Source organism: Sphingomonas sp. OK281 (assembly GCF_900115295.1).
GTDB lineage: Bacteria > Pseudomonadota > Alphaproteobacteria > Sphingomonadales > Sphingomonadaceae > Sphingomonas.
The window spans coordinates 1,377,086-1,424,740 of the sequence record NZ_FOVZ01000001.1 but is presented as its reverse complement, the minus strand read 5'-3'; the positions used below and the strand labels follow the sequence as shown (position 1 = coordinate 1,424,740).

The 47,655-nt window shown below is 65.5% G+C and carries 29 protein-coding genes (1 of these 29 running past the window's edge); 14 read left to right on the top strand and 15 right to left on the bottom strand.

Going from position 1 to position 47,655, the window contains the following annotated elements; translation table 11 throughout:
* Positions 1-392: PAS domain-containing protein (locus BM244_RS06175; protein ID WP_139226874.1), on the bottom strand; the 392-nt coding region annotated here is incomplete at its 3' end.
* Between the two features lie 531 nt (positions 393-923).
* On the opposite strand from BM244_RS06175, the gene BM244_RS06170 reads away from it, so the two are divergent.
* The 6 genes from BM244_RS06170 (at position 924) to BM244_RS06145 (ending at position 15,238) form a co-directional block, all read left to right on the top strand.
* A complete protein-coding gene (locus tag BM244_RS06170; protein ID WP_093397988.1) occupies positions 924-2,618 on the top strand; it encodes a ShlB/FhaC/HecB family hemolysin secretion/activation protein in 1,695 nt (564 codons plus the stop codon).
* A 2-nt stretch (positions 2,619-2,620) separates the two neighbouring features.
* Positions 2,621-12,253: a two-partner secretion domain-containing protein gene (locus BM244_RS06165; RefSeq protein ID WP_093397987.1), complete on the top strand. Its 9,633-nt coding sequence runs from the start codon at positions 2,621-2,623 to the stop codon at positions 12,251-12,253.
* A complete protein-coding gene (locus tag BM244_RS06160; protein WP_056052378.1) occupies positions 12,250-12,531 on the top strand; it encodes a DUF6966 domain-containing protein in 282 nt (93 codons plus the stop codon). The genes BM244_RS06165 and BM244_RS06160 overlap by 4 nt, the downstream gene beginning before the upstream one ends.
* Positions 12,532-12,617: 86 nt before the next feature.
* Positions 12,618-13,262, top strand: coding sequence for a hypothetical protein (locus BM244_RS06155; protein WP_139226873.1), 645 nt, complete (start codon positions 12,618-12,620; stop codon positions 13,260-13,262).
* Positions 13,263-13,296: 34 nt separating this feature from the next.
* The gene (locus BM244_RS06150; protein ID WP_093397984.1) at positions 13,297-13,827 is read left to right on the top strand and encodes a hypothetical protein; all 531 of its coding nucleotides are present in this window, start codon (positions 13,297-13,299) and stop codon (positions 13,825-13,827) included.
* 580 nt (positions 13,828-14,407) lie between these two features.
* Positions 14,408-15,238 carry a 23S rRNA (adenine(2030)-N(6))-methyltransferase RlmJ gene (locus BM244_RS06145; protein ID WP_093397983.1) on the top strand — a complete coding sequence of 277 codons (831 nt, stop codon included), beginning with the start codon at positions 14,408-14,410 and terminating at the stop codon, positions 15,236-15,238.
* Positions 15,239-15,565: 327 nt separating this feature from the next.
* On the opposite strand, the gene BM244_RS06140 is transcribed toward BM244_RS06145, so the two are convergent.
* The 11 genes from BM244_RS06140 to BM244_RS06090 form a co-directional block, all read right to left on the bottom strand.
* The gene (locus BM244_RS06140) at positions 15,566-17,113 is read right to left on the bottom strand and encodes a GMC family oxidoreductase (protein ID WP_175518094.1); all 1,548 of its coding nucleotides are present in this window, start codon (positions 17,111-17,113) and stop codon (positions 15,566-15,568) included.
* Positions 17,110-18,453 (bottom strand): alpha/beta hydrolase, encoded by a 1,344-nt coding sequence (locus tag BM244_RS06135; protein WP_175518093.1) that lies wholly within the window; start codon positions 18,451-18,453, stop codon positions 17,110-17,112. Before BM244_RS06135 ends, BM244_RS06140 begins: the two co-directional genes overlap by 4 nt.
* The gene (locus BM244_RS06130) at positions 18,438-19,955 is read right to left on the bottom strand and encodes an FAD-dependent oxidoreductase (RefSeq protein ID WP_093397982.1); all 1,518 of its coding nucleotides are present in this window, start codon (positions 19,953-19,955) and stop codon (positions 18,438-18,440) included. Before BM244_RS06130 ends, BM244_RS06135 begins: the two co-directional genes overlap by 16 nt.
* A 346-nt stretch (positions 19,956-20,301) precedes the next feature.
* Complete coding sequence (locus BM244_RS06125; RefSeq protein WP_093397981.1) at positions 20,302-21,177, bottom strand: SDR family oxidoreductase; 876 nt, start codon at positions 21,175-21,177, stop codon at positions 20,302-20,304.
* 90 nt (positions 21,178-21,267) lie between these two features.
* The gene (locus tag BM244_RS06120) at positions 21,268-22,002 is read right to left on the bottom strand and encodes an MBL fold metallo-hydrolase (protein WP_254784290.1); all 735 of its coding nucleotides are present in this window, start codon (positions 22,000-22,002) and stop codon (positions 21,268-21,270) included.
* Between the two features lie 278 nt (positions 22,003-22,280).
* Positions 22,281-23,540 carry a DUF885 family protein gene (locus BM244_RS06115; protein WP_139226872.1) on the bottom strand — a complete coding sequence of 420 codons (1,260 nt, stop codon included), beginning with the start codon at positions 23,538-23,540 and terminating at the stop codon, positions 22,281-22,283.
* 318 nt (positions 23,541-23,858) lie between these two features.
* Positions 23,859-27,659 carry a LamG-like jellyroll fold domain-containing protein gene (locus BM244_RS06110; RefSeq protein WP_254784289.1) on the bottom strand — a complete coding sequence of 1,267 codons (3,801 nt, stop codon included), beginning with the start codon at positions 27,657-27,659 and terminating at the stop codon, positions 23,859-23,861.
* 130 nt (positions 27,660-27,789) lie between these two features.
* Positions 27,790-29,115 (bottom strand): MFS transporter, encoded by a 1,326-nt coding sequence (locus BM244_RS06105; RefSeq protein ID WP_093397978.1) that lies wholly within the window; start codon positions 29,113-29,115, stop codon positions 27,790-27,792.
* 24 nt (positions 29,116-29,139) lie between these two features.
* Positions 29,140-29,937 carry a 2-keto-4-pentenoate hydratase gene (locus tag BM244_RS06100; RefSeq protein WP_093397977.1) on the bottom strand — a complete coding sequence of 266 codons (798 nt, stop codon included), beginning with the start codon at positions 29,935-29,937 and terminating at the stop codon, positions 29,140-29,142.
* Positions 29,938-30,010: 73 nt separating this feature from the next.
* Positions 30,011-31,450 carry a mannitol dehydrogenase family protein gene (locus BM244_RS06095; RefSeq protein WP_093397976.1) on the bottom strand — a complete coding sequence of 480 codons (1,440 nt, stop codon included), beginning with the start codon at positions 31,448-31,450 and terminating at the stop codon, positions 30,011-30,013.
* Positions 31,447-32,937 carry a UxaA family hydrolase gene (locus BM244_RS06090; RefSeq protein ID WP_093397975.1) on the bottom strand — a complete coding sequence of 497 codons (1,491 nt, stop codon included), beginning with the start codon at positions 32,935-32,937 and terminating at the stop codon, positions 31,447-31,449. Before BM244_RS06090 ends, BM244_RS06095 begins: the two co-directional genes overlap by 4 nt.
* A gap of 96 nt (positions 32,938-33,033) precedes the next feature.
* Between BM244_RS06090 and BM244_RS06085 the strand changes: the two genes are divergently transcribed.
* From BM244_RS06085 to BM244_RS06060, 6 genes are all read left to right on the top strand, one after another.
* Positions 33,034-34,071 (top strand): LacI family DNA-binding transcriptional regulator, encoded by a 1,038-nt coding sequence (locus tag BM244_RS06085; RefSeq protein ID WP_093398170.1) that lies wholly within the window; start codon positions 33,034-33,036, stop codon positions 34,069-34,071.
* 90 nt (positions 34,072-34,161) lie between these two features.
* Positions 34,162-35,604, top strand: a complete 1,443-nt coding sequence (gene uxaC / locus BM244_RS06080; RefSeq protein ID WP_093397974.1) for a glucuronate isomerase — start codon at positions 34,162-34,164, stop codon at positions 35,602-35,604.
* A 12-nt stretch (positions 35,605-35,616) separates the two neighbouring features.
* Entirely contained in the window at positions 35,617-36,459 is an 843-nt protein-coding gene (gene kduI / locus BM244_RS06075) for a 5-dehydro-4-deoxy-D-glucuronate isomerase (RefSeq protein ID WP_093397973.1), read from the top strand.
* Between the two features lie 116 nt (positions 36,460-36,575).
* Entirely contained in the window at positions 36,576-37,331 is a 756-nt protein-coding gene (gene kduD, locus BM244_RS06070) for a 2-dehydro-3-deoxy-D-gluconate 5-dehydrogenase KduD (protein WP_093397972.1), read from the top strand.
* 155 nt (positions 37,332-37,486) lie between these two features.
* On the top strand, positions 37,487-38,494 hold the full coding sequence (locus tag BM244_RS06065; RefSeq protein ID WP_093397971.1) for a sugar kinase: 1,008 nt from the start codon (positions 37,487-37,489) through the stop codon (positions 38,492-38,494).
* Positions 38,481-40,034 (top strand): carboxylesterase/lipase family protein, encoded by a 1,554-nt coding sequence (locus BM244_RS06060; RefSeq protein WP_093397970.1) that lies wholly within the window; start codon positions 38,481-38,483, stop codon positions 40,032-40,034. The genes BM244_RS06065 and BM244_RS06060 overlap by 14 nt, the downstream gene beginning before the upstream one ends.
* Here the strand turns inward: BM244_RS06060 and BM244_RS06055 are convergent.
* Complete coding sequence (locus BM244_RS06055; protein ID WP_093397969.1) at positions 40,031-40,456, bottom strand: cupin domain-containing protein; 426 nt, start codon at positions 40,454-40,456, stop codon at positions 40,031-40,033. The two genes, BM244_RS06060 and BM244_RS06055, sit on opposite strands and share 4 nt — an antisense overlap.
* 262 nt (positions 40,457-40,718) lie before the next feature.
* On the opposite strand from BM244_RS06055, the gene BM244_RS06050 reads away from it, so the two are divergent.
* Both BM244_RS06050 and BM244_RS06045 read left to right on the top strand, forming a co-directional pair.
* Positions 40,719-43,721, top strand: coding sequence for a TonB-dependent receptor (locus BM244_RS06050; protein WP_254784288.1), 3,003 nt, complete (start codon positions 40,719-40,721; stop codon positions 43,719-43,721).
* A gap of 80 nt (positions 43,722-43,801) precedes the next feature.
* Positions 43,802-44,794: an alpha/beta hydrolase gene (locus BM244_RS06045; RefSeq protein ID WP_093397968.1), complete on the top strand. Its 993-nt coding sequence runs from the start codon at positions 43,802-43,804 to the stop codon at positions 44,792-44,794.
* 15 nt (positions 44,795-44,809) lie between these two features.
* Here the strand turns inward: BM244_RS06045 and BM244_RS06040 are convergent, their stop codons facing one another.
* Both BM244_RS06040 and BM244_RS06035 read right to left on the bottom strand, forming a co-directional pair.
* Positions 44,810-46,423: a family 43 glycosylhydrolase gene (locus BM244_RS06040; RefSeq protein WP_093398168.1), complete on the bottom strand. Its 1,614-nt coding sequence runs from the start codon at positions 46,421-46,423 to the stop codon at positions 44,810-44,812.
* Positions 46,424-46,535: 112 nt separating this feature from the next.
* Positions 46,536-47,655, bottom strand: partial view of a TonB-dependent receptor gene (locus BM244_RS06035; RefSeq protein ID WP_093397967.1) — the 3' portion only. It continues 1,760 nt past the right edge of the window; the window shows 1,120 of its 2,880 coding nt (coding positions 1,761-2,880); its start codon lies off the right edge, out of view; it ends in the stop codon at positions 46,536-46,538.

Below are 47,655 nucleotides of genomic sequence, written 5' to 3'. Positions count from 1 at the left end.
GAGGCGAAGAAGAATACAACTTTGCCGGCGTCATTGCGTACAGGGCTCAGGTACAACGCGTTCCAGAACGCAGATCCATCCTTTCGATAGTTTAGGAGGTCCACGGCAATGTCGGTCTGGGCGTCGATTGCCTGACGCACTTTAGCCACCTGCTCTCGGTCGGTGCCGGGACCCTGCAGGAAGCGGCAGTTACGGCCAATGATTTCACTTCGGTCGTAGCCCGACAGCGTTTGAAAGGCTTCGTTGCAGAAGACGATCGGGTTATCGGTCTGCGCGGGGTCCGTAATAACCATAGGCATTCGGGTAGCTCGAACAGCCGCAGCAAAAGGGTCCGCTCGTCCGTGCTCGTAATCAAGCGCTTCCGTCAGATGCCAATCGTCCCGCTGCTTCATCACGCCTCCGTGGAGCGTGCCGACCAGCCGAACTCCGTGCCGGGACTAAATCGTTTTGATCGGCTTCCGTTCCGCTGAGAGATCGAGTTCGTCTCACTAAGGCATGACCATTGGGCGGCATGGCTCGCGCGTAGAAAGGCTCTTTGAGTTCGAAAATCGGCGACCCGTCTGCAGGCTGGAAGCTGAACGAATGGCAGACATGGGGAAAGCTGAAATGGCTCGTGAGTGTCCGCTTGTGGGTCATTGCGCAGTTTTTAAGCGATCGGAGCGGGACTGGGCGGGCTCGACCGGTAACGGGAAGGCTATTGCCGGGGTCTCTCTAACCGCTTTCCGCGGGTCGACCGAGGTATCTGGCATATCAAAACGAGTAGGAGAATGGTTCATTCTGAATCCTAGTTCGGCTCACACAGCCTCAGCCACGAATGTTATTAACTATCTAAAACCTAAAGATTCCATCTTACGCCAAACATCTGTCTTGTAAATTTATGAACTTCGAATGTAATATAACTTAAGACAGTAGGCGGGGCGTAAATGACTACAGGCTCAGCCAAGCGAGCGAACGGCAGATCTTGTCCCCGGCCCGCCATATGGGGCGCGGCATTCACCGGCGTCGTTCTGCTATCCACGGCCGCAACGGCACAGGTTTCATCGCCCGCCGATCAGGAACAGGCCCGTATCCGCGCGCAGCAGCAGGCGGCGGAACGGGCAGCGCGGGAGGCAGCGCCCGTCGCGACGATCGAGCGTGCCGCACCGGCGCCGCTAGGGGCTTTCCCGGTGGAGGCCAGCTGCTTCACGGTGCGCGATATCGTCGTCGAGAATGCCGGACGCGCCAAGCTGCGATGGGTGGCGGGGTTCGTCGCGCAGTATCGTGGGCGGTGCGTCGGAACAGCGGGTCTCGATTACATCATCCGCAGCCTGCAGGGCGCGTTCATCGAGCATGGGCTGGTGACGACGCGCGCGGGCCTGCCCGAACAGGATCTCGCGAGCGGCACGCTGCGCATCGTCGTGGTGCCGGGCATCGTCGAGGGCATTCGCGTCAACAAAACCGCACATACCAAAATATGGGGCCGCGCGACGCCGGTCGGACGCGGCGACCTGCTCGATCTGCGCGCGCTGGAACAGGGGCTGGAGCAGATGCGCAGCGTTCCCGGTCGAACCGTCGCCGTCGATATCGTCCCGGGGGATGCGCCGGGCCAATCGGTCCTCGACGTCAAGGTCGATCAGGGGCGGCCGATCGCCGGATCTCTGTCAATCAATAACTTCGCCGGCGAACGGGTCGGCCGCTATCAGGGCTCGGCGCAGATCGCCGAACTCGGGCAGTTGGGGTTCTCGGAGGTCATCAGCGCCTATTATAATCGCCGGACGGACTCGCCGGGCATTCCCGCCGATAGCCGCGGCATAGGTGGCGCAATCTCCGTGCCCGCCGGGTGGTGGACGTTCAACGCGAGCGGATCCGCCAATCGCTACAGCCAGACCGTCGTCGGCGAAGTCAGCAGTTTCGGGACGCGCGGCACGCTCGATCGGGTCGCGATCGGCGCCGAGCGGGTTCTCTACCGCAATCAGACGGCGAAGGATTCGATCAGTTTCGGGCTGGCGCGGCGATGGGGTCGCAACTTCATCAACGACGTCGAGATCGGCATCCAGCGTCAGGATCTCACCGACCTCGAAGTGCAGCTGATCGATCGCCGCACGTTCGGCGCGGCGCGGTTCGACGGGTCGGTGGGCGTCCGGTTCGGTCTGGGCATCCTCGGCGCGCAGAAGCAGCCGGACGATCGGCCCGATGCGCTGCCGAGCGCGCGCTACCGGATCGTCAGCGCGGATTTCGGGTTGTCCGTGCCCCTGGGGCAAGGCTTCATCGACGGCTACCGTGCGGAGTTTCATGGGCAGGTCAGCGACCGGAACCTGTTCGGCTCCGACCTCATCCAGATCGGCGGTCCGTACACGATCCGTGGCCTGGATACCGATACGGCGGAACTGGGGCGTGACGGCTTCTATCTCCGGCAGGAGCTAGGCGCCAAAATTACCGATGGGTTCCGTCCGTATGTTCTGTTCGACATGGGCGAGGTCCGCAAGGGGACCGGCGCGCGCGGCGGCGCCGGCCTCGGGCTAAGGGCGCGGCGCGGGCCGTTCTTCGTCGACGTCTTCGGGGCGCGTCCGGTGTTCGGGCGCCAGATCCCCAATCGCAACCGCGTTCGGTTCGGCCTTTCCGCCGGGGTAGGATTTTGAGCATGACCAAGCTGACCTTCGCCGTGCTGCGTCGTCGGATGCGTTCGGCCAGCGCGCTGTCTCCGCTCGGCGGCGGCGCGGGTCTCGCGGCGCTGCTGCTGGTCGCGACGGTGCCGGCACGGGGCCAGGACGGCGGCGCCCCGGCGGCGAATCCGGTCGTCCCGGTACCGGGTGGTGCGACGCATCTCGATTACGGCGCGAACGGCGTGCCGGTGGTCAAGATCGCGACACCGGACGCCAACGGCACCAGCTACAACCGCTATCAGGCGTTCAACGTCGACGCGCGCGGCGTGGTCCTCAACAACAGCGACAAGATCGTCCAGAGCCGGCTCGCCGGCTATATCGACGGCAACGCGCAGCTCAAGGCGTCGGGCGGGGCGTCGCTGATCATCAACGAAGTGGTCGCTGCCAATCCGTCGAGCCTGCGCGGCTACATAGAAGTCGCCGGCAAGACCGCCGATCTGGTGCTCGCCAATCCCTACGGGATCTCGTGCAACGGTTGCGGCTTCGTCAACGCGCCGCGCGTGACACTGGCGGCGGCGCAGCCCTTGGTCGACGGCGCCGGCGCGCTTAGCGGATTCCGGACGGCGACCGGCACGATCGACGTGTCCGGCAGCGGGCTCGACGCGACGAACGCGCGGCTCGACCTGTTCGCGCGCGCCGTCTCGATCAACGCCGGCCTCTATGCGGATACCGTGACCGCCAGCCTCGGCGCAGGCGATATCACGCGCGACGGCAACATCGTGGTGGTCGGGCAGCGCACCGCAGCACAGCCGAACCAGCCCACTTTCGCGCTCGACGTGGCGGCGCTCGGCGGGATGTATGCGCGGTCGATCAAGCTGATCGGCACCGAGCGCGGGCTCGGCGTCAACGTCGCAGGCGATCTCGCTGGCCTCGAACAGGGCGTGACGCTGTCGTTCGACGGCAGGATATCGGTGCCTGGCGCGATCACGGCGAAGACCGCCGTCGCGATCGAGACTACCGGTGCGCTCGACGTCGCCGGCCAGATCTACGGCGAAGGCACGACGACGCTCAACGGCGCGAGCCTGACGGGCAACGGCCTGATCGGCAGTGGTAGCGACCTTACGATCACGACCAGCGCGCTGAGCGGCGGTGGCACGCTTGCTGCCGGGCTGACCCGCGACGGACGTGTCACGCAGGCTGGCACGTTGCGCCTCGATGTCGGCGGTGCGGCGGCGCTGACGGGGCGGGTGCTGGCGCGCGATGCCGTGTCGCTGACGGCCGGCAGCATCGTGAACCGGGGACTCGCGAGCGGCGGGACGCTGACGTTGCGCACCGCGACGCTCGACAACAGGGGTGGCACGATCGACGCGCTGACGGCGCTCGACGCGCAGTCTGGCGCGGTCGCCAATGTCGGCGGCGTGATTCAGTCGGGCGGGGCTCTGACGCTCACCGGCAGCAGCCTGGCCAACGAGCGTGGCGCGGTATTGGCCCTCGGCAGCGGCGCGCTGAAGCTGGGCTTCACCGGCGCGATCGGCGGCAGCGGCGGGCAGATCGGCGGCAACGGCGATGTGTCGGTCACGGCCGGTTCGCTCGGCATCGATGGTCCGACCGGCAGCATCACGGCGACCAAGGCGCTCGATGTCAATGTCGACGGCGATTTCGCGATCACCGGCAGGGGTCTCGTCGCGGGTGGCGGGGCTACTACCGCCAATGTCGGCGGCGTGCTCGGCGTCACCGAAGGCGGCTTGCAGGGCGGCAGCGCTCTGGTCGTGCGAGCTGGCTCCGTCACGATCGGCAGTGGTGGCCAGGTCAGCGGTGGCAGCGTGACTGCCGACACGCTTGACGCGGTGACGAACGCCGGCCTGATCGCGAGCGTGGGTCGCGTCGACCTGACCGCGGCCAGTCTGGCGAACACCGGCACGATTTCGGGCAAGGGCGGCACGAGCGTTAAGGCTGCGGGCCTTTTCGCGCAGGACGGTCTGGTTGCGTCCGACGGCGCTATCGACATAAACGCCGGAGCCTTCATCTCGCGTGGCGGCACGGTCGAAGCAGGGGGCGCGCTCGGCGTCTCGGCCGGATCGGTGGCGCTCGATCGCACCAGCCTGACCGCGCTCGGATCGGGCACGCTGACGCTGGCGAGCCGGGGCGCCTTGACCGCAGCGGGAACGCGCATCGGCAGCAACGGCGCCGTCGCGATCGGCGCCACGACGCTGGCGCTCACCGACAGCCGGATCACCGCGCTTGGTGCGCTCGCGCTCGATGCGACAGCGGGCGATCTGGCGTTCGGCAGCGGCGCGACGATCGAGAATGGCGGCGACCTGACGCTGACCGCGACGGGCAGGCTGAGCCACGCTGCGGACATCGTCGGTCGCGGACAGAATCTGACGCTGCGCGCGGCGACGATCGACAACCGCGGCGGTGCGATCCTGCATCTTGGTACCGGCACGCTCGCGCTGACCGGAACCGGTGCGATCGACAATAGCGGCGGTCGGATCGCGACCAATGGCGCGCTGTCGCTGATCGCCGGCACGTTCGCCAACACCGGTGGCACGCTCACCTCGGCGGGTGGCGCCGGGCTTACGATCGCCAGCGATCTGGCGAACGAGAATGGCCTGATTGCGGCAGGAAGCGGCCTCACGCTTCGGGCCGGTGCGACCCGCAACGCCGGAGGGTCGATCGAGGCCGCCGGCCCGCTGGACGTGCGTCTTGCCGCGCTCGACGGCGGCACGCTCGTTGCGACCGGTTCAGCTGGAACGCTGACGCTCGACGTTCGCGATGCGATCAGCGGATCGGTCCTGGTCGGTGCCGCCACTGATGCGACCGTCACCGCGAGTTCGCTCAACCTCGCCGGCGGGTCGCGCCTGACCGCGGGCGGAACGCTGACGGTCGGCGCGCGCGATGGCGCCATTGCGTTGGCGGGGGGCACGCTCGATGCAGCAAAGCTCAAGCTGACCGCCGCGCGGGCAATCCTCACGGGTAATGGCGGGCTTATCCAGTCGACCGGCACGACGACGATCGCGGCGGACTCGCTGATCACGACCGGCGGTCGCGTCGTCGCAGGTGGGCAGCTCGATGTGACCGCGAGCGCGCTTGATAATCGCAACGGTTTGCTGGCGTCGGGCACCGATGGCGCGACCTTTACCGTCAATACGCTGGCCAACGACCGCGGGACATTGGGCGGAGACGGATCGGTCGTCTTGACAGCAACGAGCGTCGATAATGGCGCCGGGACGCTCGCCGCGGGAGGCGATCTGACGCTATCGACGGCAAGCCTCGTCAACGCCACCGGCGGCCAGATCTGGGCGGACCGCGATGCGCGGGTGACCGCGACGGGGATGCTCGCCAACCGCGGGAGCATCGCCGCCGCCCGCGATTTGATCGCGAATGTTGGCACGCTCGATGGCGGCAGCGGCGCCGGCGCGGGCACGCTCGCCGGCGGCCGACTGCTCGATATCACGTCGGGCGGCGGCACGTTAGGGCGGCTGGTCGCGCCGACCGCGCTGACGCTCGGCATCGCCGGCGACATGACCAACGCCGCCAGCGAGACGATCGCGACGCAGGGGGCGCTGACGCTCAACATCGGCGGCAGCTTCACCAACGCGGGCACGGTCCAGGGTGGCACCGCGATCGGGATCGCCACGGGCGGGGCCATCGCCAACCAGGCCGGCGGCACGATCATCGCGCCGACGCTGACGCTGACTGCGGGCACGACGTTCGAGAACCAGGGGCTCCTCAACGGCGGGGCTGTGTCGGCGACCGCCGCACAGATCGCCAATGGTGGCGCGATCTTTGGCGACAGCGTCGCGCTGTCCGGTACGGGCGGCATCGTCAACGCGGGCGACAGCGCGGTGATCGCCACCCGGGGCGGACTCCTGTCGCTCTCGAGCGGCGGCGATATCGTCAACCGCGATGGCGCACTGCTCTACAGCCTCGGCAATCTGGCCGTCACCGGCGTCGGCGGCACTGGTCGGGCAGGCTCGCTGCAGAACCTGTCCTCGGACATTCAGGCGCAGGGCAGCATCGCGATCGCTGCTACCCGTCTGCTCAACGACCGCAGCGTGTTCACGACCGAAGAGGCGCTGCTCTCTACCCGCCACGTCGAGGACGAGGATCGGCGCGACCGCGAGCACCGCACGGTCACCGAGTTCGACGAGACGGTCAAGGACACCCGCGTCACAGCGGACAGCGGTGCAGCTCGTATCATCGGCGGGAACATCGGAATCGACGCTGCCAGCGTCGTCAACCACCTTTCCGCGATAAGCGCATCAGGCAATCTGAACGTCGGCGCCGCGACTGTGACGAACACGGCCTTCACCGGCTACAACACCACGACGCAGGTCGGCACGATCAAGGACGAGAAGCGCAACTGCTTCCTGTTCATCTGCGGCGACTGGGACACGCGCTCGACGACGCCGTTCACCAGCGTCGACGCGCTCCCGACCTTCACCATTCCCTCGACCATCACAGCGGCTGGAACGCTGACGATCGACGCGGTGAGCATCGACAATCTCGTCCTGGTTCCGGGTGGCGGCACCGCCGACATCTTCGCCGCGAGCGCGCGGCCCGGTGCCGTGACGGCCGGTGGCGCCGTCGCTGTTGTGACCACGGGCGCGGTAGTCGCACCGGGCGGCGCGCCCGGCGTGATCGCCGGCACCGCGATCGATCCGACCTTTGGATTCGCAGTGAAACCGCCGACTGATCGCGCGAGCGGTGGTGCGGGCAGTGCGACGCTCGATCTGGGCGGACTGTTCCAGTTCGCCAGCTCGAGCTCGCAGGTGCTGGTCCAGGCGGACCCGCGGTTCAACAATTACGACACCTTCCTCTCGAGCGACTATTTCCTCGACAAGCTCGGCTATGATCCGTCGCGCGTGCAGCGCCGGCTCGGCGACGGGCTCTACGAGCAGCAGCTGATCGCGAACCAGCTTGTCGCGCTGGTCGGCGCGCAGCGGCTGATCGGCTATGGCGACAACCAGGGTCAGTATCGTGCGCTGCTCGATGCGGGGGCGACCTTCGCAAAGACATACAATCTGGCGCTCGGTGTCTCGCTGTCGCCGACGCAGATGGCAACGCTGACCAGCGACATCGTGCTGCTCGTGGAGACCATTGTGCAGACCCCGTCGGGGCCGCAGACGGTGCTCGCGCCGCGCGTATACCTGACTAAGGCCGCAGCCGGCGATCTGACCAGCGGCGGCGCGATCATCGCCGGGCGCGATATCCAGCTGCGCGCATCGGACTCGCTGACCAATGCGGGCGTCATCCGTGCGAGCGCCAGCGGCACGCTGGTAGGCGGCACGATCGTCAACAGCGGTCGGCTCGATCTGGGCAGCCGCGGTATCGTCTCCGCGGCCGGCGACCTGATCGACCGTGGCGGTACGATCACCGGCGGCGACCTGACGCTGGCGGCGGGTCGCGATCTGACGCTCGCTCCGGTTGCGACGACGCGCACCGTCGCCACGCGCTATTATGCCGGACGCTCGGATCAGCAGGTCTCGCTGACGACCACCACGACCAATCGCGGCAGCGATATCGCTGCTACCGGGAACCTCGATCTGCTGGCGGGACGGACGCTGTCCGTCACCGGCGCGAGCGCGGCGGCAGGCGGCAATCTGGTCGCCTCAGCGGGGCAGAACATCGTGATCGGCAGTGCGACCGACAGCGGCACCGCGTTCGCGATCGGTCGCGAAGGCAAGACGCAGTTCAAGCAGACCCAGTCGGAACGCAGCAACGTCCTGTCGGATCTGAGTGCGGGCGGCAACGTCACGATGGCGACGCCGGGTGCGCTGACGGTGAACGGCGGCACGATCACGGCCGGCCGCGCGCTCACCCTCGACGCAGGCAGCATCGGCGTGACCGGCGTGGTCGACAGCACGCAGCTTCAACGCGACACACTGAAGAAGTCGGGCGGTTTCCTGTCCTCTACCAAAACCACCACGACCTATAACGGCACCGATCAGAGCGTCGTCGCGTCGACGCTGTCGGGCAACACTGTCGCGCTGGGCAGCACGGGTGACACGCGGATCGCCGGATCAAACGTCGTCGCGGACAATGGCGTGTCGATCGCCGCGGGTGGCGCGATCGACGTCGGCACGCTGACCGCGACCGACACCGAGGCGCAATCGACACGCGTCAAGAAGAGCGGGCTGTCGATCGGTGGCGGCGGCCTGTTCCTGGGCGTCGCCAAGAACCGCAACGACGTGAACACCACTAGCATCACGAACACCGGCTCGCTGATCGGATCGACCGCGGGCGACGTGACGCTCGACGCCGGTCGCGCGCTGACCGTGACCGGCAGCCAGGTGACCGGCACCGGTCTCACCCGGCTGACCGGCGAGAGCGTCGCGATCCGCAATGCGACCGACGTGACGACCACCGACACGCTCAACAAATCGTCGAGCATCGGCATCAGCGTCGGCGCGCAGAGCCCCGTGCTCAGCGGCTTGCAGGGCGTACGCGATTCAGGCCGCATCCTCGGCAACGCCAATACGAACGCGCGAACGAGCGCAGTGGCCGGACTCGCAGGCGGACTGGCCGCCTACAACGCCGCGGATGCGCTCAAGGGTGGCATCACCAACCTCGCTGCGGTCGGCGTCAGCTTCGGCGTATCGAGCAGCAAGGCGACCTCGAACACGCGCGACGAGACCAACGTCGCCAGCCGGATCGCCGGCAACGACGTGGCGATCGCGGCGCGCGGCGCAGGTCCAGCCTCGACGATCGCGGTCCAGGGCAGCCAGATCGACGCGACGCGCGACCTGACGCTGTCGGCGCCCGGCGCGATCACGCTGCGCTCCGCGACCGAGACCGACACTCTGGCACAGAAGAACAGCTCGTCCGGCTTCTCCGTCGGGGTAGACTTCGGCCTGGCCGGCGGCGTGACTCCCAACGCGTCGTTCAACACGAGCAAAGGCAATGCGTCGGGCACCGACGTGCGCCACGCCGAGACGACGCTGACCGCGGGCCGCGACCTGACGATCAACACCGGCGGCGCGCTGACGCTGCAGGGTGCGCAGGTCGCCGGCGAGCGCGTGGCGGTGGATGCCGCGAGCCTCGCCATCCGCAGCGAGCAGGACACGTCGACCTACGCGTCGAAGCAGAATGGCTTCGGCCTGTCGGTGCAGGCGCCTGTCGGCGGCGCGGCCGGCATCGCGGGCAACCTGTCGCGCGAACGGCAGAACGGCGACTTCACGAGCGTCGCCGAGCAGTCCGGCATCTACGCCGGTGCGCGCGGCTATGACCTCAACGTGAGGGGCAACACCGACCTCGTCGGCGGGGTGATCGCGAGCGACGCGCCAGCGGAAGCGAACCGGCTGTCAACCGGCACGCTGACCGCCAGCGATCTCGCCAACCGCGAGCGCTACAGCGCCAATTCGCTTAGCATCGGCGGCGGGCTGGGCAACATCGGCAAGAACGGCAGCGGCCAGGCGGATGCGTCGGGCGCCAACCCGGTCGCAGGCATACGCACCGGCATCGGCACGGTCAGCGCAACCCCGCCGGCCGCGTTGGGGGCGAAGGGCAGCCAGTCGGGCACGACGCTATCCGGAATCGCGCCGGGGATGATCGACATCAGCAGCGGCGACGCGGCGAGCAGCAACGTGGCGGCGATGATCGGCCGCAACACCTTGAGCGCGAACGCCGGCGCGCTGACGCAACAATACGACGCGAACAAGCGCGAGGAGATCGCGCTTGGCTTCGCCGCCGCGGGCCAGCTGGCGAACCAGACGGGCACGTTCCTGACCGAACAGGGCCGCAAGGCGGACCAGTGGACGAAGGCCAACCCCGATGCCGCGCCCACGGAAAATCCCTACGCAACCTGGACGGCGGGCGGCACCGGGCGATTGGTGCTGACCGCGCTGAACGGCGCGGCGGGAAGCAACGTCACTGGATCGCTCGGAGGGCTGGTACAGGCAAGTGCGGTAAACGTGCTGCAAGGGTTGGGAACGCAGCAGGTCAAGGCGCTCGTCGATGCGCTGCCGACGAGCACCTACGGTTCGGAAACCGGCCGCGAAGCGACACGTAGCGCGCTTCAGGCACTGACCGCGTGCGCGGGAAGCGTCGCGGGCGGATCGGGTGCCTGTGGCGGCGCAGCGCTCGGCGCGGCGGGGAGTGTGGTGCTCAACAACCTTCTCAGCGTCGGCACGAGCACTGCAACCGATGCCGATGGACGGCCGCTCAGCGCCATCGATCAACAGGGACGCAATACCCTGATTGCGACGATCGTCGCCGGCATCGCCTCCGGCGCAGGCCTTGATGCTAACGCCGCCGTCACTTCGGCTTCGATCGAAACGTCCAACAATGCGACGACCCGCACCCGCTACGGCGCGGTGTGCGTCGCAGGTACCACGAGCGGGTGCAGCCCGCTGACGGTCGAGCAAATGCTGGTGCGGGATCCTAAGACGTGGGCGCCGGTGCTCAAAAGCATTTCGAGGGCGCTCGGCAGCGGCGACAAGAACGCGATCGCGGAGATTTACATGCAGCTCGCGTCAGACGCGGCGGCGACCGGCCAGGCGATCACCGACACCCAGGTAGCAAACGGGGTCGCCGCCTATACACAGCGACAGGGTACTGGCGATCAATTGGCCTCCGCGCTTAACGGCGTCCCGTCGGACGTTCGCCCGGGTGTCGAGAGCGACCTTTCCTGGTTGATGCCGTCTGCTTCCCTCGACAATCCGCTAACGTGGTTGGGCGCCTACGCAACGTCCGGCCTGCCTTCGAACACACAGTCCGATCTGCTCGTCACCAGCCTCACCGGTCTCGAAACCTTCCGTCAGGCGGGCATCGGTGTGGGGTCCGGGTTGAAGAGTTCGGCGGTTGGCGCGGTAAACGGCGCCTACGCGCTCGGCCAGTTCGCCTACGACAGTTCGGCAATCGGGCGAATCCTCAATCCCGGCGCTGCCGAGCGCGATGCGGAAGCATTGGGCAACGGGCTGCTCGGCCTGCCCGGCGCCATCGCTCAGGGCATCGACAATTGCCTCGTCAACAACGCAACAGCAGCGTGCACCTCAGGAGCGACCCAAGGGCTCGTTGCCATCGGTAGCGGGCCCGCCGCCGAGTTCGCAGCGGGGCGCATCGTCGGGCTGGCGGGCGACGCTCGGGGGTTTGTCGGCGCTCGGATCACCGCTCGCGGGGTTGAGGACGCGGCGATCAATCGTGCTGCCATCGATGCGCTGTCGCCAGCCAACGCTGGAATGGTCGTCAAGCCTATGGCCGCCGCAGAAAGTGCCCTCGGTCGAGCGAGTCCGCTCTCTACCGGATTGGGTGATTTCAAGGGCACGTACACTGGTCTCGTAAAGGTTGGTAAAGCCGGGCCATTACAGAGCAATTTGGCGGAAACGTTTTCCGGTGGACGATATGACGTCGTTACGCTCACGCAAGATACGATCTTGTATCGTGCAGGAACTGCCGATCAACCCTTAGGGCAATTCTTCAGCCGAGCCGAGGCTCAGGGCGTATTGCAAACCCGTATTGATAGTGCGGTTCCGCCCACTTGGCCGAACGGCGCGACTTCGCCTCTAGACACCTCTTTCGCTGTCAAAATTCCTGCCGGGACCGAGGTTTATGTCGGTAAGATCGGAAGCCAAGGAAGTCTGTATGCCGGCGGCGCGGATCAAATAGTTGTGGTCAAGCCCTGGATCGTCAAGGGTGTTGAGGTAGTAGGAAGAAAGCCGATAAAATGAGCGTAATTGATAGACTATCCTATATTTTGAAACGCATGAGCCAATTGGCTCGGCAGGGTAATTCCGACCACGTCGGAGCGTCGCTCGATCGTGCCGCCGGGAATTTGGAGCGCGATTTTCACGAAGGGGTGAGTGCCATCATTGGCATGTATGGAGGTATGGGGTCGCTCAACGACGTGATTCTCTACGAGGCGGGGCAACCTCAATTTCAAGAAAATGAGGAGTTCGACGCGCTAAGGTCTGAATTGTACGAACTATGTCAGAATAGTCGTAATTGAGTATATTGCGTTGCCGCAAAAGTGGCATCGACGTGGCCACGTCCCTCAGGAAGTGCGAACCTATGCACGGAAGCGCGCGGCTGAACATGAGGATCAACAACACGCTGGCCTATCCAAAGACTGCCGAGTTTGGTGGTAATCCCGGGGCGGCAGCGATGAGCGTGGCGAGCGCTGCAATCCTGTCGGAAATGGAGTCCGCCCTAGGCCGTTTCACCCCCGATGAGGCAGCCGTCACGACCGAACTGCTGCTGCGCCTGAGGGACGCCCTGGAGCCGGGCGACGAGCAATGGTTCGATCAATTCGACAGCCATGTCATGACGCTCGACGGCGCCAGTACCTATCAGCCGCAGGGCAACACGGAGCGACTTGCTTTCGACCACGCCCTGCAAGCTGCGTTGCTCGCGCTGCATGAGCTTGTTCGCCGACGGCGCGAGGGTGAGGTGACGAAGCCGCCTTCGAATACCGACGAAGGCAATCGTACCGACGTTGCCAGGCGGGGGCCGTCCGAACGCGACCGGCTCCTCCACGCTGTGCAGGACACCCTGTTCATACTTACCCGAACGGCTCGCGCACCCGCCCGTCTGCTTAACGACATCGAGGATCGTTCGGACTGGAAGGATCTGGTTCTATGGTTCGTAGAGGCGCTAATCGGGGAAGGTCGCGACGATCGAGGGTGGAGATCGTACGTCGACATCCCACCTCAAGCATCTTCGCGACCATCCATACGATAGGGGTGGTGATGATCAGGCGTGGGAAACGCTGCTCGTGTCGCTCACCGGACTCGGTGTCCTGTTTACCGCTGAGATGGGGATCGTCACTCTGGGCCAGCCGCTCAGTACCTCATTAACCGCGAAAGCGGAGGGGTGGGGTATCGGCGAGTGGACGGCGCCGGCGCACCATGTCGATGCCGCGCCGTCCCACGGCACGTCGTCGGACGTTGCGGCTGCGATCGCGGATGGGCGGTGGACCATCAACACCCGAGTGCTTCTCGAGGACGGCGGACAGTTGGTAGTCTTTCTGTCGGACAATGCGAACGACCCGACGGTATCGGCGATTGTCGGACGCGAGGTATTCCGCTGCGACGTACGTGGCGCGCCTATGTGGCAGATCGCAGCTGAGGCCGGGACGACCGATTCCAGAACGCATCCTTTCGATCACGCGACCGTGACCAGCGAGCCTTTCGTCAGCGTGTTCGAGGCGGACGGAAACTATTACGCCAGCCGGTGGAACGGCGACACATTCGTGATTGATATGTCTAGCGGAAAGGCATCGTACTCGGGTTGGGCTCGGACGTGATGACGGTCGCGGTATATCTGGTGTGACTTTATAATCCGGCTTCTTGCGCGCTGATCGCACCCGCGTCTCAAGAATACCTAAGCGACGTTGCCGCAGCTGGCGATTGTCGACCCTTAGTCGCGACAGATGCGACCAAATTGGACATCGGCACGCTAAATTTCGGCGCGAGCCAGATAGCGCATGCCATCTTCTTGATGATACGGAACAGACCACGCCGCCTCAATCAACGGCCGCAGGAGCCATTGGCCGGGCGCGACTTCTCATCTCACCCTCCCATCCGGTAAAAGCCGCCGGATTGCGGCCCCTTTGCTGTCACGCCGTACCTGAACGAACGGCTGGTTTCGGGAGACGCTTCAGTCGCTTCGAACGTCCACTTGTGGGTCAGCCCCGCTCTTCGGAGCATCGCATCTCCGCTTCGGAGGACGATCGCTGACTCGGGCTTGAGGCCTCGCTCACAAGTGCGTTGAAGGTTTTCGCACGACTTTATAGTAGCACCGAATCAGTTATTTCGGTCGCCTCGCGCTCGGCAAACGCGCTCAGCAGCACGCATAAAGGTAGATCGTACGGATTTTGAGAAGCTATGAATTATCGCCATTCCTTCCATGCTGGCAACAGCGCCGATGTCGTGAAGCACGGCGTGCTAATCGCGCTCGTGCGGGCTCTGCAGCAGAAACAGGGCCCGTTGACACTGATCGACACCCATGCCGGCTGCGGGCTGTACGACCTTGACGGCGAGGACGCCCAACGCACAGGCGAGTCCACGCAGGGCGTGCTGCGGGCCTTTGCCGACCTGAACCCGTTGCTGAACGAATACCGGGCCAGCGTGCAGGCGGTGAATGCCGAGGCCGTGCCGCACTTCTACCCCGGATCGCCGCGGATCCTGGTGCAGCTTCTGCGCCCGCAGGATTTCCTGATCCTGAACGAAAAACATCCCGAGGACGCCTATACCCTGCGCGGCGTGATGCGCGGCACATCCGCTGCCGTGCATGAGCGCGACGCTTACGAGTTTTGGCTGGCGATGTTGCCGCCCCGAACCGCGCGCGGCGTGGTAGTGGTCGACCCGCCGTACGAGCAGCCCGATGAGCGCGAGCGTATCACAGCCACCCTGGCCGCCGCTCACCGCAAATGGGCACATGGCGTGACGGTAATCTGGTATCCGCTGAAAGACCGCGCCACGCATTCGCGGTGGACGGAGCAGTTGCGCAAGCTCGGCATACCGAAACTGCTGAAGGTTGAGCATTGGTTGTACGATGACGATCAGCCCGGCATCTATAATGGTGCAGGCCTTTATATCGTCAACCCGCCCTACGCCTTCACGCAGGCCCTGCCACCTCTGCTCGACGCCCTGCGCGCCGTGCTGGCACCGGAGGGACATCGGGGCGAGATCACAACAGCTTGGCTGAGCGATTAAAGTAAAATCTGCATCACCGCCTTCTTCCAAAGGAGGAATTATCGCGCGGCAGGTTTAAAGCAGAGCATCTTGATAGAATCACTTGCGGTCAGAGATTGGCTGGTGACCGTCGCTGCTCGTGCTCCGCGTTCACCGGGGAGGGCTGATAGGTCTGCTTTCCCGAATAACAGTCGACTGCCGAACGCTACGTACGGCAACTAAGTCTCGCCTCTTGACTCTCAAAGCCGCTTGTCGACGCGTAGGGCTGACATAAACGGATGTCTGGATTTGGTAGGCGCAAAACCGCCGCTGAACGTCCGGGGCTGAGGCCTGCCGTACCCGCCATTCTCAACCGCTCCCGAGTATCCGATCCGCGGTACGCAGGCTCAATGCCATAATGGTGAGCGCCGGGTTGGCGGCGAGCGAGCTCGGGAAGACCGAGTTGTCGCAAATCCACAAATTGTCGATGTCGAAGCTCCGGCCCCACGGATCAACAACCGCGGTGTCGCCACTCGCGCCCATCCGGCAGGTGCCGATGGTATGTGCGGCGCGGGGCAGGGTGACGATGTCCTGCGCGCCGGCCGCTTGCCAGATCGCGGTCATCGTCGCGACCGAGTGTTTGTCGATCGCCTGCTCGTTGGCACCATAGGCGAACGTCACGCGGGCCTTGGGCACACCGAACGCGTCGGTTTCGTCGGCGAGCACTAGCCGGTTGTTGTCGCTCGGCAGGCATTCGGCATTAATGCCGATGCCCGCGAGGTGAAGATATTTGTCCATCACGTCGACCAGCCCCTGGCCCCAGCGCCCGCCGCCGCGCGCAAAGGACGTCGCCAGCGTGACGGGCTGTACGCCAAGGCTCTGCATGAGATAGCCGCCGACAAAGTTTGCGCCTTCCGGGCGCAGCATATCCTCGCTGATCAGCGACGAGGGATAGCCGCGGTTGCAGCGCATTTCGGCGGCGAACCGACCCCAGACCTGCGTCGCGACGTGCGCCATGAAGTTGCGTCCGACCTGACCGCTGGCGTTGCCAATCCCCATGTGGAGTAGCAGGCGCGGCGTCTCGACGCCGCCTGCGCTAAGCACGACCGCGGCACAGCGCTGGCGATGCTCCCGCCCGCCGCGATGGTAGATCACCGCGACGATCCGGCCGGTGGCATCGCGCTCGATCCCAGTCACCCGGCAGTCGGGGCGGATCTCGGCGCTCGCGGCGACGGCAAGCGGGAGGTAGGTCGTATCCATCGACGCCTTTGCGCGATTGCGGCACCCCTGGTGGCAGGCGCCGCAATTGATACAGGCCTGGCGCACTCCGCCGCCTTCCTGTCGCCAGTCGCGCGAGACAAGCGCGGCGGGTGCGTCAGTCGCGGTGATGCCGACCGCCGCGCACCCTGCCGCCATCGCATCGGCAGGCGCGTTGCGCTTGACCGCGGGCAGCTGGTAGCGGCGGCCCGGGTCCCAGGGGTAATCGGCGGGGCCGGAAACGCCGATGAACGCCTCGACCTTTTCGATATAGTGGATCAGCTCGGCATGCTCAATCGGCCAGTCTTCGCCTTGGCCGGTCAGCGTCTTCAAGCGCATGTCGCGGGGGTCGGGGCGGGGGCAGAACGCACCCCAGTGCAGCGTCGACCCGCCAACACCGGTGCCGCTGTTGTTGCCGCCGAACGCCTGCGGCATCGCGCCGTCGCTCAGCCGCTCATCGATCCAGTAGATATCGCTCGCGGCGAGTTCATCCGGCGTATGCCGTTCGGGCTCGCCATTGGGGCCGGCTTCGAGCGCGACCACCTTCAAGCCAGCCTTGGCGAGGCGGGCCAGCAACGGTGCACCGCCGGCGCCGGTGCCGACCACCACGACATCGACGACATCGGTCTCGGCATAGGCGCGCATCTGGTCGAGGTTCATCGTGCGGGCTCCCAGCCTTCGCGTTCATCGGCCGCGGTCAGCGCGTAGCCCTGTTTGCGGATACCATCGCCGCCAATGGCAAAGCCGTCATAGCCGACCCGTGCCATCGTCGCCGGATGCGCGAGCCACAGCCGCACGGCATCGGCACGGACGTCCTCGAACCATAGGATCATCTGCTCAGGCGTGAGTGGCGTCTTGGCAGACCAGTCGGCGGCTTCGATCCTGTGGAGCAGCGCGTCGCGGACCTCGCCTTCAAGCTTGGCGAACGTCTCGTTAGCCAGTGCATCGAGCGTATCCAGACCGGCGCGGTAGGCTTCGGCATCGGCGGGGAGGGCGGCGAACCGCCAGCCATCCCCGTCGCCGGTCGTGAGTTGCGCGTCGATCCGTGCGGCGAGGTCGATGCCGTACTGGGGAATCACGCGGTCGACGAGCGCGCGCAGATTTTCAAGCTGTGGCATGGTCAGGGACTTAGGCAGATAGTCGGGGTCGTCTGCGATCGCGCGTTCGGCAAGCGTGGCGCGGGTGCGAGCGCTGACGCGGTCGGAGGCGATCAGGCGCGCATAGTCGGCGCGGACACTTGCCTGACCAACGGTGTCGGCGTGATTGCGGACCAGACGGGCAACGCTCTCGGGCTGCTCGATTGGGAGCAGATGCGCGGCACCGGCTATGCTCTCGAACCGGGCATGGGCGTAATGCGGCATGTTCAGCTTGCGCTGATTCGCCTCGCCCAGATCGCCGTCTTCGGCACCTGCGACGATCATCGCCGGGGTGGCGAGCCTGCCGACTGCATCCGACCAGTCCTCGCGGCTGCCGTGTTCGAGCCACGCTCGCCATGCCTGGGGATCGGCGCGCTGGACGTCGGCGACCGCAGCTTCATAGACGGCGGGTAGAAGTGGGGCAGCGATGTTCTGGTCGACGAATTCGCATGCGTCTTCGGGACCGACCGGGCCCAGCATCACCCAGCGGATCATCGTCGCGCGGCGTTCGTCGTCGATCGGCTCGGGCGAGGGGGGCGACGCGGCCATCAGCACTATTCCGGCCAGTCCGGGGAGCCGTCCTGCTTCCGATCGCCGCGCCAAGATCGTTGCGACCTTGCCGCCCATGCTGTGCCCGACCAGCATCCAGCGGTCCGTACCGTGCGCGCGGATTTGCGCGGCGATCGTGTCGGCCATTGCCTCGACCGAGAACCCCGTCGCGCTCGAAGCGGCACCAAAGCCGGGCAGGTCGAGCGGTCGGCAGTCGAACTCGCCGAGTTGCGCGATCACCGCATCCCAGGACCGGGCGCTGCCGCCCAGCGCGTGCAGGAAGAACAGCGTGGGGCGCATTACTTCGCGTCCCATGCTGCCTCCTTTTCGAGCGCGATCTCGTCATGGTCGCCACAGGTCATCACGGCTTGCTCCTTGCCGTCCTCCGTCAGGAATACCGCAAAGTCGCCTTCGGCCACATTGCCCTCGATACGGCGGTGGTCGGGTTTGGCGACGTGGCCGACATAATGGAGGCTGGTGGCGTATTGTCCGGTCCAGAAGAACGGCGTGTCGCCATAGCCGCCGGTCACCGCGCCGAGCAGCGAACGCGCGAGCCATTGGCCCTGCCGCTGGGCGTGGACCCAGTGCTCGACGCGGACCGGATGGCCGAGGCGCGGGTCGGGGTAGTTCGCGATATCGCCGATCGCGTAGATCCCGGCAACCGACGTCCTCAGCTGCGCGTCGACGACAACGCCGCCACCTGCGTCGTTGTCGGCGATCGTCAGCCCGGCCTCTCTGGCGAGGTCGATCCGTGGTTCGACACCGACACCGACGACGAGCAGGTCGCCTTCGATCGTCGTGCCGTCGTCTAGCGTTGCGGTGTGACCGTCGAACCGGGTGAGATTACGGTCGAGATGGAATGTGACGCCCTTCTCCTCGTGGAGCGCCTGCACGAACTTGCCAACTTCGGGCCCGGCGACCTTGGCGAGCGGAACACTGTCCCTGGCGATCACAGTGACGGCGAGCCCGGCCTGGGTCAGCGATGCGGCGGCCTCGAGCCCGATGAAGCTCGCGCCTAATACGATCGCGCGCTCCGCGTCCTTTGCGGCGGCTTTGAGTGCGTCGGCGTCTGAGAGTGTGCGCAGGACGAAGACGTTTTCCGCTGACTTTACCGTGTCCGGCGTGATCGGCGTTGCACCGGTGGCGAGCACGAGGACGTCGTACGGCACGCGGTCCTGGTCGGCGGTGACCACGGCACGACTGCCGACGTCGATCGACGCGACTGCGACGCCGGCGAGGACCTTGGGGGCAGGACCGCGGCCCAGGCCTGGTTGGAGCAGCGCGGTGTCTTCGCGCTCGGCATCATCCGCCAGATAGTCCTTCGAGACCGTGGTACGATCATAGGGCGCGTCGGCATCGTCGGACAGGATCGTGACATCGTCGCCGAGCCCCGAGCGCGCCAGCATATCGGCGCAGGCATGCCCCGCAGCGCCGCCGCCTACGATGACCACCCTGCCGATCGACGGGGCCGATGGCGCGGGGCGCGGTCCTTCCGCTTTGCCGGTGACGGTGACGGTGACGACACCGTCCGCCTCGACGACGGTGAACATGTCGAGCGGTGTGAACGCGGGCGCCGATAGCGCCTCGCCGTCCTCGAGCGAAAAGCGGGCGTGGTGCCACGGGCAGCGTACCGTTCCGTCGATCACCATGCCGGTTTCAAGCGGCGCGCCCTGATGCGTGCACTTGCCGGCGAACGCGCAGACCTTTCCGCCATGGCGGACCAGGATGATGTCGTCGCCGCCAAACGATCCCGCGAGCGGTTTGTCGTCGCGCAGCTCCGCTGCTGGTATACCCCCGCCAAGATCGATCGTTGCCATGTTCTAAATCTCCGAAATTCCGGAGTGGAACGATGCAGATCGACATCCGGTGCCGTGTAAAATCGTTCTTGGTCAGCAGCTTCTAGTGCAAAGATGCTTTGCATCAACGATTACCAAGCTTGCCAAGTGAGATGGTTCGGGCTGGGAAACCGTCTGCTACAACAAGCGTGCTTAGAAGCGGTTCTGGGCCTGCTAGCTGGGGCAAGCGGGATCACCGACCCTCTGCTCTGGTAATAGCGGTGACGCTGGCTCAACCGTAGCATCAGGAAGCCCCGGTGCACTATGGATCCCATGGCCACCTCAGCTGACTGCGGACATGCAGCCGGCCGAGGTTGAGCCGTCAGAATCAGGAAATCGGAACCCCGCCGGTCACGGCCACGACGTTACCGGACATGTAGCTCCCCTCCGCCGACGCGAGCATCACATAGGCGGGAGCGAGTTCGCCCGGCTGTCCAGCGCGGCCGAGCGGCGTGTTCTGGCCGAGCGTTTCCAGTTCCTCCGGTGACTTGGCGATCGGCTGGATTGGCGTCCAGATCGGGCCTGGCGCCACCGCGTTCACGCGAATGCCGTCGCCGGATAGAAGGTTGGACAGGCCCACCGTCAGGCTAGAGATAGCGCCCTTGGTCGCTGCGTAGACGATCATGTTCTTGCCAGCGACCTTTGCCTGTTCGCTGGTCGTGTTGATGATCGCCGAACCCGGCTTCATGTGCGGCGCTGCTGCCTTGGCCAAACGGATCATGGCAAAGACGTTAGCGGCGAACGCGGCCTGCATCTCGTCGTCGTCGATGCTATCAAGGCCCTCATTCATTGTCTGAGCGGCAGCGTTGTTGACGAGCACATCAATGCCACCGAGTTCCGCGATCGTACGCTCGACCAGGGTTACGCAATGATCCCGGTCGCGAAGATCGCCCGGCAGCAAAACGCAACGTTGCCCCGCCTTCTCGACCCACGTCAGTGTTTCTTCGGCGTCAGCTTGCTCGTCGGCAAGGTAGGAGATCGCAACGTCGGCTCCCTCACGGGCATAGGCGATCGCCACTGCCCGGCCGATACCGGAGTCCCCTCCGGTTATCAGCGCCACCTTGCCCTCGAGCAGGCCCTTGCCGACGTAGCTCTCTTCGCCGTGATCGGGCTTGGTTCGCATCTTCGCCGTCAGGCCGGGTCTTGGCTGCCGCGGCTCATCAGGAAAACTTGTCGGCTGGCTCGTGCGCGGATCGTCGGTCATAGCGGTTCCTGCTGGTGGGGATCAGCAGCAAACGGCTCAGGAGGGATAACGTGCCGGCCGGCCGCACGTGAGGACGACGTCCCGTCGGCGTCAGCGTTTCACCGGTTGCCAGCGATAAGCAGTGCCGGCCTTGACGATCTGGCCGAGCCCTGGGAACGGAAAGTGCGGGCTGAACACATGTTCGCCGCTCGCTGCCAACTTGGCCAGCTCGGCCGTCCGCCGCTGGCGCCCCTGCTCGCCGTCGGTGTCGTAGCCGATGATCCATTCGGGCCTGGCGAGAGACACGATAGCGCTATGAGCAGTGTCACCCATATCGAGTAGCTTTTGGCTGTCTGACGTGATTTCGTAGCCGCTATGGCCGGGCGTATGCCCCGACAGCGGTACCGCGCGGATACCCGGCATCACCACCGCGCCAGGATCAAATGGCGTGACCTTCGGCGTGATCGTCGCGACTAGCGCTGCATTGCCGGGCTGGCTCTGCATGAACGCCCATTCGGCGCGCGTCATACGGATCGTCGCGTTGGGAAACGCCAGTTTGCCGTCCGCGCTCGACAGCCCGCCGACATGATCGCCGTGCGAATGCGTGATGAGGACGTCAGTAATATCTGCGGGCGAGACTTTGGCGAGCGCTAGGCTCTGCATCAGGACGCCACCAACCTTGGGGCCCAGGCCAGTGTCGATGAGGACCATACGGCCCGGCATGCGGACAAGCAGCGCATCGACGCCGAGCGATAACGCGTCGGTCGGCGCGCCTGCTTTCTGCAATATATCCGGGACAGCTGCCGGGCCGTCCTTTTTGCCGAACGCTTTGTAGAACCCGTCCAAGCTGGGCGACCTTCCCGTTGCAGGCCCTTGATGCGCGCGCGAGATCGTGGAGCGGGGTGGTGGCTTCGACAGCATCCGAGCCAGTTGGGACGCGCGGCGTCACTCCGACAACGACGTTTGCACATAATTGCGAAGCGGCATCGGCACGCCGCCGTTGGCCCATCTGCAGCTGTTCATACTTGGTGAAAAAAGGAATGCCCCCCCGATTGACACCTAACGATCAGTGAACATGTATTCATTAATATAAAAGCCGATCATTTTTACTAAAATTAGCCAGATCAAACTCGCTTTCGTCCCGCTAGCAAGAGGCTGCGATGATAGGAGGTAGCCCATGTATTGCGACTGTTGTCGGCAATTGCCAGCCAAGCCATCGCCTCTGCTACGCGGGTGCCTGGTTCGAGGGGGATGCGGGCTAGCTCACTGTCGAACGGCGCAAAATAGGCAGGTTGACCTTGCCATTCGGTAAGGCGGGCGCGGGCTTGCTCGATCGACCAGCCGTGGAGGTGGATACCGAGGTCGACGAGCGCGCGGGCTACGCGGAAAAGAAGCCAGTGGGTGTGGCCGAGCGCATCGTACGGATCGGCGTAGGCGCCGGCTTTTTCGGCGAGTTGCTCGGCGTAGATGCCCCAGCCTTCGACGAACGACGACGCATATTCAATGCGGAGCGGGTGGGGCGGGGTGGCACCTTCCAGACCCAGCTGGATCATGTGACCGGGAAGCAATTCGTGCGCCACGACGCTGCGAAGCGTCCAGCGTGGGCGACGGCGAATGTCCTTGAGGTCGACGACATAGGCGCCGGGGCGGGACGGCGTCGGGACCTCCCGATAGCCACCGCGGCCGGTAGTAATTTCTCGCGGGGACAGCGCGCGAGCGCTGGCGTTCAGGCACCAGGAAGGGACCTTGCCGAACGCCGACGGGATTTTGTCTCGCGCGGTGGCGAGCATGCGGTTCATGTCGCCGATTGCCTCGGCGCGGCCAGCGCTGGTGTCTGGATAGAGAAAACGCTCGTCCTGCCATAGTTTGGCATAGCGTGCTGCGACCGTCCCCCTGGATGCGCCGATCTCGTCGAACAGGTGCTTGGCGCGAGCGTGAAGGCGGTTCAATTCCACGAGGAGCCGGCGTTCGGCATAGGCCGGCGTCATGGTGCCGAGCGAGCGTTGCAGTTGAAGAGCGTACCAGTCCGTGCCGCCCTTGAACCGTCCGAAGCCGGGAGCGGAAGGCGCGGTGTCACGGAGACTTTCAAGTGCGGCGATCTGTCGATCGATCGCGGGGTTCGCGGGGGCGGATCGAAGCGCATCGACTGTGCGGTCGAGAGACAGGCGGGGAAGGATGATGCCCACTGCGGCGTCGGTCAGGATAGCGGCAGTGTCTGCGTCGATCCTGGCCTGCTCCGGACGTGCCGCCTTCCAGGCGCCGGTCGTAGGGGTGACGCGGTAGGGGCTGCGTCCGGTGCGGCCGAACGCCGACCGGGCGATGGCGGCGTCGATCGCCAGGCCGGCACGAGCGGTCGTCAGATCGAGGCGGTCGCCAGGTTGCAAGGCGTGTGCGTCGAAGGGGGCGAGGAGACGGAGTGCTTCGTCTGGATCGGTTGCCGTAGCGGCGTCGAGGGCTTGGCGTAACGTTGTGCTGGATCGGGCATAGATCTTTGCGGGGACGAAGGCTGCGGAAGCCAATCCGGCAAGAACGGTTCGGCGGCTTGAAGTCATCACACACGCCCCCGTTCGCCCTGAACCCGGTCGAAAGGTGCTTCGCAAGGCGGGTATGCTTCGATTTCGTTCGGCACGAGCGGGGTGGCAGCGACCACGCGACCGGAGGCGGAGGCGTCGGGACATCGTCGAAGCGTCATGAGGTGCGCATCATCGGGGCAACGCAACACGGTTGTTAGCCTGAGTGATTTCGGGCTCGTCTCCGGTCAGCGCAACATGGACGGTCAGCGTTGCTGGATCGAGCCGCGCCGGGATAGCAAACTTCACAGTTGTGGTTTTGGGGTTGAGATCGAGCGGGGCGGCTAGCGGTGGAATGCTCATGGTGGCGACAACTTTGCCTGTCGCGTCGACCAGTTCCGCCCGCCCGCCCGCCGCGTCTTTTGCGCCGAGGCTGTGGACGGTGACCGTAACGTTCCGACCCGTCACGATCACGTCGTCCGGGCCGATGCCGAGATCGGCGCGCTGGTCCACCGGTGTGCCTGCTTCTACCAGCGCGAAGTCGATCACCGTCGTGCCGGGTGCGAACGCCACGTCGGTAGCAACGCTGCGTTCGAGCGTCATGGTCTCTGCGCTGCCGATCGGCGTGAGCGTCTTGCCGCCGTCCGCGCTGCTCGACGTCTTCATGGACCAGCGACCAGCGGTGACGGTCCAGGTCGACATCGTCGCGCGTTGGGCGTGATCGGTGGTGTTGTAGGCGATCACACGGAACCTGGTCGGAGTCGCGCCCGGCAGGAGGATCGCGACGCGTTCGGCTGCATCCGGTTCGGCGAAGCGCCAGCTCACGGTGTTGCCGGGCCAGCTCTGGTTGCGGCGCAGCGCGATGCCGCCGAGCCGTTCGCGTTGCAGGATCTCGCTCGGCTGGTCGACGCGGTCGCTCCACCAATGGCCCTCGGTGTACATGTCCATGTGCTGCGACTTGTCGGCGATCGCGTCGGCGTGGAGCGCTGCCAACGGCGCAGTGTCGCCGGTCGCGGCCCAGGCGGTGTAGCGGGCGAACGGGTCTTCGGATTTGGTCGCCGCGAGCTTGGTGCGCGCTGCGGCGCCACCGGGGAGGGCATCGAACGCGTTCTCGTTGAATTCGGCGAGTGCACCCGGACCGGCCTTGGCCAGCCGCGCCTCTATCGGGCGGAGGTAGTTCGCGTCGCCGGTGTAGCGCCATGCGGCCCATGTCGCCTGCAACGACGTGGTGATGCCGCCGCCGTCACCGACACGCTCGGCGTCGGTGCGCCAGTTGATCTCGTTGGGATAGCTCCAGCTGCCGTCCGGACCTTGTTTGCCATGCGCCATCCAGCCGTCGATCACGCCGGTGACCAGGCCTCGCGCCAGCGGATTGGCGTTGTAGAGGCCGACCAGCATCGGGCCGTGCATGACGGTGAAGGCATAGGGTTTCTGCCATTCCCACGCGCCCTCGCGGTACATCTTCCGCCCGCCATACCAGTTGCTCGCGAAGTGCATGTGGCCGGCGGGGTTCCTGAGGATCACGGTCTGGAGGGCGCGCGTGTTGTCCATCAGCCGCTCGACCGCCTTGGGTTCGCCCCAGTTGAGGTACAGGCGTTCCGCGTTGCTGTTCAGGCCCTCTTCGTACGCGTGGAGCTCGTCGGTAGTGATGTAGCCGAGCCCGTTCACGATCATGCCGTTCTTGTAGACCGCGTCGGACAGCGCGCGCAGCGAGGCGTTGATCTTGTCGGGCTCGACTCCCATCAGCGCGAGGCCGGGCCATTGCTGCGTCAGGTCGGTGTCGTCCGAAATGCCGCCGCCGAAATCGCCGTATGGGACCTGGCGCTCGTCGATCCACCAGGTGACGAACTGGCGGACGCGCTTCAGGTCTTCGAGTTGGCGGAACGCCCAGAGCGGCACGCCCGCGGGGGCGACCGGCTGGACGAAGGCGGGCAGGTTTTCGGGGCGATAGTTGATGTCGGCCCAGTAAGTACGGGCCCGCGCGTTGTCGGGATCGACGCGGAGCAGGTCGGATATGTCGGCGAACAGGCGCTGGTAGAGGCCGGCGCGCTTCGATGCCGTGTGCTCCTCGACGAGGAAGCCCCAATTGTCCTTCACCTGCGCCATGCGGTCGGCGACGTGTTCGGGCAGGGCGACGGCACGGGGTTTGAAGACGAGGCGAATCCTGGCGCCGTTTAGCGCGGTGGCGTCGAAGTCGGGGGCTGCGCTGGCGATCGTCAGGTACAGGCTGTCGTTGGGCAGGATGCGGTCGCGGAGATCGAGCCAGAGCGTGCGGGCTTCGTTTGCGCGGACCGATACGGAAAGATCGATCATGTCGCGGCCGGGCCAGATCGGGTCCTTCACGCGGATGTTGAGCGCGATGAGACCTGCGGCGTCGGGCTTGGCCTTCAGCGCAGGGATGTCGATCGCGATGCCGTCCAGCCCATCGTTGAGGTTCTGCCAGCCATAATCGAACGCGCGGGCGAGGGGGCGGTCGGGGAGCGCGTCGCCGAAGCTCGCCGGGATGAGGATGTGGACTATCGGGGCGGCGTCCCTACGGCGGACTGGCGCGCCGGAGGCGCCACCGGTGCCTGCGCCGACTGCAGCTTTCAGGCCTGCCGCGGGCATCGCGACGACGGTGCTGCGTTCGTCGGGTGCGAACCGGCCGGCGATGTAGGCGTTGAGGGGGGCGAGCGCGGCTAGATTGGGAGAGGCGGCGGCATCGATCGTGTAGGAGAGCTTGAAGCTACCGGTGGGTTCTGCGCCTGCACCGATGTCGTAGGCCCAAAGCTCCTGGATCGGCTGCTCCTGCATGGTGTTCGTGAAGCTGAGCACGCCGCCGGTGCGGAGCGGGAACTGGTCGACGCTGCGAACGGCGCCTTGCGGGCGGGTGGCGATCTGCGTGGTCTTGACGCCGTCGCTCCAGTCGAGACGGCCGTAGGCCGCGCCGCGGATCTCGACGCGGTTGACGCGTTCGCCGGGGGGGATCGTCAGGTCGTATCGCTTGCCGCCTTCGACATACGTGTTCCAGTCGGGCAGCTCGAAATAATCGTCGCGGCCGGGCAGTCGGGAGCGGTTGTAGACGCCGGGCCAAGTCGTCTCGGCAATGCCGTCGACGCCTTTCCACATCCATTCCTTCAAGTCCTTCGCATCGGCGAACTCGACCTTCCGCACGCGCGTGACCGGCGCGTCGAGGACGGGCGGGGCGGACTTGTCCCAGCCGTAGCGGTGCAGCCAGGCGGTTCGCCTTGCGGTTGGGTCGGTCGCAGGCGCCGAGGCCGGTTCGCGCTTGTCGGCGAGCGCTGCGACGTCGGTGGCTGCGAGCATGCGATCATAGACGCGAATCTCGTCGAGGTCCGAGCCGCGCATGAAATTATAGCGGCTCTGGACCTGATGCGGCGACATGACGCGGCCGGCGAGACCGAACTGGTCTAGGCCGCTGTCCAGATCGGCCTTTTGATCTTTCCGCGCGACCAGCTTGCCGTCGACGTAGAGTTGCACGCCGACCGTCTCGTCCCACGCAAAGCCGATGTGCGACCACGCGGTTGCGGCGGGGGCCTGCGGTATCGTCCAGGAGACGCGGATGCGCGAGAGGTTCGCGTCGGTGACGAAGGCGTCGAAGCCGTGGCCGTTCCAGTCGATCCGAAGGAACGCCATGTCCCAGCTTGAATGGTCGGCGAACCCGGTGCGGAAGATTACGAACGGTGCTACGCCGACTGGCGTGCGCGATCGCCAGAAGAAGGCGAGCGTGCCGCGGTCGGCGCGGATGTTGCCGGGCGCTTTCCACGCGACGTAACCGTCGTCCGCCCAGCGCGCGGCACCGCCGATGGCACCATCCGGGGTGATGTCGACGCCGCTGCGGAAGTTCGGGACGGGATCGCCGGTTGCGTAGTCGGCAGTCAAACTCGTGTCGGCAGACGCGCGGAAGAGGAGGCCGGTCGCATCCTGTGCTTGTGCCGGAGCGATGCTCGAAACGGCTAATGCTAGGACGGACGCCGTGGTGAAACGCTTCACTGCTCTCTCCCTGGGGCCAATCGGCATTGAGCGATTTGGCCGAATGTTCGTCGTCAGAAGCTTGTTCTCCCGCGAAGGCGGGAGCCCAGACTGGGCTTCCGCCATCGCGGGAGAACAAGAGACGGCAGCTTCAGCCGGCGTCCACCCTCGCCAGTCTCGGCGAGAGCAGATGCACGACGGCGATCGCGATCAGGTACGTGCTGCCGGCGACCGCGAAGATCAGCGTGTAACTCCCCGTGGTCTGCAGGATGTAGCCGGTGAACTTGGCCATCATCATGCCGCCGATCGCGCCGACCGTGCCGCCGATCCCGACCACCGACCCGACCGCGCCGCGCGGGAACATGTCCGACGGGATCGTGTAGAGGTTCGCGGAGAACGCCTGGTGCGCCGCCGTAGCCAGCCCGACGATCCCGACCGCAAGCCAGAGATTGTCGACATATTGCGCGAAGAAGATCGGCATCACCAGGAACGCGCAGGCCAGCATCGTGACCTTCCGCGCGAAATTGGCGGAATGGCCGCGCTTCATCAGTCTCGACGACGACCAGCCGCCTGCGACGCTACCAAGATCGGATAGCAGGTAGATCGCGACCAGCGGCGGCCCGAAGCTCTTGAGATCGAGATGATAGGTCTTCGCCAGGAAATCGGGCGTCCAGAACAGGAACAGCCACCAGATCGGATCGATCAGAAACTTGCCCAGCGCATAAGCCCAGGTCTCGCGGTAGCCGAGCAGCTTGAGCCAGCCGATCTTCTTCGCAGGATCCGCGGGATCGCTCTCGATATGCGCGAGTTCGGCGGGGGACAGCTTCGCCACCTCGCGTGGACGGCGATAGATCGCGATCCAGGCGACCAGCCAGATCAGGCTGATCGCGCCCGTGATGATGAATGCCATTCGCCAGCCGAACGCGATCGTGATGATCGGCACGATCAACGGCGTGACGACTGCGCCGATGTTCGCACCCGCGTTGAACACGCCGGTCGCGAACGCGCGCTCCTTGGCCGGAAACCACTCCGAGACAGCCTTGATGCCGGCAGGAAAATTACCCGCCTCGCCAAGGCCGAGTACGACGCGCGCGGCGGAAAACTGGAACGCGTTGCCGGCGAACCCGCACAGCGTATGGCCCAGCGTCCAGATCACGAACGCAACCGAATAGCCGATCCGCGCACCGAGCACGTCGACGATCCTGCCGAAGCTCAGATAGCCGATCGCATAGGCCGCCTGGAACCAGAAGATGACATCGGCATAGGTCGTCTCGTTCCAGCCGAGTTCGGCGGAGATGGTCGGTTTCAGCACGCCGATCATCTGGCGGTCGACATAGTTGATCGCGGTCGCGGCAAACAACAGGCTGCAGATCAGCCAGCGATAGCGACCGATGGCGCCGCCTGCGCCGGCGCTGTTTGGCTCAGCCCCGGCGCCTATCCCGGCTGCGCCCACCTCCGGCATGTTGATGCTCGCCATTGGCCTCTCTCCTAAAAGCAGCCTCTAGCGGGCCTTGATGGTGCAGTGGACGGCGAACCGTCCGTCGAAACGCGCCTCGATCCGGTCGCCGATCGCAACCGGATGGACGCCGGTGACCGCGCCCGTCGAAACCCATTGTCCCGGCGACAATGCGATCCCGCGTGCAGCCATGTGCTCGAGCAGATAACGGACTGCGCCAAACGGTCCGTCGAGCATCGTCGCGCTTGTTGCGGCGCCGATCAAGGCGTCGTTGATCCAAAGTTCGACCGGCCAGTCGTTGATGTCGCCGTCGCGCCACCCGTCGGCATCGGCACCCACGACTAGCCCATTGTTGTTGCCGAAATCGGACACCGTGACGGTTGGCCCGAGGGCGTTGATCCCGGGGAAGGGCGAACTCGCGATCTCGATCCCGACATGCACCGCGTCGATCATCGCTCGGGCTTCGTCGATCGTATAGGTCGACTTGACGGGGTCGGGCGCGGTGCCAATCCTGAGCAGGAATTCGGCCTCCGCGGCGGCAAATCCCTGCGCGAACACAGGCATGACAACGGGATCTGCGCTGGCTGTGACGACCTGATCGGCAAAGATCGGTCCCGTCAGTCGATCGATACCGTCGAGTGGCGGATTAATCCGGCCGACCTTCCAGCCGGCAACGACGCCGTCCGCGAGCAGCAGTGCCGCATCCTGCACGGCATAGCCCTGGCCGAGCGTAACCGGCACGTCGCCGGGAAATTCAGGAACGGCGTTACCATCCCGGCGCGCCTCCACGAAGGTTCTGGCGATCCGTGTCGTGTTGTCGGTCGTGTTCGGCTGTGCCGCCAAGAACCCCTCCTATGATGTCATTCTATTTTGCCGAAGCGTATGGGAAACCGGTGTCATTGACAAGCGTACATACTCATCCGGCGAATAACGACGTCCAGTTTTCGTCATGGGCGTCGGTCGCGGCGCGTCCGAGCGCGAGTATTAGGGCAGCGTCCTCAAGCACTTCGCGAGGAATGCCGAGGCCTTCGCCGGCCAAGCGCGTGACTATGTCCGCCGGGCTACCCTCGGATGCGAGTATCGCCAGCCTGTCGCCGGCGGGATCGACGATCGGCTGTCCATTGCGTGATCGGCGGATCAGGAACGCGGTCCACGCGCCGAATGCTGCGACCGCATGCTGCGGCATCCGTCCTGCGCGTCGGTTGGCGATCAGCGTGTCGCCAAGCCGATAGGGCAGTTTCTGCGAACCGTCCTGCGCGATCTGGTCGAGCCGGTGGACGATCACCGGGTTGCGGAAGCGTTGCAGGACGGCGGCACGATAGTCCTGGATGTCGAGCCCGTGGACGGGGGGCAGCATCGGAATGATGTCGCGCGCGATCATCGCGTCGACGAACGTGGCGAGTTGAGGGTCGCGCATCGCCTCGGCGACGCTGGTCGATCCGCGCAACACGCCGGCATAGGCGAGCGTGGAATGCGCACCGTTGAGGATCCGCAGCTTGGCCTTTTCATAGCCACCGACGTCGGTGGTGACCGTCGCGCCGACACTGGCCAGGTCGGGGCCGAGCGGACGTCCGATGTCCTCGATGACCCATTGCTTGAACGACTCCCGCTGAACCGCGGCACGATCCTCGATCCCGAGCGTGGCGGCCACATCGGCATAGAGCGCGGCGTCGCTCGCCGGCGTGATCGAATCGACCATCGTCGACGGGACGCGGACTTCGCCTGCGATCCAGTCCGCCAGCGGTGCGTCGGTACGGCCGGCGAACGCGACCAGTGCGGCGTGGAGCTTGGCGCCGTTGCTCGCCAGATTATCGCACGGCATCGGTACGAACGGGGCTATACCGGCGGTACGGCGTGCGGCCAGGCCGGCGACCAACCAGCCGACGACGCTACGCGGAACCATCGTTCCGGCGAGATCGTGGACGATATCGGGATGCGCCATGTCGAGTGTGCCATCGGCCGCGAGACAATAGCCCTTTTCGGTCACGGTCGTCGACACCAGTGCGACGGCCGGGTCGGCAAGCAGCGCGCGGGTCTCCGCGGCGTCCTCAGGCCCCAGGAAGCGGCGGTGCGCCCCGATCACGCGCATCGACGAACCGGCGTCACGGATCGCCAGCGTATAGAGCCCGTCCTGTTCGGCCAGCGCGTCGATCGTGCCTCGCGTCCGCATCGAAACCGCTGCGATTCCCCAGCGAGGATCGTGCGCGAGGACGTCGTCGATATAGGCTGCCTGGTGCGCGCGGTGGAACGCGCCGGGGCCGAAATGGACGATGCCGACGTCGCCCGCCGGGCCCCTTTTAGGTCTTTGAACAAATGCGGGCACGGCAGAGAGGCTGGCAAGAGACAGTCGGTTCATAGCGTTACGCCTCGTTTCCAGATCGCGATTTCGCGTTCGCCGTTGCGCTCCGCCGCGGTTTCGGCGCCCGAGGCGACCTGCATGATCCGCGCGAGCAATGCCTCTTCGGTGGCCGGGAAACCGTCTTCCAGCACTGCGCCGGCATCGAAATCGATCCAGCCGGGCTTGCGCGTGGCGAGGTCGGTATTGGACGCTATCTTGATCGTCGGCACGGGGAAGCCGAGCGGCGTCCCGCGGCCGGTCGTGAACAGGATTGCGGTCGCCCCGGCCGCCGCCAGCGCGGTCGAGGAGACCGCGTCGTTACCCGGCGCCTCCAGCAGCGTGAGGCCGTCGATCCGGATCCTCGCGCCATAGTCGATCACGTCGGCAACCGCGGCGCGACCCGCCTTCTGGACGGCGCCGAGCGACTTTTCCTCGAGCGTGGTGATACCGCCGACGACGTTGCCGGGGGACGGGTTCTCGGACACCGTCTCACCGTGATCTAGGAAGTAGCGTTTGAAATCGTTCACGACTTCGACGATCCGTTCGAACACGGGCTCGCTCGCCGCGCGGTTCATCAGCATCTGTTCGGCGCCGAAGATTTCGGGGATCTCGGTCACCAGGACGCGGCCACCCGCAGACGTGACGCGGTCGCTCATCCGGCCGACCAGCGGGTTGGCGGTGAGGCCGGACAGGCCGTCCGATCCGCCGCATTTGACCCCGAGCACGAGCCTGTCGAGGCCGACCGTCTGGCGCTTCGCCTTCGCCAGTCCGGCGAGTTCGGCGACCAGTGCGCAGCCTTCCGCGATCTCGTCGCCGCTGGCCTGCGTCGTCAGCGTGCGGATCATGCCATGCCGCGACGCCGGGATCGCCGCGAGCAACGCCCGAATCTGGTTCTCTTCGCAGCCAAGCCCGACGATCAGCACGCCGCCCGCATTGGGATGGCAGGCGAGGCTCGCCATGATCGTCCGCGTTCCTTCCAGATCCTGGCCGAGTTGCGAACAGCCATGCGGATGCGTGAAGGCGTGGACGCCGTCGACACTATCGCCGACCAGCGCGGCGGCCTTGGCGGCGATACGCTCCGCGGTGCGCGCGACGCAGCCGACGGTCGACAGGATCCAGATCTCGTTGCGGGTGCCGACGCTTCCGTCCGCTCGGACATAGCCGTCGAACGTCTTCGCAGATGTGCTGGGGGCAGACGCGGTATCGACCGGATCGAACCGATAGGCGAGCGTGCCTCCGAGGCCGGTCTTTAGATTGTGCGAATGGACGTGCGCGCCGGGGGCGATCGACTGGGTCGCGGTACCGATCGGGAAGCCGTATTTAACCACGGGTTCGCCCGCTGCGATCGGTGCCAGCGCGACTTTGTGACCGCGCCCGACATCGGCGCCCAGGACCAGCGTGTCGCCGTCGCTGCCCTCACCGAGCGTCACGACCTCGCCCGCCAGCGCATCGTGCAGAAGCGTCGCCACGCCGTCGCGCGGATCGACCCTCAGAGCCTTCGCCATCGCATCCTCTTATGTATCGGTAACCGGTGTCAGTATTATGCGACGGCGATGGCGTTTCTGCAAGACGGCTTGGTCAGGTCGGGCTATGTCCTTGCGATGCAAAAGACCGGTCAGCCGACGATCAACGACGTTGCCCGGATCGCCGGGGTTTCCAAGAAGACGGTGAGCCGCGTGATCAACCGATCGCCGCTGCTCAACGACGATACGCGCAAGCGCGTCGAGGACGTGATCGGCGAGTTGGGCTATATCCCCAATCCGCAGGCGCGAGCGCTGGCGCTTCGCCGCAATTTCCTGATCGGGCTGGTCCACGACAATCCCAATGCGCAGACCGTGCTGAACGTGCAGCAGGGGATGCTCGAAGCGTTGCAGGGCACCGAGTTCGAGATGGTGGTGCGCCCGCTCGATCGAGGCTCCGCGACGATGCTCGACGACCTCAGGCATTTTCTCGAGCGGCAGCGGTTGTTCGGCGTGCTGCTGATGCCACCGGTCAGCGAAAATGATTCGGTCGCCAAATTGTGCGATTCGATCGGCTGTCGCTATGTCCGGATGGGCTCGGCCGTGATCGACGATACCGACCACATGGTCGCGTCCAACGACCGCGAGGCTGTGCGAACCGCGACCGAGTACCTCATCGAGCAGGGGCATCGCCGGATCGGTCTGGTCGCGGGGCCGCACGGGTTCCGCTCGGCGCGCGAGCGGCGTCTGGGGTTCGAGGACGCCTTGGCCGCGGCGGGGATCGCCTTGCCACGCAGCATGATCGCGGACGGCAACTACACGTTCGAATCGGGGCTGGTCGCGGCGGAGCGGTTGCTCGACGTGATGCCGCGACCGACCGCGATCTTCTCGTCGAACGATGAGATGGCGGCGGGTATCATTCATGCCGCGCGACAACGTGGGCTCGACATCCCCCGCGATCTCTCCATCATCGGCTTCGACGATACGCCGATCGCCGCGCACGTCTGGCCACCACTGACCACGGTACGCTGGCCGATCGCATCGATGGCCCGCTCGGCCGCGTTGAAGTTGATCGCGGGTGTCGACGATGGCAGCGACCTGGTCGAGGAGCCGTCACTGTTCCTGTCCACCCTGATCCGGCGCGCGTCTGTCTCGCCACCGGCCGATGCAGAGGCGTAAGCCGGTCGCCGGAAATCACGGTTGCGCGATCTGCTGACACCGGTTACCAGATCGACCGAGGATCGCGCGAAGCGGCAAGGAGGATGGACGATGGCAAGGGCTCTGGAACTGCATCCGGACCGCCTTTTCCCGGCGGAACCGGCGACACGTGCGATTGCGCGGGCGCTGTACGCCGAGGTGGCGGCGTCGCCGATCGTCAGCCCACATGGGCATACCGATCCGACCTGGTTCGCGGACAACGCCAACTGGACCGACGCGACCTCGCTGCTGCTCGCGCCCGATCACTATCTCTACCGGATGCTTTATAGCCAAGGCGTCGATCTCGATGCGTTGGCGATACCGCGGCTGAGCGGCACGCCCGCGACCGACCCCCGTGCGGCGTGGAAATTGTTTGCAGAGCATTATACGCTGTTCCGCGGTACGCCGTCGCGGCTGTGGCTCGATCATGTGTTCGCCGACGTATTCGGGATCGACGTCGGGCTCGAGGCGTCGACGGCGGACCGGTATTTCGACATCATCGGCGAGAAGCTGGCGTCCGAAGCGTTCCGTCCTCGCGCACTGTTCGACCGGTTCGGGATCGAGTTCCTCGCGACCACCGAGGGCGCGCATGACGATCTTGCCGCGCATCGCCGCATCCGCCAGTCGGGCTGGAACGGGCGCGTCGTCACGACCTATCGCCCGGACGGCGTCATCGACGTCGAGCATGAGGCGTTCAAACCGGCGATGGCGCGCTTTGCCGAGTTGACCGGCGAGGACGTGTACGACTGGAAGGGCTATCTTGCCGCGCACCGCAAGCGCCGCGCTGACTTCCGTGCGGCAGGCGCGACCGCGACCGACCACGGCCATCCAACCGCCGCGACCGCCAACCTGTCGGGCGCGGAAGCGGAGGCACTGTTCGCCAAGGTGACGCGCGGTGACTGGACGCCGGTGGACGCCGAACTCTTCCGCGCGCAGATGCTGACTGAGATGGCGGCGATGTCGGTCGAGGATGGCATGGTCATGCAGATCCATCCGGGCTCGTCGCGCAACCACAACGCCGGCCTGTTCGCGAGCCATGGCCGTGACAAGGGCGCCGACATCCCGACGCGGACCGATTACGTGCATGCGCTGAAGCCGTTGCTCGATCGGTTCGGAACCAGCACGCGGCTGTCGATCATCCTCTTCACGCTCGACGAAAGTTCCTACGCGCGCGAGTTGGCGCCGCTTGCCGGGCATTATCCCTGCCTCAAGCTTGGGCCATCCTGGTGGTTCCACGACAGTCCCGAGGGGATGCGCCGGTTCCGCGAGATGACGACCGAGACCGCGGGCTTCTACAACACCGTCGGCTTCAATGACGACACACGGGCGTTCCTCTCGATCCCGGCGCGACACGACGTCGCACGGCGGATCGACTGCGGATTTCTAGCGCAACTGGTCGCGGAACATCGGCTCGCCGACTGGGAAGCCGCGGACCTCGTGCACGAACTGACCAGCGGCCTTGTCCGCCGCGCCTACCGTATCGACGAACCCCATTTCGCCGCGCAAGCGGCCTGACCGGAGCTTATTATGTACGACCGCACCTACTACGCCACGCACCCCGACATGATGGAATGCGTCTCCAACGACGAACTGCGCGACCGCTATTTGATCCAGGACCTGTTCCGCGACGGCGAGTGCGTGCTCAACTACACGCATGCCGAGCGCTTCGTGATCGGCGGCGTCGCCGTCGCGAGCGGTAGCGTCAAGCTGCCCGACCAGACCGAGCCGGCCTCGGCGGCGGGTCACCCATTCCTCGAGCGTCGCGAACTCGCGGTCGTCAACGTCGGTAAGGTAAGCGGCACGGTGACCGTCGATGGCGACACGTTCACGCTCGGCAACAAGGACTGCCTGTACGTGACGATGGGCGCGACGGACGTGCAGTTCTCCGGCGACGGCGCGCGCTTCTACTTGGCGTCGTGCCCGGCGCACAAGGCGTTCACGACGCGGGTAATCTCGGTCGGCGATGCGACCACGCTGGAGCGCGGTTCGCTGGAGGACTCGAACGAGCGGACGATCTACCAGATGGTCATTCCGGGCATCTGCGACAGCGCGCAGCTGGTGATGGGCCTGACGGTCTTGAAGCCCGGCTCGGTCTGGAACACGATGCCGCCGCACATTCACGAGCGTCGTAGCGAGATCTATTTCTACTTCGAACTCGACGACCTCGAGAAGGACCGCGTGTTCCACTACATGGGTGAAGGCGAGGCCACGCGGCACATCGTTATGGCGAACGAGGAAGCGGTGATCAGCCCGCCTTGGTCGATCCACATGGGCTCGGGCACCAAGGCTTATGCGTTCATTTGGGCGATGGCCGGCGAGAACCAGGATTATACCGACATGAACGTCCTGGATATCTGCCAGCTGGCGTAACTTCTGCTCCCCTCCCGTTAACGGGAGGGGTCGGGGGAGGGCGTGTCCACGAGCGTTGGTCCGCATTCCCCCTCCCCTAGCCCCCCCGCAGGCGGGAGGGGAATGAGAGAGACAGCATGACAAACCCCTTCGACCTGACCGGCAAGGTCGCCATCGTCACCGGCGCCAACACGGGCATCGGCCAGGCGATCGCCGTTGCACTTGCGACCGCTGGCGCCGACGTCGCCTGCGTCGGTCGCACGCCCGCCGAGGATACTGTCGCGCAGATCCGTGCGCTCGGCCGCGAGGCGGAGATCGTCTCGGCGGACCTGTCGACAATCGATCCGGTCCAGCGCGTCGTCGACGAGACGGTCGCCAAGCTCGGCGGTCTGGACATCCTGATCAACAATGCCGGCATCATCCGTCGCGCGGACGCAGTCGACTTTACCGAAGCGGACTGGGATGCGGTGATCGACACCAACCTCAAGTCGGTGTTCTTCCTCTGCCAGGCGGCAGGGCGGCACATGATCGCACAGGGCTCGGGCAAGATCGTCAACATCGCCTCGATGCTGACGTTCCAGGGCGGCATTCGCGTGCCGAGCTATACCGCGTCCAAGTCGGGCATCGGCGGGTTGACCAAGCTGCTGGCGAACGAGTGGGCGAGCAAGGGCATCAACGTCAACGCGATCGCGCCCGGCTATATCGCGACGAACAACACCGCGGCGCTACAGGCCGACGAGGTGCGCAACAAATCGATCATGGACCGCATTCCCGCGGGCGCATGGGGCGAGGCGTCCGATCTCGGCGGGGCGGCGGTGTTCCTATCGTCGGCGGCGGCGAAGTATGTCCAGGGGCATATCCTGGCGGTCGATGGCGGCTGGCTCGCGCGGTAGTTTCGCCTGCTTGTTCGTCATCCCCGCGAAGGCGGGGATCCATATTGGCGAAGGCTAGTAATCGTGTCGCTAAGCTTGCCACTATGGGTTCCCGCCTTCGCGGGAATGACGATGCGGATGTCAGCCGTAACGTACAGATTTGAACGAGGGGCGATATGAGCAAATTCCTGGCGTTCGGTGAGATCATGCTGCGGCTTTCGCCGCCGGGGCGCGAGTTGCTGTTGCAGACGCCCAAGCTCGACGTGTGGGTCGCCGGCGCGGAGGCGAACGTCGTCACCCAGCTTGCAAGGCTAGGTCACGATGTCGGCATGGCGACGATGGTGCCCGACAACGACCTAGGCCGCGCGGCAATCACGACCTTGCGAGGACATGGCGTCGACACATCGAGCATCACGTTCGGCGGCGAGCGGATGGGGCTGTACTTTGTTACCTCGGGCGCGGGTCTGCGCGCGACCGAAGTGGTCTACGATCGCGCCTGGTCCTCGTTTGCCGAGGCGCCGACGAGCGCGTGGGACTGGGACACGCTGCTGGCAGGCGTCGATCGTTTCCATCTGTCCGGCATCACCCCGGCGCTCGGGCCAGTGCCGGCGGAAAGCGCGCTCGCCGCCGTCGAAGCTGCGACCCAGCGTGGCATCCCCGTCTCGTTCGACGGCAATTGGCGTGGCAAGCTGTGGGAACGCTGGGATTCCAACCCGCGCGCAATCCTGACGGATCTTGTTGCGCATGCGGATCTGATGTTCGGCAATCACCGCGACATCGCCCTCCTGCTGGGCCGCGATTTTTCCAGCGATGCGGAGGACCGGCGGCGCGACGCGGCGGAGGCAGCATTCGAGGCGTTCCCGCGGTTGCAGACGATCGCATCGACCGCGCGGCACGTCGAGCATGTCGACCTCCACCGGTTGTCCGCACGGATCGACACGCGCGCCACGCATGTCCAGACCGAAGAGGTCGTGCTGGCCGGGATCGTCGACCGGATCGGCGGCGGCGACGCATTCGCGGCGGGCGTGCTGCACGGTTTGCGGTCTGGCGAGGATATCGCCAACGTCGCGCGGATCGGGTTGGCGCTCGCCGCCCTGAAGCACTCGCTGCCGGGCGATGCGAGCCTGTTCCGGCAGGCCGATATCGATGCGTATCTGGCGGGCGGGCTCGATGTCCGCCGCTGACGCCTGGACGCGGCGTGGTGCTCTTAGCGGCGGCGCTGCGTTGATCCTGGCGACTGGCGCGCGCGCGGAGACGCCATCGGCGGTACGTGCGCCGGCGGGCAATTTCGTCGGGACGGTCGATCGCAATGTCGTCGCGTTCAAGGGCATTCGTTACGGCCGCGCCGAACGGTTCCGTGCACCGACGGCTGTAGCGATGCCGGGGCAGACGCGATCGGCGCAAGCGTTCGGCCCGGTCTGTCCACAGTCCGGCCCCTATGGTCCGCAGTCCGAGGATTGCCTGTTCCTCAACGTCTGGACTGCCGACATGCGCACGAAGAAGCCGGTGATGGTCTACATCCACGGCGGCGCCTATTCGAACGGCAGCGTCACCGATCCGCAGAACGATGGGCAGGTGATGGCAGCGCGCGGCGATGTCGTGGTCGTGACGGTCAACCATCGCCTCAACGCGCTCGGCTATCTGTATCTCGCGCGGCTCGATCCACGCTTTCCCGACAGCGGCAATGCGGGACAGCTCGACCTGATCCTTGCGCTGAAATGGGTACGCGACAATATTGCGGCGTTCGGTGGCGATCCCTCCCGCGTCATGGTGTTCGGCCAGTCGGGCGGCGGCGCGAAGATCGCGACGATGATGGGCATGCCCGCCGCCGCGGGCCTGTTCCACCGCGCGGCGACGATGAGCGGGCAGCAGGTGACGGCGTCGGGACCACTCAACGCAACGTCGCGTGCGAAGGCGTACCTGGCAAAACTGGGGGTCGCCGAGACCAACCTTGGGCCTTTGCTCGCCATGCCTGTCGAAAAGCTCGTCGACGCTCTGTCGGCGACCGATCCGATCATGGGCGGTGGCGTGTATTTCGGACCGGTGCTCGACATGACCTGGCTGACCCGGCATCCGTTCTGGCCGGACGCCAACCCGCTCGGGAATCGCATCCCGATGATGCTCGGCAACACGCATGACGAAACGCGGGCGTTCATCGGGCTCGACTCGCCCAAGGTGAGGGGGCTCGACTGGAGCAACCTTGCGACACGGATGGCGCCCGAACTGAAGATCGATATCCTACCCGATTGGGTCGTGGCGCAATACCGTGCGCGCTATCCGGACTGGTCGCCGACAGACATATTCTACGGCGCGACGACGGCAGGGCGGAGCTGGCGTGGGCAGGTTATCGAGGCAGAGGCGCGCGCCGATGCAGGGGCACCGACCTGGGTATACCAGGTGGATTTCGCTTCGCGGACGGATCCGCGACGCGGCGCGTTCCACACGATGGATATCCCGCTGGTGTTCGGCACGCTGGGTGCTGCCGGCTCGCAGACCGGAACGGCGGCGGATGCGCAGGCGGCGTCCAAGGCGATGCAGGACAGTTTCGTCGCGTTCGCGATTACCGGCGATCCCGGTCATGCCGGAGCACCGAATTGGCCGCGGTACGATCGGGCAAGGCGAGCAACGATGATCTTCGACGCCCGATCCCGGATCGAGAACGATCCGCGCAGATGGGAGCGCGAACTGTTCGCGCGGGTCCCGTATATCCAGCCTGGGACCTAGCGCGGGATCGGATAGGCGATGATCAGCACGAGCGGGTCTTCGCCGGTCTGGCGGATGCCTACCGTCTCTCCGTCGAACAGATAGGCGGCGACCCCGGTGCGTACCGGCTGCGTCACCGCGCCGGACGAGACCGCGCCCGTCCCCGAAATTACGTAATACACCTCGTCGTGCGCAATGCGGTGAAGGCCGATCGCGCTGCCGGGCTGCAGGATGCGCTTGCGGAACTCCATCGTCCGGCCGGGAACGGCATCGCTGATTCGATAGGCGGTGCTGGAGCCGATCGCGCCGTGCGGGGGCGGTTCCCGGCGCATCGTATCGGCCTCGTCCACTATCACCATCGGTCGCGATGCTAGCTGCTGCGCAAAGCCCGACGCGGACAGCATGAGCAGGGCGGAAAGAGCGGTAGTTCGCAACAATTTCATCGACGCATCTCCTGCTTGATACGAGTGGGACGCGGCATGTTGACACGCCACAGATCATGCGACATTGTTCTGACACCGGTTACCTAGGCAGGCAAGGGACGGTGGGAGGACCAGCAAGGGCTGGCCTTTCGGGAGAGGATCGGGTGCCACCGTGCTAGATAACGGGTCCAACTCTCCGAAATAATCAGGTCGGAAGCGCAACGGCGAGCCGCCGATCGCGCAACCGGTGTCATCGGCGATCGCCGAACGGGGAGTGGATGCAATGGAAGTTCAAGCAACGGTTGCGATTCGACGGATGCGCTGGCTCGGCGGCGTGTCCGCAGGCAGTCTGGTTCTCGCGCTGGTCCTGCCGTCGATCGCGTCGGCGCAGGCTGCGCAAATCCCTAACAGCGTAACGCCGGGAACGCCGGCCCAGGTCGATCCATCACCAGCGCAGACCGCGGTCGTCCCGCAGGGAACCGCGTCCGATCCGGCCGCCACCACAGCGCCGCAGACCGCGCCTGATGCCGTGCAGCCGGAAGGTGAAACCGCCGAGATCATCGTCACGGGGTTCCGCAAGTCGCTTGATGCCGCGCTCAACGTGAAGCGCCAGTCGGTCGCCGCGGTCGATGCGATCGTCGCCGAGGACATCGCCAAGTTCCCCGATCAGAACCTCGCCGAATCACTGCAGCGTATCCCAGGCATCTCGATCCAGCGCGACGCCGGCGAAGGCCGTGCGATCACTGTGCGTGGCCTTGGTGCGCAGTTCACGCGCGTCCGCGTCAACGGCATGGAGACGGTCGCCACCTCGACCGACGGCGCCAGTTCGAACCGCGATCGTGCGTTCGATTTCAACGTGTTTGCTTCCGAGCTGTTCAACTCGATCGTCGTCCACAAGACGGCCGAGGCGTCGCTCGACGAAGGCTCCCTCGGGGCCGTCGTCGATCTGAACACGGGCAATCCGCTCGGCGGCAAGATCGGCTTCACCGCAGTCGGGTCGGCGCAGGCCAGTTACAATGACCTGAGCAAGAACACTGGGCCGCGTCTTGCCGGGCTGCTGTCGTGGAAGTCCGCGGACGGCAGCTTTGGCGTCGCCGCGTCGGCTGCCTATTCGAAGACGAACAACTTCGAACTCGGCAACAACACGGTTCGTTGGGCGCAGGCGCCGTTCGACTCGGTCGATGGCACCCGTTGCTACACCACGCAGAACCGAGGCGGAGTTTACGTGCCTAGCGCCGCGTGCACCACGGCCGCGCTAGCCTTCCACCCGCGCATCCCGCGCTACGGCTCGGTCCGGCACGAGCGCGAACGGCTGGGTATCACCGGCAGCGTGCAATGGTCGCCGAGCGAGGCGACCAAGATCTCGATCGACGGGCTGTATTCGCGGTTCAAGGAAACCCGCGAAGAGAAATGGGGCGAAGTCCTGCTGCGCTCCAATGAGCGGTCGATCGACATCAGCAACTACACGATCGATGCGAACAACAACTTGGTCAAGGCGACGCTCAACGACGCCTGGGTGCGCACCGAGCATTATCTGCGCAAGTCGCAGACCGAATTCTATCAGCTCGGCGGCAGCTGGGATCAGGACGTCACCGACAAGCTGCGCTTCACGCTGATGGGTGGTATCTCGAAGTCGGACGCGACGATCCCGGTCGAGACGACCTTCGTGTTCGACGATCGCGATGCGCAGGGGTATAGCTACGACTATACCGACATGAAGAGCCCGAAGCTGACCTTCGGCACCAGCGTCACCGATCCGGCGAACTTCCAGCTGGCGGAAATCCGCGATCGCCCGTCGGAAACGGTCAACAAGTTCCGCACCGCGCAGTTGCGGACCGAGTGGGACGTCGCGGAAGGCTTCCAGATCAAGGCGGGCGGACTGTACCGCAAGTTCACCTTCGACACGCAGGGCTTTTCACGCGACGCGGTCGTCTGCCCCAACGCCGGCGGCAAGGATGTCGTGCTGGGAACGCTCACCTGTTCGCCGAACACGCTGTTCGGGTCGACCGCGGTATACGGATTCCCGGCCGGCAGCCTCGGCGAGATCTTCAATCTCGGCAAGGCCGGCCAGCCGTCGGGGACGACGACCAGCTTCCTCATCCCGAACATCGATGCGTCGGCGGCCTATACCGGGCTGTATAACCGTCCGGCGACCGTACTGGTCGGCGATACCCGCAGCGTCTCAGAGCAGGTGACGGGCGGGTACACCGAGTTCGACGTGAAGGGCGACATCCTCGGCCTGCGCTACGCCGCCAATGCCGGCATTCGCTACGTCCACACCAAGCAGCGCTCGACCGGTCTGTCCTCCGCAGTCGTCGGCGGCGTCACCGTCAACACCCCGGCCACGGTCGGCCGCAGCTACGACGACTGGTTGCCCGCGATCAACGTCGCGCTGTTCCCGGCGGAAGACGTCATCATCCGCGGTGCGATCGCCAAGGTGCTGACCCGGCCAAGCCTCGGCAGCCTCACGCCGGGCGGTTCGGTCGACGGCTTCAACTACCGCGTGACCTTCGGCAACCCGCAGCTCGATCCGTTCCGCGCGACCGCATTCGACATCTCGGCGGAATGGTATTTCGCACCGCAGTCGATCTTCTCGGTCGCGCTGTTCAAGAAGAACGTCGAGAGCTTCCCGGTCTCGGCGACGCGCAGCGGGACGTTCGCATCGACCGGCCTGCCGCTGTCGGTCATCCCGGCAAGCTCGCCCGCCGCCGGTGCGCCGGAAGGCCAGTTGTGGCAGATCACCTCGCCGATCAACGGAACGGGTGCCTCGCTCAAGGGCGCCGAAATCTCGCTCCAGACGACGTTCCGCTTCCTGCCCGGCTTCCTGCGTAACTTCGGCGCACTGGCCAACGCGACGTTCGTAGACTCGAGTGCGGGCTATTCGCAGGGCGGTCCGGCGACCACGATCGTCACGCCAGCGGGTACGCTCGGCGCGTTGCCGAACACGACCCGCTCGGCGACACTCTACGGCCTGTCGAAGCGCGCCTATAACGGCACGCTGTATTACGAGGATGCGAAGTTCAGCGCACGCGGATCGATCAGCTATCGCAGCCCCTATATCGACGGCGCATCCGCGACCGGCAATTTGTTTGAGGGCTATGGCGCGACGACCAACGTCGATGCGTCGATGCGCTACAAGCTGACGCCGGCGCTCGAGGTCTCGCTCGAGGGGACCAACCTGACCGACAATTATCGCACCCGCTACACCGATCTCGATGCGAACCGGAACTACGAGAATAATCACTTCGGCCGCACCTTCCTCGTGGGTGCGCGCTTCAAGATGTAGGCTTCACCGCCACAGTCTCTCCTCTCCTCGGGCGCATTCTTCGCGGAGTGCGCCCATTTTTTTTTGATGGGCCCATGCGTATGATCGATCGTCGGAGTGCAATCCTGGGAACGCTGGCGGTCGGGCTGTCGAGGAGTGTCGAAGCACAGACGCCGCCACCCGCGCAGACCGGCGGTCGCGTGCCGAAATTGCCCGACCCGACCGAAACGATCGATCTCTGGCCGGCTGGAGCACCGGGCGCGCCGACGAACTTACCGGTCGAGGTCGTCGAGGATCGGGCGACGGGTGCCGGCATGACCGATCGCGCCGTCCACGGCATCGCCCGTCCCCGCATGGTCGTGTTTCGTCCGGCCAAGCCGAACGGATCGGCGATACTGGTGATGCCGGGCGGCGGCTATGTCCGGATCGTCGTCGACCGCGAGGGGTACGAGATCGCACGGTGGCTGGCGGATCGTGGGTGGACGGTGTTCGTGCTGTTCTACCGGTTGCCCGGCGATGGCTGGGCGGCTGGCCCAGACGTCGCCTTGGCCGATGCGCAGCGTGCCATGCGGCTGATCCGCGCCCGTGCCGGGTCGTACGGGATCAAGCCCGATCGCGTCGCGGCGATGGGATTTTCGGCGGGCGGTCATGTCTGCGGTGACCTGGCGACGCGGTTCGCGCAGCAAACTTACACTTGGATCGACGCCGCAGATCGAGGCAGCGCACGGCCCGATGTCGCGGCGCTGATGTATGCGGTGCAATCGATGACGTTGCCGCTTGCCCATCCCGGGTCACGGACGCTGCTGCTTGGGCCCTCGCCGACGCCCGCTTTGGAGCGCGCGCATTCTACGGCCTCCAACGTGACGTCGGCGACGCCGCCTTGTTTCCTCGTCCACGCGGAAGACGACAAAAGCGTCGCCGTCGACAATACGCTGGCGTTTCGAGCGGCTGCGATAAAGGCCGGCGTGGAGGTGGAAACGCACCTGTTCGCGACTGGGGGGCACGGCTTCGGCTTGAGCAGGGCGGTCGGCAAACCAGCAGCGTCATGGCCGATGCTGTTCCAAGAATGGTCGCGCGCGCAAGGGCTTGGGTAAGGAAGCGCGTCGCCGTTAGAGTGCCTCGTATCGAAAGTCGCGAAAGCGTGCCGCGCCGCTACCCGCCGAATACAGGCCGGGACGCAGCATCAGGAACCCACCGCGGACATTGTGGTGATAGCCCGACACCTCTATGCCACGGTCGAAGCGTTGCCAGCTCTTGCCAGCATCGCCGCTTGTATGGATCGCGACGATATGGCGAGTATTCGTGATCCGGATCCGCATGCGGCGTCCGTGCGGATTGGCGGGTCTCCCGCGCTCGTTGCCATATTGATGCGTGACGAACCGGTGCTCGTCGAAGCCTAGGCCGCAATACAACTTGTCGTCGTAGAACAGCACGAGGCCAGCTGTCCCGCCCGCTTCGATCTCGATATCGCATTCGAACCGATAGGCCTGGTCGCCGGCGATCAGCATCAGCGGCGACGAGTCGACCGGTGCGGTGCCGCTGGCCTTCAGAATCAATGCACCGCCTTCGACCCGCACCCGGTCGCGTTCGGCGGGGCCCGGACGAAAGAAATTCCACTTGCTGCCGATTTGCAACGTGCGGAAGTCGTCGGAAAGCGGTTGGCCATGGGGCAGGGCGGCGCCGCCTTTTGGCTTGGCCAAGGGCTTCGACAAATCCCCGCCGGTCATCGCGAACCAGCCCTCGGCGGTCCAGCGGATCGGATCGAGCAGCGCCTGCCGGCCGAGCGTCCAATAGCCGTTCTCGAAACCGTGATAGATCGACCACCAGCTGCCGTCGGGAGCCTCGACGAGGCTGGCATGACCGCGCGACCACCATTTCTCGTCGGTACTCACGGTTCGCACCACCGGGTTGGCGGGATCGTTGGTCCAGGGGCCGTGGATCGAGCGCGACCGGGCGACGATCACCATGTGGCCGGTCGGTGGCCCGGCGGTGCCCCCGACCGCGGTGATCATGTAGAACCAGCCCCCGTGGCGGACGATCTTCGGTCCTTCGGGACTGAAGCCCTCGACGTCCCAAGTGTCGGGATAGCGCCACGGATCGTAGACATGCTCGACCTTGCCGACCGTCGACAGGCCGTCGGCGGCTAGGCGGATCCGGTCGCCGCCCGACAGGAACAGCCAGCGCGATCCGTCCTCGCCGACCGCGTGGCAGGGATCGATATGGTCGGGCAGCCCGAGGTCGATCGGATCGGACCAGGGGCCGTCGATATGATCGGCCCAGATGACGTGGATCGCGTTCGGCTTGGCCTTGACCGGGATATACAGGAAGTATCGGCCGTCGTGCTTCTCGAGGCTGACCGCCCAGACCGAGCCGATGTTCTTCGTCAGCGCGGCTTTGCGCGGTTGCCAGTTCACCAGGTCGCGACTGTGCCAGATCGTCAGCCCCGGATAGGAATCGAAGCTGGAGAAGGTCATGTAATAATCGGCGCCGTCCTTCAGGATGGCAGGATCGGGATGGTCGCCCGCGATCAACGGATTGAGGAAGCGGCCATCGCCGAGGTCGGCCACGCGCTGACCTTCGAAGCCGCGCCGCCAACCGTCGTCGAACCGCGGCACGCATGCCTCTGGCTTGGGAGGTTCCGCCACCGCCGGAGTAGGCGGAACGAACGCCACCGCACCTCCCGCCAATGCCAGTCCGAAGGTCTCGCGGCGATTATAGGTCATGCGCATCTCCTGTTCTGATTTGGCGTCGTGACCGGAATGTCGAGACCCGCCGTACCAACATGAAGCTCCCTAAATCGCAAGTTGCCACAATCCGCGTGGCATCGTCGGACTATCAGAACGAGAAGCGCATTCCCGCCGTGAACTGACGCCCACTATGCGTCAGCACATTAAGGCGGTTGGACTCGTCGACGAACTGGTCGTTGACCTGGTCGGTAAGGTTGATCGCCTCGATGCTGAACTTGAGGTTGTCGGTCAAATTGTACGACATCTGCGCGTCGACGTTGGTGGTGCCGCTCGTGCCGTTATACGAATTCCCCTCGGTGCCGGGTACGGCGGTGAGATAGCGCGAGCGATAGGCGATCGACCCGCGAATCTGGAATTTCGCGGTCTCGAAATACAGCGTGCCGTTGGCGGCGTGCTTCGAAAGCCCGATCAACGGCGCGATCACCGACGCACCGCCGGTCGCGGACGTCAGGTACCGGATGTTTGACGTCACGTGCGTGTAGTTCGCCAGCACGCCGAAGTTGGACAGGAAGCCCGGTAGGAAGCTGAAGGGCTGTTGCACGTTCACCTCGAAGCCCTTGAGCCGGCCGCCGCTCGAATTGACCGGTTGGCTGACGATAAAGAGGTCGGTCGGCGATGCGCTCGTGCCGGCCAGGAGCGAGTCCGGCAGGCCCAGGCTGCTGAACGGGACGGTGGTGCTGAGCGACTGGACGAACGTGCCGATGTCCTTCTGGAACGCCGAGACCGCGTAGATCGCGCCTCGCGTTGGATACCATTCGACCGAGACGTCGAGATTGTCCGATTCCGTCGGCTTTAGATCGGGGTTGCCGCTGCTGAACGTGCGGTTGCCGCCGGAAACGCTGAGGTTGCCGCCCGGTGCGATCGCCGAGATGCCGGCGCGCGCGAGCGTCTTGGCCGCGGCGAAGCGGACCAGCAACGTCTCGGTGACGTCCATCACCAGGTTCCCCGATGGCAGCCAGCGATGATAGCTGCGGTCTGCGACGACCAGGTTCGTTGCGGCGCCCTGTCCTGCATAGCCGGTCGAGCGCTGGTCGGTGTTGGCGTAGCGGACGCCGACATCGCCGCGGATCGGCAGGCCGCGATCGGCGAAGTTGAACTCCGCCATGCCCCAGCCGCCGATATCGTCTTCGCGCACCGTGATGTACGATCCGCGGGCACTCGCGTTGGTTACGCCGCCGGTGGCGTAGAGCGCGTTGGAATAAATCCCG

Excerpts from the sequence above, each read along its gene's own strand:
- BM244_RS06065 (WP_093397971.1), top strand. The coding sequence starts at position 37,487 with ATGAGCAAATTCCTGGCGTTCGGTGAGATCATGCTGCGGCTTTCGCCG.
- BM244_RS06125 (WP_093397981.1), bottom strand. The coding sequence starts at position 21,177 with ATGACCGACGATCCGCGCACGAGCCAGCCGACAAGTTTTCCTGATGAG.
- BM244_RS06095 (WP_093397976.1), bottom strand. The coding sequence starts at position 31,450 with ATGAACCGACTGTCTCTTGCCAGCCTCTCTGCCGTGCCCGCATTTGTT.
- BM244_RS06130 (WP_093397982.1), bottom strand. The coding sequence starts at position 19,955 with ATGGCAACGATCGATCTTGGCGGGGGTATACCAGCAGCGGAGCTGCGC.
- BM244_RS06155 (WP_139226873.1), top strand. The coding sequence starts at position 12,618 with ATGAGGATCAACAACACGCTGGCCTATCCAAAGACTGCCGAGTTTGGT.
- uxaC (WP_093397974.1), top strand. The coding sequence starts at position 34,162 with ATGGCAAGGGCTCTGGAACTGCATCCGGACCGCCTTTTCCCGGCGGAA.
- BM244_RS06140 (WP_175518094.1), bottom strand. The coding sequence starts at position 17,113 with ATGAACCTCGACCAGATGCGCGCCTATGCCGAGACCGATGTCGTCGAT.
- BM244_RS06085 (WP_093398170.1), top strand. The coding sequence starts at position 33,034 with ATGCAAAAGACCGGTCAGCCGACGATCAACGACGTTGCCCGGATCGCC.
- BM244_RS06090 (WP_093397975.1), bottom strand. The coding sequence starts at position 32,937 with ATGGCGAAGGCTCTGAGGGTCGATCCGCGCGACGGCGTGGCGACGCTT.
- BM244_RS06170 (WP_093397988.1), top strand. The coding sequence starts at position 924 with ATGACTACAGGCTCAGCCAAGCGAGCGAACGGCAGATCTTGTCCCCGG.
- BM244_RS06165 (WP_093397987.1), top strand. The coding sequence starts at position 2,621 with ATGACCAAGCTGACCTTCGCCGTGCTGCGTCGTCGGATGCGTTCGGCC.
- kduI (WP_093397973.1), top strand. The coding sequence starts at position 35,617 with ATGTACGACCGCACCTACTACGCCACGCACCCCGACATGATGGAATGC.
- BM244_RS06045 (WP_093397968.1), top strand. The coding sequence starts at position 43,802 with ATGATCGATCGTCGGAGTGCAATCCTGGGAACGCTGGCGGTCGGGCTG.
- BM244_RS06105 (WP_093397978.1), bottom strand. The coding sequence starts at position 29,115 with ATGGCGAGCATCAACATGCCGGAGGTGGGCGCAGCCGGGATAGGCGCC.
- BM244_RS06050 (WP_254784288.1), top strand. The coding sequence starts at position 40,719 with ATGGAAGTTCAAGCAACGGTTGCGATTCGACGGATGCGCTGGCTCGGC.
- BM244_RS06145 (WP_093397983.1), top strand. The coding sequence starts at position 14,408 with ATGAATTATCGCCATTCCTTCCATGCTGGCAACAGCGCCGATGTCGTG.
- BM244_RS06060 (WP_093397970.1), top strand. The coding sequence starts at position 38,481 with ATGTCCGCCGCTGACGCCTGGACGCGGCGTGGTGCTCTTAGCGGCGGC.
- BM244_RS06160 (WP_056052378.1), top strand. The coding sequence starts at position 12,250 with ATGAGCGTAATTGATAGACTATCCTATATTTTGAAACGCATGAGCCAA.
- BM244_RS06040 (WP_093398168.1), bottom strand. The coding sequence starts at position 46,423 with ATGACCTATAATCGCCGCGAGACCTTCGGACTGGCATTGGCGGGAGGT.
- BM244_RS06055 (WP_093397969.1), bottom strand. The coding sequence starts at position 40,456 with ATGAAATTGTTGCGAACTACCGCTCTTTCCGCCCTGCTCATGCTGTCC.
- BM244_RS06135 (WP_175518093.1), bottom strand. The coding sequence starts at position 18,453 with ATGGGACGCGAAGTAATGCGCCCCACGCTGTTCTTCCTGCACGCGCTG.
- kduD (WP_093397972.1), top strand. The coding sequence starts at position 36,576 with ATGACAAACCCCTTCGACCTGACCGGCAAGGTCGCCATCGTCACCGGC.